This is a genomic window from Microbacterium sp. R86528 (genome assembly GCF_044596335.1).
GTDB classification, from domain to species: domain Bacteria; phylum Actinomycetota; class Actinomycetes; order Actinomycetales; family Microbacteriaceae; genus Microbacterium; species Microbacterium marmarense.
This window is the reverse complement of record NZ_CP138996.1, coordinates 1-57,671: the sequence shown is the minus strand read 5'-3', so window position 1 is coordinate 57,671 and position 57,671 is coordinate 1. Positions and strand designations below refer to the sequence as shown.

The 57,671-nt window shown below is 62.1% G+C and carries 46 protein-coding genes, 1 tRNA gene, 3 rRNA genes and 1 pseudogene (1 of these 51 running past the window's edge); 15 read left to right on the top strand and 36 right to left on the bottom strand.

What is annotated here, in order from left to right:
- Both SJY18_RS00255 and SJY18_RS00250 read left to right on the top strand, forming a co-directional pair.
- Positions 1-681 carry the 3' portion of a response regulator transcription factor gene (locus SJY18_RS00255; RefSeq protein WP_337338353.1) on the top strand. Its footprint begins 51 nt before the window's first position, so 681 of the gene's 732 nt are visible here — the last part of the coding sequence; the start codon falls outside the window, past its left edge; the stop codon is at positions 679-681.
- Between the two features lie 104 nt (positions 682-785).
- Entirely contained in the window at positions 786-2,234 is a 1,449-nt protein-coding gene (locus SJY18_RS00250) for a sensor histidine kinase (RefSeq protein ID WP_396668014.1), read from the top strand.
- Here the strand turns inward: SJY18_RS00250 and SJY18_RS00245 are convergent.
- From SJY18_RS00245 to SJY18_RS00215, 7 genes are all read right to left on the bottom strand, one after another.
- Complete coding sequence (locus tag SJY18_RS00245; protein ID WP_396668013.1) at positions 2,221-3,774, bottom strand: FAD-dependent oxidoreductase; 1,554 nt, start codon at positions 3,772-3,774, stop codon at positions 2,221-2,223. The genes SJY18_RS00250 and SJY18_RS00245 overlap by 14 nt on opposite strands.
- A gap of 2 nt (positions 3,775-3,776) precedes the next feature.
- Entirely contained in the window at positions 3,777-4,325 is a 549-nt protein-coding gene (locus SJY18_RS00240) for an MOSC domain-containing protein (RefSeq protein WP_396668012.1), read from the bottom strand.
- A 9-nt stretch (positions 4,326-4,334) separates the two neighbouring features.
- Positions 4,335-5,204, bottom strand: a complete 870-nt coding sequence (locus SJY18_RS00235) for an FAD:protein FMN transferase (RefSeq protein ID WP_396668011.1) — start codon at positions 5,202-5,204, stop codon at positions 4,335-4,337.
- A 1-nt stretch (position 5,205) separates the two neighbouring features.
- Positions 5,206-5,598, bottom strand: a complete 393-nt coding sequence (locus tag SJY18_RS00230) for a hypothetical protein (protein WP_396668010.1) — start codon at positions 5,596-5,598, stop codon at positions 5,206-5,208.
- A gap of 138 nt (positions 5,599-5,736) precedes the next feature.
- Positions 5,737-6,774 (bottom strand): ribose-phosphate diphosphokinase, encoded by a 1,038-nt coding sequence (locus SJY18_RS00225; RefSeq protein WP_337338359.1) that lies wholly within the window; start codon positions 6,772-6,774, stop codon positions 5,737-5,739.
- On the bottom strand, positions 6,746-8,209 hold the full coding sequence (glmU, locus tag SJY18_RS00220; RefSeq protein ID WP_396668009.1) for a bifunctional UDP-N-acetylglucosamine diphosphorylase/glucosamine-1-phosphate N-acetyltransferase GlmU: 1,464 nt from the start codon (positions 8,207-8,209) through the stop codon (positions 6,746-6,748). The genes SJY18_RS00225 and glmU overlap by 29 nt, the downstream gene beginning before the upstream one ends.
- A gap of 1 nt (position 8,210) precedes the next feature.
- A tRNA-Gln gene (locus SJY18_RS00215) sits at positions 8,211-8,282 on the bottom strand.
- 91 nt (positions 8,283-8,373) lie between these two features.
- On the opposite strand from SJY18_RS00215, the gene SJY18_RS00210 reads away from it, so the two are divergent.
- On the top strand, positions 8,374-8,871 hold the full coding sequence (locus SJY18_RS00210; RefSeq protein ID WP_337338361.1) for a MarR family transcriptional regulator: 498 nt from the start codon (positions 8,374-8,376) through the stop codon (positions 8,869-8,871).
- Between the two features lie 26 nt (positions 8,872-8,897).
- Here SJY18_RS00210 and SJY18_RS00205 read toward each other — a convergent pair whose 3' ends face one another.
- The 8 genes from SJY18_RS00205 to rsmA form a co-directional block, all read right to left on the bottom strand.
- Positions 8,898-10,691: an ABC-F family ATP-binding cassette domain-containing protein gene (locus SJY18_RS00205; RefSeq protein WP_396668008.1), complete on the bottom strand. Its 1,794-nt coding sequence runs from the start codon at positions 10,689-10,691 to the stop codon at positions 8,898-8,900.
- A 56-nt stretch (positions 10,692-10,747) separates the two neighbouring features.
- A complete protein-coding gene (locus SJY18_RS00200; RefSeq protein WP_396668007.1) occupies positions 10,748-11,659 on the bottom strand; it encodes an ABC transporter substrate-binding protein in 912 nt (303 codons plus the stop codon).
- A gap of 28 nt (positions 11,660-11,687) precedes the next feature.
- Positions 11,688-12,455, bottom strand: coding sequence for an ABC transporter permease (locus SJY18_RS00195; RefSeq protein WP_396668006.1), 768 nt, complete (start codon positions 12,453-12,455; stop codon positions 11,688-11,690).
- Positions 12,452-13,132 (bottom strand): ABC transporter permease, encoded by a 681-nt coding sequence (locus tag SJY18_RS00190; RefSeq protein ID WP_396668005.1) that lies wholly within the window; start codon positions 13,130-13,132, stop codon positions 12,452-12,454. Before SJY18_RS00190 ends, SJY18_RS00195 begins: the two co-directional genes overlap by 4 nt.
- Positions 13,133-13,134: 2 nt before the next feature.
- Positions 13,135-13,956: an ABC transporter ATP-binding protein gene (locus SJY18_RS00185; RefSeq protein WP_396668004.1), complete on the bottom strand. Its 822-nt coding sequence runs from the start codon at positions 13,954-13,956 to the stop codon at positions 13,135-13,137.
- Between the two features lie 78 nt (positions 13,957-14,034).
- A complete protein-coding gene (locus SJY18_RS00180) occupies positions 14,035-14,955 on the bottom strand; it encodes a 4-(cytidine 5'-diphospho)-2-C-methyl-D-erythritol kinase (protein WP_396668003.1) in 921 nt (306 codons plus the stop codon).
- Between the two features lie 8 nt (positions 14,956-14,963).
- Positions 14,964-16,031, bottom strand: coding sequence for an aldo/keto reductase (locus SJY18_RS00175; RefSeq protein WP_337338368.1), 1,068 nt, complete (start codon positions 16,029-16,031; stop codon positions 14,964-14,966).
- Positions 16,032-16,035: 4 nt separating this feature from the next.
- Entirely contained in the window at positions 16,036-16,887 is an 852-nt protein-coding gene (rsmA, locus tag SJY18_RS00170; RefSeq protein ID WP_396668002.1) for a 16S rRNA (adenine(1518)-N(6)/adenine(1519)-N(6))-dimethyltransferase RsmA, read from the bottom strand.
- A gap of 82 nt (positions 16,888-16,969) precedes the next feature.
- Between rsmA and SJY18_RS00165 the strand changes: the two genes are divergently transcribed.
- Complete coding sequence (locus tag SJY18_RS00165; RefSeq protein ID WP_337338370.1) at positions 16,970-18,412, top strand: sugar porter family MFS transporter; 1,443 nt, start codon at positions 16,970-16,972, stop codon at positions 18,410-18,412.
- A 56-nt stretch (positions 18,413-18,468) separates the two neighbouring features.
- Here the strand turns inward: SJY18_RS00165 and SJY18_RS00160 are convergent, their stop codons facing one another.
- From SJY18_RS00160 to rsmI, 3 genes are all read right to left on the bottom strand, one after another.
- Complete coding sequence (locus tag SJY18_RS00160; RefSeq protein WP_396668001.1) at positions 18,469-19,353, bottom strand: TatD family hydrolase; 885 nt, start codon at positions 19,351-19,353, stop codon at positions 18,469-18,471.
- Positions 19,354-19,364: 11 nt separating this feature from the next.
- On the bottom strand, positions 19,365-20,936 hold the full coding sequence (gene metG / locus SJY18_RS00155; RefSeq protein ID WP_337338372.1) for a methionine--tRNA ligase: 1,572 nt from the start codon (positions 20,934-20,936) through the stop codon (positions 19,365-19,367).
- A 71-nt stretch (positions 20,937-21,007) separates the two neighbouring features.
- Positions 21,008-21,844 (bottom strand): 16S rRNA (cytidine(1402)-2'-O)-methyltransferase, encoded by an 837-nt coding sequence (rsmI, locus tag SJY18_RS00150; RefSeq protein WP_396668000.1) that lies wholly within the window; start codon positions 21,842-21,844, stop codon positions 21,008-21,010.
- 23 nt (positions 21,845-21,867) lie between these two features.
- On the opposite strand from rsmI, the gene SJY18_RS00145 reads away from it, so the two are divergent.
- Complete coding sequence (locus SJY18_RS00145) at positions 21,868-23,475, top strand: dolichyl-phosphate-mannose--protein mannosyltransferase (RefSeq protein WP_396667999.1); 1,608 nt, start codon at positions 21,868-21,870, stop codon at positions 23,473-23,475.
- Here the strand turns inward: SJY18_RS00145 and SJY18_RS00140 are convergent.
- On the bottom strand, positions 23,455-24,030 hold the full coding sequence (locus SJY18_RS00140; protein WP_396667998.1) for a helix-turn-helix domain-containing protein: 576 nt from the start codon (positions 24,028-24,030) through the stop codon (positions 23,455-23,457). The two genes, SJY18_RS00145 and SJY18_RS00140, sit on opposite strands and share 21 nt — an antisense overlap.
- Before the next feature lie 66 nt (positions 24,031-24,096).
- Here SJY18_RS00140 and SJY18_RS00135 point away from each other — a divergent pair, with 66 nt between their 5' ends.
- Positions 24,097-25,671 carry an FAD-dependent oxidoreductase gene (locus tag SJY18_RS00135; protein ID WP_396667997.1) on the top strand — a complete coding sequence of 525 codons (1,575 nt, stop codon included), beginning with the start codon at positions 24,097-24,099 and terminating at the stop codon, positions 25,669-25,671.
- Here the strand turns inward: SJY18_RS00135 and SJY18_RS00130 are convergent.
- Positions 25,668-26,505: pseudogene (locus tag SJY18_RS00130) on the bottom strand (aldo/keto reductase). The gene SJY18_RS00135 and the pseudogene SJY18_RS00130 overlap by 4 nt on opposite strands.
- 79 nt (positions 26,506-26,584) lie before the next feature.
- On the opposite strand from SJY18_RS00130, the gene hrpA reads away from it, so the two are divergent.
- Genes hrpA through SJY18_RS00115 form a run of 3 tightly spaced genes read left to right on the top strand, consistent with a single transcriptional unit; the run spans position 26,585 to position 32,877 of the window.
- Positions 26,585-30,508, top strand: a complete 3,924-nt coding sequence (hrpA, locus tag SJY18_RS00125; protein ID WP_396667996.1) for an ATP-dependent RNA helicase HrpA — start codon at positions 26,585-26,587, stop codon at positions 30,506-30,508.
- Between the two features lie 28 nt (positions 30,509-30,536).
- The gene (locus SJY18_RS00120; protein WP_396667995.1) at positions 30,537-31,490 is read left to right on the top strand and encodes a zinc-binding alcohol dehydrogenase family protein; all 954 of its coding nucleotides are present in this window, start codon (positions 30,537-30,539) and stop codon (positions 31,488-31,490) included.
- Between the two features lie 49 nt (positions 31,491-31,539).
- Positions 31,540-32,877: an O-acetylhomoserine aminocarboxypropyltransferase/cysteine synthase family protein gene (locus SJY18_RS00115; RefSeq protein WP_396667994.1), complete on the top strand. Its 1,338-nt coding sequence runs from the start codon at positions 31,540-31,542 to the stop codon at positions 32,875-32,877.
- Between the two features lie 9 nt (positions 32,878-32,886).
- Here the strand turns inward: SJY18_RS00115 and SJY18_RS00110 are convergent, their stop codons facing one another.
- Positions 32,887-34,215: a M20/M25/M40 family metallo-hydrolase gene (locus SJY18_RS00110; protein WP_396667993.1), complete on the bottom strand. Its 1,329-nt coding sequence runs from the start codon at positions 34,213-34,215 to the stop codon at positions 32,887-32,889.
- A 70-nt stretch (positions 34,216-34,285) separates the two neighbouring features.
- On the opposite strand from SJY18_RS00110, the gene SJY18_RS00105 reads away from it, so the two are divergent.
- Positions 34,286-35,284 (top strand): Gfo/Idh/MocA family oxidoreductase, encoded by a 999-nt coding sequence (locus tag SJY18_RS00105; RefSeq protein WP_337338382.1) that lies wholly within the window; start codon positions 34,286-34,288, stop codon positions 35,282-35,284.
- Positions 35,284-36,147, top strand: a complete 864-nt coding sequence (locus SJY18_RS00100) for an NYN domain-containing protein (RefSeq protein WP_337338383.1) — start codon at positions 35,284-35,286, stop codon at positions 36,145-36,147. The genes SJY18_RS00105 and SJY18_RS00100 overlap by 1 nt, the downstream gene beginning before the upstream one ends.
- Here SJY18_RS00100 and SJY18_RS00095 read toward each other — a convergent pair.
- Genes SJY18_RS00095 through SJY18_RS00080 form a run of 4 tightly spaced genes read right to left on the bottom strand, consistent with a single transcriptional unit; the run spans position 36,144 to position 38,763 of the window.
- On the bottom strand, positions 36,144-36,539 hold the full coding sequence (locus SJY18_RS00095) for a hypothetical protein (RefSeq protein ID WP_337338443.1): 396 nt from the start codon (positions 36,537-36,539) through the stop codon (positions 36,144-36,146). The genes SJY18_RS00100 and SJY18_RS00095 overlap by 4 nt on opposite strands.
- 22 nt (positions 36,540-36,561) lie before the next feature.
- Positions 36,562-37,395 (bottom strand): GntR family transcriptional regulator, encoded by an 834-nt coding sequence (locus SJY18_RS00090; protein ID WP_337338384.1) that lies wholly within the window; start codon positions 37,393-37,395, stop codon positions 36,562-36,564.
- A gap of 1 nt (position 37,396) precedes the next feature.
- Positions 37,397-37,801 (bottom strand): D-ribose pyranase, encoded by a 405-nt coding sequence (gene rbsD, locus SJY18_RS00085; RefSeq protein WP_396667992.1) that lies wholly within the window; start codon positions 37,799-37,801, stop codon positions 37,397-37,399.
- The gene (locus tag SJY18_RS00080) at positions 37,798-38,763 is read right to left on the bottom strand and encodes a ribokinase (RefSeq protein ID WP_396667991.1); all 966 of its coding nucleotides are present in this window, start codon (positions 38,761-38,763) and stop codon (positions 37,798-37,800) included. Before SJY18_RS00080 ends, rbsD begins: the two co-directional genes overlap by 4 nt.
- Before the next feature lie 91 nt (positions 38,764-38,854).
- Here SJY18_RS00080 and SJY18_RS00075 point away from each other — a divergent pair, with 91 nt between their 5' ends.
- Entirely contained in the window at positions 38,855-39,514 is a 660-nt protein-coding gene (locus SJY18_RS00075) for a transaldolase family protein (RefSeq protein ID WP_396667990.1), read from the top strand.
- 38 nt (positions 39,515-39,552) lie between these two features.
- Here SJY18_RS00075 and SJY18_RS00070 read toward each other — a convergent pair whose 3' ends face one another.
- Positions 39,553-40,422 (bottom strand): sugar phosphate isomerase/epimerase, encoded by an 870-nt coding sequence (locus SJY18_RS00070; protein ID WP_337338388.1) that lies wholly within the window; start codon positions 40,420-40,422, stop codon positions 39,553-39,555.
- A 207-nt stretch (positions 40,423-40,629) separates the two neighbouring features.
- Here SJY18_RS00070 and SJY18_RS00065 point away from each other — a divergent pair, with 207 nt between their 5' ends.
- The 3 genes from SJY18_RS00065 to SJY18_RS00055 all read left to right on the top strand — a co-directional run bounded on the left by SJY18_RS00065 (position 40,630) and on the right by SJY18_RS00055 (position 44,299).
- Positions 40,630-42,135: a sugar ABC transporter ATP-binding protein gene (locus SJY18_RS00065; protein ID WP_337338389.1), complete on the top strand. Its 1,506-nt coding sequence runs from the start codon at positions 40,630-40,632 to the stop codon at positions 42,133-42,135.
- Positions 42,132-43,163, top strand: a complete 1,032-nt coding sequence (locus SJY18_RS00060) for an ABC transporter permease (RefSeq protein ID WP_337338390.1) — start codon at positions 42,132-42,134, stop codon at positions 43,161-43,163. The genes SJY18_RS00065 and SJY18_RS00060 overlap by 4 nt, the downstream gene beginning before the upstream one ends.
- A gap of 146 nt (positions 43,164-43,309) precedes the next feature.
- Positions 43,310-44,299: an ABC transporter substrate-binding protein gene (locus tag SJY18_RS00055; RefSeq protein WP_337338391.1), complete on the top strand. Its 990-nt coding sequence runs from the start codon at positions 43,310-43,312 to the stop codon at positions 44,297-44,299.
- A 101-nt stretch (positions 44,300-44,400) separates the two neighbouring features.
- Here the strand turns inward: SJY18_RS00055 and SJY18_RS00050 are convergent, their stop codons facing one another.
- The 10 genes from SJY18_RS00050 to SJY18_RS00005 form a co-directional block, all read right to left on the bottom strand.
- A complete protein-coding gene (locus SJY18_RS00050; RefSeq protein ID WP_337338392.1) occupies positions 44,401-45,351 on the bottom strand; it encodes an aryldialkylphosphatase in 951 nt (316 codons plus the stop codon).
- A gap of 28 nt (positions 45,352-45,379) precedes the next feature.
- A complete protein-coding gene (locus SJY18_RS00045) occupies positions 45,380-46,309 on the bottom strand; it encodes a shikimate dehydrogenase family protein (protein WP_396667989.1) in 930 nt (309 codons plus the stop codon).
- Entirely contained in the window at positions 46,306-46,980 is a 675-nt protein-coding gene (locus SJY18_RS00040; RefSeq protein ID WP_396667988.1) for a bifunctional 4-hydroxy-2-oxoglutarate aldolase/2-dehydro-3-deoxy-phosphogluconate aldolase, read from the bottom strand. The genes SJY18_RS00045 and SJY18_RS00040 overlap by 4 nt, the downstream gene beginning before the upstream one ends.
- Positions 46,981-47,015: 35 nt before the next feature.
- Entirely contained in the window at positions 47,016-47,972 is a 957-nt protein-coding gene (locus tag SJY18_RS00035; RefSeq protein WP_396667987.1) for an NAD(P)-dependent oxidoreductase, read from the bottom strand.
- Positions 47,972-49,462: a xylulokinase gene (xylB, locus tag SJY18_RS00030; protein WP_396667986.1), complete on the bottom strand. Its 1,491-nt coding sequence runs from the start codon at positions 49,460-49,462 to the stop codon at positions 47,972-47,974. The genes SJY18_RS00035 and xylB overlap by 1 nt, the downstream gene beginning before the upstream one ends.
- Positions 49,463-49,467: 5 nt before the next feature.
- Positions 49,468-50,046 carry a glucose-6-phosphate isomerase family protein gene (locus SJY18_RS00025; protein WP_396667985.1) on the bottom strand — a complete coding sequence of 193 codons (579 nt, stop codon included), beginning with the start codon at positions 50,044-50,046 and terminating at the stop codon, positions 49,468-49,470.
- Between the two features lie 190 nt (positions 50,047-50,236).
- On the bottom strand, positions 50,237-51,823 hold the full coding sequence (locus tag SJY18_RS00020; RefSeq protein WP_396667984.1) for a primosomal protein: 1,587 nt from the start codon (positions 51,821-51,823) through the stop codon (positions 50,237-50,239).
- Positions 51,824-51,913: 90 nt separating this feature from the next.
- A 5S ribosomal RNA gene (rrf, locus tag SJY18_RS00015) occupies positions 51,914-52,030 on the bottom strand.
- Positions 52,031-52,128: 98 nt separating this feature from the next.
- Positions 52,129-55,234, bottom strand: a 23S ribosomal RNA gene (locus tag SJY18_RS00010).
- 436 nt (positions 55,235-55,670) lie between these two features.
- Positions 55,671-57,192, bottom strand: a 16S ribosomal RNA gene (locus SJY18_RS00005).
- Together the 16S, 23S and 5S rRNA genes form the textbook arrangement of a ribosomal RNA operon.
- Positions 57,193-57,671 lie beyond the last annotated feature (479 nt).

Sequence of the window (57,671 nt, the reverse complement as noted above, 5' to 3'; positions counted from 1 at the left end):
GTGCTCGTGGTTGACGATGAGGCCATGCTCACTGACCTGCTGTCGATGGCGCTGCGCATGGAGGGGTGGGACGTGAAGACCGCCAGCTCAGGGTTCGAAGCGCTGCAGGTCGCCCGCGAGTTCGCCCCCGACGCCATGGTGCTCGACATCATGATGCCCGATCTTGACGGCATGGCGGTATTGCAGCGACTGCGTCAGTCGGGCGATGATGTGCCCGTTCTCTTTCTCACTGCCAAGGATGCTGTCGGCGACCGCGTCGCAGGCCTCACCGCCGGCGGCGACGACTATGTCACCAAGCCCTTCAGCCTCGAAGAGGTGGTCGCCCGACTGCGCGGACTGATGCGGCGTTCTGGCACCGCACACGCGAGCGGCGCTGAACCGATCTTGCGCGTAGCCGACCTCACCCTCAACGAAGACAGCCACGAAGTTACTCGCGGCACCAGTGAGATCGAACTCACCGCTACCGAGTTTGAGCTGCTGCGATTCTTGATGCGCAATCAGCGCCGCGTTGTGTCGAAGGCTCAGATTCTCGACCGCGTCTGGGACTACGACTTCGGCGGCCGCTCGAGCGTCGTGGAGCTTTACATCTCTTACCTTCGCAAGAAGATCGACCATGGCCACGACGAGGCCCTGATTCACACTGTGCGCGGCGTCGGATACATGATCAAGGCACCCCAGTGACAGCCGAGCCAGCGCAGCCAGCCGAACCCGCGACCGGGCAGAGAGCTCGAGCGCGGCATGGTCGTGCTCCCTGGACGCTTCAACGACGTCTGATTGTCACCGTCGTGTCGATCGTTTCGCTGATTCTGGTGTTCGTTGCGGTGGCAATGAGCGCAATACTCGGCCAGGTGCTCGAAGGACGCCTAGACAGCGAGCTCAAGGCGACGACGCAGCGCACCGCTTCATGGATACAGCCACAGATTCTGGCTGGGCAGACTGCCGAAGAGATTCTCGCCACTCAACAAGCGCAACCAGGGCTGCTTCTCGCCATCGCGACTCCGTTCGGCGGGCCATCTGCCGCTTTCATGAACGACGATGGCGAAGTCGTCGCTCTCGATGATGATCAGATCGATGAACTCGACCAAGGGCTCCAGGGCGAAGGACCGCTCGTGGTGACTATCGATGGTGCAGACACTTTTCGAGTGACCGGTTTCGGTGTGGGACAGTCCGCAGTCGTCGTCGGCCTCTCACGCGCCGATGTGGTCACCACCCTCAGCCAGATGTTCATCACCATCGGCCTGCTCACCGCCGGAGGACTCATCGTTCTCGCCGTCGCCACGGCGTGGACTATTCGCGCTGGCCTCGCACCGCTGCGCGCGGTCGCTGCCACGGCCGAGCGTGTGGCTCAACTTCCGCTCGATCAGGGCGAAGTGCTGCTCGCCGACCGCGTGCCCGAGGCCGAAGCAGATCCGCGCACCGAAGTCGGACGCGTGGGGGCCTCGTTGAACACCTTGCTCGACCACGTTGATGACTCACTCACCGCACGCCAGCGCAATGAAGAACGCATGCGCCGGTTTGTCGCAGATGCGAGCCACGAACTGCGCACTCCGCTCGCATCGATCCGCGGATACTCCGAGCTTTCGCTTCGCGCGCTCAGCCGCAAACCGGTGGCGGATTCCGACCCGAACGATCCGACGACGCAGTCGCTCGAGCGCATTCAGGCGCAGTCGCTGCGCATGACGACGCTCGTCGAAGACCTGTTGCTCTTGGCGCGTCTCGACGAAGGGCAAGAGCTGGTGTACGGCAGTGTCGATTTGACCAGACTCGCGCTTGAAGCGGTGGGTGACGCGCGACCGGCTGGCCCTGATCACACTTGGACGGTCGACGTACCCGACGAGCCCGTCATGATTGCCGCTGACGCAGGCAGGCTGCATCAGATTGCGGCCAATCTGCTCGCGAACGCACGCACTCATACGCCTGCAGGAACCGAAGTCAATGTGCAGATCGAACGCAGCGCGGATGATGCGATATTGCGGGTGCACGACAACGGGCCAGGCATTGATCCCGGGGTCAAAGACGAGCTTTTCGAGCGCTTCTCACGGGCCGACCGTTCGCGCGCGCGCCAAACCGGTGGCACTGGACTCGGGTTGTCGATCGTTCGCGCCATCGTGGAGGCCCATCAAGGCACCATCACGGTGGAGAGCGAACCCGGCGACACAACGTTCGAAGTTCGCCTGCCGTTGCAGCCCGAAGCCGTCGACCCCGCCGAGGACTCCGAGATCAGTAGCCGCTGAACGCGTCTGTGGTGATCGAACGCGCGCGCTCCAGCGCCGGCGTCAGGTCTGCGATGAGCCCTGGCGGCCCCGACGCGTACGCATGACGTCGTGCAATGTCAGGCACGAAGCCCAGCAGACCGGCTGCATCGAGGCGCTGACCGCGAGCCCACGTCCAGTGCGAGGGCATGTCTGAAGGTTCGTCGCGCGTGAAGACGATCACATGAACCCCGGATGCTGCCAGCTCGTCGCGAAATGCGAGCTCGGCAGCCTCCGAGGCGACGTAGACCACGACGATGTCGCGCAGTTCTCCCGTCAGCCGAAGGTGGTTCAGCTGCGAGATGAACGGTGTCACGCCGATGCCCGCCGCGACGAGAAGAATCGGCTCTTCGCGATGCGATGGAAGCACGAAATCGCCCCACACTCCGGTCACTGGCAACGCGCCGCCGGGCTCGAGCAGTGCGAGTGCACGCTTGTAGGAGCTTTGGGACCCTTCCTTGAATGCGACCCGCAAACTGGGCAGCTCCTCAGGCGACGACACGATTGAGAACTCGCGCCGAGTGCCGCGCGCATCGGGATGGCGGTGCGGCACCTCAAGTTCGATGTACTGTCCGGCTGTGAACCGAAAGCCGCGCGGTGCACGGAAGGTGAGTTGCTTGACCGTCGGGGTGAGCGCAGCGCGTGATTGAAGGGTAAGGCGAACTGCAGTGCGCACGGCGAACGCGAACGCAACCAGGTTGCCGACGAGCAGTGCTCGTTCCTGTCCGAGCGATATGGGGCCCAGATCGATCGGCCAGGCTGCGAGCACGCCGACGACGGTCGCCACGAGATACTGCTGCCACCGTCGCGGCGGCAGGGTGAGCGGTTCGGACAGCATGAATGCGCCTAGGAACAAGAACGGCGACGACCACAGCACGGCCGCAGCAATCGTTGCGAAGTCAACGCTCTGCCCGAGCGCTTGATATTGCAGCACAGTGCGCGTAGTGCCGACGACGACGGCCACAAGCAAGAAGAGCGCGATGACACGAATCTTCTCGGTGCGCCACAGCACGATAAGGCCACACAAGATCACCGGCGCGGCCATCGCTGGTGTGCCCACCCACCACGATGAAGCGCCGAGCGCGGGCGCGGCGATGCTCACGAGAGTCAGCACGGTGGCCCCGACCGCCGCGGGATTGAATATGTGGCGACCGCGCCACGCCAGCACGTACTTCGACAGCGAAGCGGCTGTCGCTGCGAGGGCGATTCCCCCCAGCGCCGCGACGTCGAGGGTCGGGCGCAACACGAAGAGCAAGATGTGGGCTGTGATCAGAGACGACTCGACGCGCCAGGGAAGCGAGAGCGCCCGCTGCGCTGCGGCGTCGACGAGTACACACACCAGCGACAGCACGAGCAGGGTGATTACTAGCTCAAGCGGAGCCGGACCGACCAGCCCGAAGAAAGAGAGCAGCAAGGCGGTGCCCGCGAGGACCGCGAGCAGCACATAGACCAACCGGTACATCGACACGCGACCGAGCACCGCGAACACGCGGTTCCAGACGGTGCTGAGAGCAGCCATCATCGCTAAACCGGCAACAGAGGTTCGTGCACGTCAGGAACGATGACCCGAATGCGATCTCCCGCACGCACCTCTCCCCCGTTGATGACGACCGACATCACACCCACCAGCCGAACGGTGTCGCCCCGCTCGTCAACATAGATCAGCTCCTTCATCAGACCGGGTGAGAACCCGTTGATCTGCGCGCAGGGGTTTCGCAGGCCTGTCAGTTCTACGATTGCGCCGCTACCGAATTCGAGCCGCGTGCCTCGCCCCATTGCGAGCAGATCAAGGCCACGCGTTGTGATGTTCTCGCCAAGGTCACCGGGGTTCACCGAATGACCGCGCGCTGCAGTGTGTTCGAAGAGTTCCTCGTGAATGAGGTGCACCTGACGTACGTTCTGTCGTTCGGGGTGTCTCGCCATCGGTGCCAGATGCTGCACGGTCGCTCCCGCGTGCGCATCGCCCGCGATGCCGAGCCCTGCCACCAGCGTGACGGAATCTCTCGTAGGTTTACTGAAGCGATGAGCGTCGTCTGCTGCAACAGCCACCACTTGTCCCGAAGTTTCACTCACCGCTCCACGCTATCGCCCGTTGAAGAGCTCTGCGTCGCATCCGGGCGACCATTGCACCTGGCCGTCCGTGAACATTCTGACCCATCGTGCGTCCCAGTCCCGTGCGAGCTTCGGTCCGCCATCGAAGAACAGCGCGGTCGCAATTCCGTCGGCAGCCATGGCACGAGGAGCGACAGCCCAGGTGGCAGCAACTGTCCGCACGGGTTCCCCGGTGCGCGCATCGAGCACATGGTGCAGCCCTTCGCCCCAAGCTCGCCGGCTGGTCGACGATGCACACAATGCCGCATCCGATACCTCCCACACGCCGATAGCGCGACGGGGATCGAAGGGATGCTCGAGCGCAACGCGCTGAGCTGAGCCGCGCACCGACAGATCACCGCTGGCATCCACCACCATGTCTCCGCCCACATCGGCGAGCAGGTCGGCGATGAGGTCGACGAGCCGCCCCTTTCCCAGCGCACCCACGTCAAGGACTGCTGGCGGCACCACGCTGAGCCGCCCCTCATTCCACCTCACTATGCTCTGCCACTCAGCCGGAGCCCGCTGGGCGCCGCGATCAGTGAACGAGTACGAGGCGTCATAGCCGCGCGCAGCAAGTGCCTCGCCGATGAGCGGATTGACCGCTGCCGACGTTGACTCACTCAGCGCGACGTATGCGTCAAGCATGGCGCTGGCGTCGATCGGGAGCGGCACTGAGTTCGCACCACGTGCGAGATGCGCAACCACTGAGTCGCCGCGAAACCGAGACCAGGTTCTATCAAAACCATCGATGATGATGGCAACTTGTCGTTGACGCTCCTCGCTCAGCGGCTCGTCGGTCTCTATCTCCCAGCGCGTGCCGATGGCATCGAAGCTCCAGCGAGAGCGTTCGCTCGCCATCTCACGCGGCAGCTTCGGCCTTGATCGCTTCGATCGCCTGATTGAATCCACCGCTCGTGAGCGATGAGCCCGCTACTCGGGACACTGAGATCTCGTCGATGTCTTGGCCGACGACGACGTCGCTGATCCCGCCGATGAAGTCGCTCTGGTACTGCTGCGATTCTTGCGCCTGCGCGTCGCCGACCACCTGCACCTCGGTGATCACGTCATCCGAGAGGGTCACGGTGACCGAGATGCTCTCTACCGACTCCGGGGTGGCATACGAGCCATCTGCGCTGTAGGTTCCATCGACATATGTGCCGTCACCCGCTGGCACGCTGCCTGCGTCTGGTGCGGCCGCCTCGGTGCTGGGGCTGCATCCTGCGAGCGCGACGATTCCGGCCGTCGCCGCCATAGCAGCGGTAGCACGCGCGGGGCGAGAAACAACGTTGCGTATCAAAGGGTTCCTCCAGAGTCGACGGGTGCTCGGGCACCGGCACGATAAGACTGACGTCAGTGTGACAACGAAGTCTTTGAGAGCGCTATGCGAAACCTACGCGGCGCCGTCGAACATGCTGGTGACCGATCCGTCTTGGAAGACTTCTTCAATCGCGCGCGCGAGCAGGGGTGCGATCGGCAGCACGGTCAGCGATTCGAACCGCTTCTCTTCGGGGATCGGCACCGTATCGGTCACCACGACCTCGTCGATTGCGACGTTCTGCAGGCGTTCCACCGCAGGGTGGCTGAAGATGGCGTGTGTTGCCGCAACGATGACCCGCTTGGCGCCGCTGCGCTTCAGCGCTTCAGCAGCCTTCACGATCGTGCCGCCCGTGTCGATCATGTCGTCGACCAGCAAGCACACTCGCCCGTCAACGTCACCGACGATCTCATTGACGGTGATCTGGTTGGCCACGTTCGGGTCGCGGCGCTTGTGGATGATCGCAAGCGGTGCACCGAGACTGTCCGACCAGGTGTCGGCAACGCGCACTCGGCCCGTGTCGGGCGACACCACGGTCAGCAGTTCGCGATCATCTTGGCTCAGTGTGCTCTTGAAGTACTCCAACAGCACCGGCTTGGCGAAGAGATGGTCGACGGGGCCGTCGAAGAAACCCTGAATCTGAGCGGCGTGCAGGTCGACGCTCATGACGCGGTCAGCGCCCGCCGTCTTAAGCAGGTCAGCGACCAGCCGGGCGCTGATGGGCTCACGCCCACGACCCTTCTTGTCTTGTCGCGAATAGGGGTAATACGGCGCGACCACCGTGATTCGCTTCGCCGACGCGCGCTTGGCAGCGTCGAGCATGATGAGCGTCTCCATGAGCCACTCGTTGACCGGCGGGCCAAAGCTCTGAATGAGAAAAAGGTCGCAACCACGAATCGACACTTCGAACCGGGTGAGGATCTCTCCCGAGGCGAAGGTGCGGTACTCGGTGGGAACAAGCTCGGTGCCGAGCGCACCAGCTACGTCGAAGGCGAGTTCGGGATGGGAGCTGCCGCGTGCGACGACAAGACGCTTCTTCGTCTTGGCTACGAGGCCAGGCGCGATGTCATTGTCACGGTCAAGATCAACGGTCTTCTTCTTCGTTCGCGCCATCGTCCGCTTTCTGTGCCGCTCGTGCCTTGGCTACGGCTTCTGCCGCGCCCGTTCCTGGTCTGTTCTGCTCGACCCACCCCTCGACGTTTCGCTGAGGAGCCACGCTGAGGGCGAGTGCACCGGGGGGAACATCCTTGCGGATGACCGCCCCCGCGCCAGTCTTTGCGCCTGCGCCAATCCTAACGGGCGCGACGAAGACGTTGTGCGACCCCGAGTGCACTTCGTCACCGATTTCGGTGCGGTGCTTGGCGAGATCGTCATAGTTGGCCGTGATGGCGCCCGCGCCGAGGTTCACGCCGTTGCCGATGGTGGTGTCGCCAATGTAGGAAAGATGAGGAACCTTGCTGCGCTCACCAATCGTCGAATTCTTCGTCTCGACGAACGTGCCGATCTTGCCGCTGTCTCCGAGCACGGTACCCGGTCGCAAATACGCGAACGGCCCAACGGTGGCGCCAGCGCCAATCACTGCAAGGGTGGCATCCGTGCGGGTGAGAATTGCGTTCTCGCCAACCTCGCAGTCGACCAAGCTCGTGTCTGGCCCGATCGTCGCGCCTGTGGCAACCGTGGTCGCTCGCAGAATGTGGCAACCGGGCAGCACTGTCACGTCAGGAGCAAGAGACGCGGTGGCGTCAATCCATGTGGTGGCAGGATCGAGAATCGTGGCGCCTTCAAGCTGCCAATGGCGCACGATGCGCGCGTTCAGCACGCGTGCTGCCTCAGCGAGCTGCACTCGGTCATTCACCCCGAGGGCCGTCGCTGCGTCAGGCGCGATATGCGCGCCGACGGCCAGCTCAGCCTGGCGCATCAGCGCGACCACGTCGGTGAGGTACATCTCGCCCTGCGCGTTGGCGGTGGTGATGTTTGCGAGGTGAGTGCGCAGCGCACGTGCGTTGAAAGCGTAGACGCCAGCGTTGATCTCGCTGACCGATGCTTCGTCGGCCGTCGCGTCTTTCTGCTCGACGATTCGTGCGACACCGCCCTGAGCGTCGCGAATGATGCGACCGTATCCGGTGGCGTCCTCGAGCGTCGCGCTCAGCAGAGTCGCGGATGCCTGCGCCTCACGGTGCTGCGCGAGCAGAGCGCCGAGAGCATCGGACTCGAGCAGCGGCACGTCGCCGCTGAGCACGAGAATGTCACCATCGAAGTCACTCAGCGCGTCCAGCGCGACCTGCACTGCCCGGCCGGTGCCAGCGATCTCATCCTGATCGACGACAACTGCCCCGGGCACAGCCTCTCGCACAGCAGTCGCCACCAACTCGCGCTCATGACGAACAACAACGCACACCGTATCGGGCTCGAGCACAAGCGCGGTATCGAGCACATGCCCCACCAGAGTGCGACCGCCGATGCGGTGCAGCATCTTCGGCAGCGAAGATTTCATGCGGGTGCCCTGGCCTGCGGCCAGAACGATCACTGCGAGCGAATTGCCAGACATGCTCCGCCGCCAGGACTCGAACCTAGACCTAACAGCTCCAAAGGCTGTCGTGCTGCCATTACACCACGGCGGAACGGCCACCAAGAGGCGACCGTCTACCAGTCTGCCAGAGGTTGGCGGTGCGTCCCCACCGCGACGGACATGTCACAGTCGATAATGAGGGAATGCCCCCTGAAGCCGACGAAGTTGACCGCATCGTTGAAGCCTGGGTCGCGCAGCGTCCCGACCTCGACTTTTCACCGCTCGGTGTGCTCTCGCGGGTCGATCGGCTCTCACGGCACCTCGACCGTGCGCGCCGTGATGCCTTTCGCCGCAGCGATCTGGAACCCTGGGAATGGGATGTGCTTTCCGCGCTGCGCCGGGCGGGCGAGCCGTTTCAACTCAGCCCGAAGCAGTTGCTTCAGCAGACGCTGGTCTCGAGCGGCACGATGACCAACCGCATCGATCGCCTCGTCGGTCGCCGACTCGTGAAGCGAGAATCAGATCCCGGTGATGGCCGCAGCGTGCTGGTGACCATCACCGAAGAAGGCCGAACGCGGGTGGATGCGGCGATCACGCGCCTCGTAGACGCCGAGGCACTGCTGCTGAGCACACTTTCACGACCCGACCGCGAACGACTAGCCGCGCTGCTGCGAAAGCTCAGCATCGGTTTCGACGGCTGAGTCTCTGCCGAGATTGACCGTGGTGGTCACTCCAGCACTTCACTCAACTCGAACCAGCGAGCCTCCGCCACTTCGCGTTCTGATTCAAGAGCGCCAATTCGAGACATTTCGGCACCGAGGCCGGCAAAATCGGTCTGATCATGGTCTGCCATAGCCGTGCGCGCTGCCACGATCTGGGATTCCAGCTTGCTCATTCGACGTTCGAGAGCGGCCAATTCTTTCTGCGCATTGCGCAGCTCCGCGCCCGCGAGCTTTGGCTTTGAACTGGTCGTATCAAGCGCAGCGGACTTCTCGGGTCCGTTGCGCTCCCGCTCGCGCAGCCGAAGGTACTCATCGACGCCGCCGGGCAAGTGGCGCAGGTGCCCACTCAGGATGGCGTACTGCTGGTCGGTGACACGCTCAAGGAAGTAGCGATCGTGCGAGACCACCAACAGTGTGCCTGGCCAGGTGTCGAGGAGATCTTCCATCGCCGCGAGCATGTCGGTGTCGAGATCATTCGTCGGCTCGTCGAGAATCAGTACGTTGGGTTGCTCGAGCAAGATCATCAGCAGCTGCAGTCGTCGCTTCTGGCCACCAGAGAGGTCTTTCACGGGGGTCGACAGCTGCGCGCTGGCAAATCCCATGCGCTCGAGCAACTGTCCGGGTGTGAGCTCCGCCGATTTGCTGCCGCTACCGAAGGTGTAGGTCGTGCGCAAGCCAGCGATGACCACCCGCACGGGCTTGTCCAGGTGCGCTTCGAGCTCGTCGAGGCGCTGCGTAAGAGTCGCTACCTGCACCGTCGTTCCGCGCTTGACGCGACCGGTCGTCGGTTCGACTTCGCCCGAGACCAACCCGAGCAGGGTCGACTTGCCGACGCCGTTGACACCGAGAATTCCGGTGCGCTCGCCGGGAGCAATTCGCCACTCGAAAGGGTGAAGAACTTCACGGTCGCCGTAGGTGACGCCGGCGTCCAGCAGGTCTACAACATCTTTGCCTAGACGCGATACGGCCAGGGACTGCAGCGCGACCGGGTCGCGAATCTCGGGCACGTCGGCGATCAGCTCGTTTGCGGCATCGATGCGAAACTTGGGTTTCGTTGAGCGGGCGGGCGCTCCGCGACGCAGCCATGCGAGTTCTTTCCGCGCGAGATTCTTGCGGCGTTGCTCGATCACAGCGCTTTGGCGGTCGCGTTCAACCCGCTGCAAGATGTACGCAGCATAGCCACCCTCGAACGGCTCGACGATGCGGTCGTGAACCTCCCAGGTCTTGGTGCAGATCTCGTCGAGAAACCACCTGTCGTGTGTGACGACGAGCAAGCCACCGCTAGCGGCAGACCAGCGTCGCTTGAGGTGCTGCGCGAGCCAGGCGATGGCTTCGACGTCGAGGTGGTTCGTCGGCTCGTCCAGAAAGAGCACGTCGTCGTCGCCGGTCAACAGCGCTGCGAGCGCGACGCGTCGACGTTGCCCACCCGATAGACCTTCGATGGGGCCATCCCAATCGAGTCCCGTAAGCAGACCGGCGATCACGTCTCGCACGTTCGCATCACCGGCCCACTCGTATTCGGGAATGTCACCGACGACCGCTTGAGCGATAGTCATCGTGCCGTCGAGAGTGTCCGCTTGGTCGAGTACGCCCACGCGCACTCCCCCGCGAACGGTGACACGCCCAGAATCGGGTTGCAGACGTCCGGCGAGCATCGCCATGAGCGACGACTTGCCGTCGCCGTTTCGGCCGACGATTCCAATGCGGTCGCCCTCGTCGATGCCGAGCGAGACGCCGTCGAAAACGACTTTGGTGGGAAATTCTAGGTGGAGGCCTTCAGCCCCGAGCAGATGTGCCATGTCTCCTCAAGGCTAGGCGAGCGCGGGCGTCCGTGTGGACGCCCGCGCAATAAAGGCTACAAACCTTGTTCGGCGAGCCACTCAGACGCGATGTCAGCCGACGACATCTGATCGACGGTGCTCTGCACATTCAGTGCAACCAAGCCTGCTGGAGTCAACGCCGCGCTGATGGGGTTGATCACGTCGGCAATCTCGTCTGCGACTGCTTCGTTCACCACCGGCACCACATTGGACGCGAGGAAAAGCCCCTCGGGGTCTTCGAGTACGACAAGACCCTCGGTTTCGATGCTCGGATCGGCCGTATAGATGTTGGCCAGGTTGATCGTTCCGGCGAGGAGATCTTCGAAAGTGGTATCTCCTGTCGCTGAGAAGCCGACTTCGATGCCGTAGACATCAGCCAGACCCATCGGACCGTACTCACGCTCTTCTAACTCGGGCGGTCCGCCCAATGTCAGCGGTTCGCTGACATTGGCAAGGTCTGCGATTGATACGAGCGAGTTGGCCTCAGCGAAGTCAGCAGTGACGGTGTACGAGTCCTGATCACTCGCCGTCGACACATCCAGAACCGTGATTCCCTCGGGAAGCGCATCGGCGAGCGCCGCGTTGACGTCGTCGGCGCTACGCGCACTCGTCTCTGGATCGAAGTACTGCAACAGGTTTCCGCTGTACTCGGGGAACAGCGTGATTTCGCCGTTCTCGATGGCTGGCATATAGGCGTCGCGCTGGCCGATCTGGAATTTGCGCTCTACCTCAAATCCAGCGTTCTCCAGCGCTTGCGCGTAGATTTCAGCAATGATCTCGTTGGAGTAATACGCCTGCGAGCCGATCACGATGGTGTCGGTCGTCTCGGTGGCGGTGTCATCCGTTGTGTCGTCGAGCGGATTGCTGGAGGCGCAGCCCGCGAGGGCGAGGCTGAGGCCGGCGGCAAGTGCTGACGCGCGCAGAAGGCGCGTGCGTATGGTGGACATGTTGTTTCCTCTCTGGTGGTGCGAGGTATCAGCCGGGCTGTGTCACCGGCTCGTGGGCGGATTCCTCCGCCACGTCTTGGGGCGCGATCGGGCCTTGGGCAGGCCGCGGTACGCCAGAACTTTGGTCTCGCTGACGAGTGCCGCGAGGTGCGGCAGCGTGTTGGGCGAGCGCGAGCAAACCATCGAGCACGAGGGCAAGCGCGGCGACGAGTATCGCCCCGCCGAGCACCTGGTCGAATCTTTGCAGTGGGATGCCTTGGATGATTGGCCAGCCCAATCCCCCGAGATTCACGTATGCCGCAATCGTGACCGTCGCCACAACCTGGAGCACGGCGGAGCGAATGCCACCCACGAGCAGTGGCAGCCCCAACGGCACCTCCACTTTCCACAGAATCTGCCATTCCGTCATTCCCACGGCACGCGCTGAGTCGATGATGCGCCGGTCTATCGCTTCGAGGCCTGTGTAGGCGCCCGCCAGCAGCGAGGGGATCGCCAGAACCACGAAGGTGACGATTGCCGCCTCGGGCTTGTGCAACACTCCGAATAGCAAGACGAGCAGGATGAGCAGCCCAAACGCGGGAACGGCTCTTGCCGCTCCCGAAATGGCGACAGCGATTTCTCGACCCTTGCCGGTGTGCCCGATGAGCCAACCCAGCGGGATCGCAATGAGCGCTGCAATCGCGACCGAAGCTGCGGTATAGAAGAGTTGCTCTGCCAGCAGTTTGGGCAACGCATAGTTGCCCTCCCAGCGCTCGGGTGAGAACAACCAGGCAAATGCGTCGGCAATCAGGTTCATGCTGTGGCCATCACTCGGTGATTCTTGCGCGCTGCGCGCGGCGAGGCGGCGCGCGTCCATGGCATCAGCAGACGGCCTGCGAGCACCAGCAGCCCATCGATCACCAGAGCGATCACGACCACCGCCAAGATCCCAGCGAAGACCTCCGCAATGATGCGACGCTGCAGGCCATTCGTGAAGAGATATCCCAAGTTCGTGACGCCCACCAGAATGCCGACAGTGGCGAGCGACACGGTGCTGACTGCCGCTACACGAAGCCCTGCGAGGATCACCGGTCCGGCGAGCGGAAATTCCACTCGCCAGAATCGCCGTGCGGCGCCGAAACCCATCGCCGTCGACGACTGACGCACTGAGTTGTCGACGGAATCCAAGCCATCGGCGACCGAACGCACGAGAATAGCAACGGCATAGATCGTGAGTGCGATGATGAGGTTCGTTTCACTGATCACGCTGTAGCCGAACACCGTCGGCAACAGAATGAGCAGCGCCAGGGACGGAATCGTGTACAGCAAACCGGTCAAGGTGATGACCCAGCCGCGCAGCAGCCGGTAGCGCCAGGCGACCCAGCCCAGCGGTATCGACAGCACGAAGCCGATCACGATCGCGATCAAGCTCTGACGCAGGTGCTCGCCAGAGAGACTCACGATGAGCCCTAGGTTGTCGCCGATCCACCCCATGCTCAGGCGCTGTCTTTCACCAATACGCCCTGCGTGCGGCCGTCGGCGTCGACAAGCACCTCGCCGTTCGCTGTTCGCTTGACATGCAGCGCGCGTTTGCCTTTGTCTGCGCCGATGAATGACGCGACGAAGTCGCTGGCAGGGTTTTGAAGAATCTCGTCGGGAGTGCCGACTTGCGCAAGTCGCGCGCCCTTCTCGAGGATCACCACCTGGTCGCCGAGCAGGAACGCCTCATCGATATCGTGCGTAACGAAAACGATCGTCTTGCCGATATCACGCTGCAGTCGCAAGAGTTCTTCCTGCAATTCGGCGCGAACGATCGGGTCGACGGCGCCGAACGGCTCGTCCATCAGAAGGATGTTGGGGTCAGCGGCGAGCCCGCGCGCCACACCGACGCGCTGCTGCTGTCCGCCAGAAAGCTGGTGCGGATAGCGGTCGGCCATGGAGCGATCAAGACCCACAGTGTCCATCAACTCGAGAGTGCGCGCCCTGGCATCGCGACGCGACATGCCCTGCAGCACAGGCACGGTCGCGATGTTCGCTGCGACAGAGAAGTGTGGCAGCAATCCCGCGTTCTGCATGACGTAGCCGATGCTGCGGCGAAGTTTCACGGGCTCACGGGTGGCAATGTCATCGCCATCGATTGCGATCGTGCCGCTGGTCGCACCCACCATTCGATTGATCATGCGCAGCAACGTGGTCTTTCCGCACCCGGAAGAGCCGACCAACACGGTCGTCTTGTGCGGTGGCATGACGAGACTGAAGTCGTCTACCGCGGTGGTGCCGTCAGGGAACTGCTTGGTGACGTGTTCGAACTCAATCATGGCGATAACCCCCACTGGGTGGAGTTTCGAGCGTATCGGACGCCTCACCCCCTGGGGCGGGGAGCAGAAGAATTGCTCTCAGGCGTGTAATATCCTCGCGCCCGCCACCGGGCCATGAACATGAAGTGCGTGATACCCGGCGGCCGCCAGGCTGATCTGAAGATCAAGCGCCGATTCACGATCGCCGGCGAGGAACGCAGTCGTCGGGCCAGAACCTGACACCACGCTCGCCAGGGCCCCGGCTCGATCGCCCAGTTCAAGGGTGTCGCGAAGCTCCGGCCTGATCGCAAGAGCTGCCGCCTGCATATCGTTTCGCACGTGCTCGGCTAGTGCGCTGGGGTCTCCTGCTCGCAACGCGTGAAGCACCCCCGGTGCAACATCACGCACTTGCGAGCGGGCGAACTCAATGGCCCCGTTCTCACGCAACTCGTCCAACTTGCCGTAGACCTCGGGGGTCGACAGTCCCGCCTCGCTGGTGACCAAGACCCAATCGAAGCGCCCCTTGGCCAGCGCCGGACTGAGCTCGTCACCACGACCGGTACCGATCGCCGTGCCTCCCATGAGCGCGAAAGGCACGTCGGCTCCCAGCCGCGCTCCGAGGCGCTGCAATTCAGCGTGGCTCAGGTCGCTGCCCCACAGCGCATCACAAGCGACAAGGGCCGCCGCAGCGTCGGCAGACCCACCACCCATCCCGCCGGCAACCGGCACGTGTTTCACGATGTCAAGGTGTACGCCCCCGGTATGACCAATGGTCTTGGCAAGCAATCTCGCGGCTCGAACAGCGAGATTTCGGTCATCGGCGGGCACGGTGGAAACATCTACCGTGCCCGAAATCGAGATGGTGAACTCGTCCGCGTCTTCGGCCCAGAGGTCTTCATAGAGCGAAACTGCTTGATACGCCGACGCGACGTCATGAAAGCCATCGTCTTTGAGCGGGCCAACCTCGAAGAACACATTGAGCTTGCCGGGCGCGCGCACGCGGACACCCGGCGTGGTCATCGCCTCGCTCACTCCTGCTCCGGCTCCGCCCACATACCTTCACCCATGTCTTGCGACAGCGCGTCGATCTGCTCGAGCTCTTCGGCCGTGAAGGCGGGGCCGTCCAACGCCGCCAGATTCTCGTCGATCTGAGCGGGCCGCGAGGCTCCGATGAGCGCTGAGGCGACGACAGAGTCGCGCAGCACCCACTGCAGGGCCAGCTGCGCCAGCGACTGCCCGCGTTCGCGCGCGATGGTGTCGAGTCCGCGAAGACGCGTCGCCCCCTTCTCGCTCACCTGCTTGCCCGGCAGCGAAGAACGCTGTTGTGCACGATCGGCGGGACCCCCGGCGAGGTACTTGTCTGTGAGCAGCCCCTGCGCGAGCGGGGTGAAGACGATCGCACCCATGTTCTCTTGCTTGAGCGCCGCAGTCAGACCATCTTCGATCCACCGGTTCGCGATCGAGTACGACGGCTGATGAATCACCAACGGTGTGCCCATCGAGCGCGCAATAGCGGCAGCTTCAACCGACTGCTGCGCGGAGTACGACGAGATGCCCACGTAGAGCGCCTTACCCTGCCGCACGAGCGTGTCGAGCGCGCCGATGGTCTCCTCCATCGGAACGTCGGCGTCGAAGCGGTGGGAGTAGAAGATATCGACGTAGTCGATGCTCATGTTCTTGAGCGAACGCTCGGCGCTCGCGAGGACGTATTTGCGCGAACCCCCGTTGCCGTATGGCCCGGGCCACATGTCGTAGCCCGCCTTCGACGAGATGATGAGCTCATCACGATAGGGCGCGAAGTCCTCGCGCATCATGCGCCCGAAGTTGATCTCAGCAGTTCCGTACGGCGGGCCGTAGTTATTGGCCAGGTCGAAGTGCGTGATGCCGCGGTCGAAGGCGTGGCGCAACAGCGCCCGCTGGTTGTCGAATGGAATGTTGTCGCCGAAGTTCCACCACAGGCCAAGCGAAATGGCGGGAAGAACAAGCCCTGAATTGCCCACGCGGCGAAAGTCGGGCGCGTCGTAGCGCTCGGTGGCAGCCAGGTACGGACGGTTCAGGTCGCCGCCACGGGAAAGGTATCGCGATTGTTCAGTCACACGCTTAGGCTACCGGCGCAACACGGGCGATTCGCACGAAGTCTTCGATCGACAGTTGCTCACCGCGTGCGGTTGGGGCGACTCCCGCACTTTCCAAAATGGCGGATGCTGCCGCGGCTGAGCCGCCAAGAACGCTAGAGAGCGCCTGACGCAGCATTTTTCGACGCTGACCAAAGGCAGCATCCACGATTTCGAACGTTCTTCGCCGCTCGGCTTCGCTCCCGCGCGGGTCGGAGTCTCGATCAAACGCCACCAAGACGCTGTCAACATTGGGCACGGGCCAGAACACCTGCCGCGATACCGTGCCGGCAAGACGCCAACAGCCGTACCACGCGGCCTTCACACTGGGTGAGCCATACACCTTCGATCCGGGTGGGGCGGCAAGGCGCTCCCCCACCTCGGACTGCACCATAACCACGCCCCGCTCGATGAAATCGAAGTGCTCGAGGAAGTGCAGCAACACCGGCACCGACACGTTGTACGGCAAATTTGCCACGAGCACAGTCGGTCTTCCGTCAAGCTCAGTGATTCGCAGCGCATCAGCATCCACCACTGTGAGAGCGCCGGGCTCTACCCCGTGAGAAGCCGCCGTGGAGGGCAACTTCTCAGCGAGGCGATGGTCGATCTCGACCGCCGTGACACGAGCACCCGTCTCGAGGATCGCGAGCGTGAGCGAGCCGAGGCCAGGCCCCACCTCGACGACACGCTCGTGCGGTTGCACCTTGGCCACGTGAACGATCTTTCTCACCGAGTTCGCATCGACCACGAAGTTCTGACCGAGCTTCTTCGTGGGAGTGACATCAAGCTCAGCGGCAAGTGCGCGAATCTCCGCGGCACCCAGAAGTGTTACGGGCATGCGTTTACTGTAACCAGTAGCGCATCGTAACGCGGCGCACGCCCGGCCGCATGACGCGCTTTCGCGCGCTAACGTGACGTCTATGAACTCCAGCGATGCCCTTCCTGCGGATACATTTTCGATCCGCAGCCCCTATGGAAAACGTGCGATCGGCCTTGCTGTCGCCGCCGCGGTCGGAGGGTTTCTGTTCGGCTTCGATTCGTCGGTCGTCAATGGCGCCGTCGAGTCAATTCAGAGCGACTTCGCACTCAACGACTTCGTTACCGGCCTCGTGGTTGCCGTCGCACTTCTCGGCTGCGCTGCGGGAGCAATGCTGGCAGGAAGCCTCGCCGACCGGTGGGGTCGACTCAAAGTCATGTGGCTGGGCGCAATTCTCTTCTTCGTCAACTCGGTGGGCGCCGCTCTGGCATTCAGCGTGTGGGATCTGGCGCTGTGGCGCGTGGTCGGCGGACTCGGCATCGGCATCGCCTCCGTCATCGCGCCGGCCTACATCGCTGAGGTCGCACCGCGTCAGATTCGCGGTGGTCTGGCCTCGCTGCAGCAACTCGCCATCACGCTCGGCATCTTCACCGCGTTGCTGAGCGACTATTGGCTTGAAGACATCGCCGGCGGCGCCGACAACGTGCTGTGGCTCGGCCTCGAGGCGTGGCGATGGATGTTCCTCGTCGGAGTGTTCCCCGCTGCCGTGTACGGTGTGCTCTCGTTCACGCTGCCCGAGTCACCTCGCTATCTGATCGCCAAGGGACGAAGCGACGAAGCACGAAAGATCTATTCGCGTCTCGTGCCTGAGGTTGACCTCGACAAGACGATGAACGAGCTGATCGCAGCCATCGAAACCGATCAGAAGAACGCGAACGTCTCGCTGCGTGGAAAAGCGTTCGGTCTGCAGCCGATCGTCTGGATCGGCATCATCTTGTCGGTGTTCCAGCAGTTCGTTGGCATCAACGTCATCTTCTACTATTCGACGAGTCTGTGGAACTCGGTCGGCCTGACCAACGCACCGCTGATCAGCGTGGTGACGAGCGTCACCAACGTGCTTGTGACGCTGGTGGCGATCTTCCTCGTTGACCGCGTGGGGCGAAAGCCGATTCTTCTCACCGGCTCGGTCATCATGGCGATATCGCTGGGGGCGATGGCATTGTCATTTGCGTTCGCGGAGGGATCGGGCGACGATCTGAGCCTTCCCGGCGTGTGGGCACCGATCGCCATCGTGGCTGCCAACCTGTTCGTCGTGGGCTTCGGCGCTTCCTGGGGGCCGCTGGTATGGGTGCTTCTGGGCGAGATCTTCCCCAACCGCATCCGTGCCAAAGCGCTCGGCGTCGCTGCCGGCGCACAGTGGCTCGCGAACTTCACGATCACCATGACCTTCCCCGCGATGTCGACATGGTCGTTGCCGTTCACGTACGGGATGTACGCCATGTTCGCGGCGCTGTCGTTCTTCTTCGTGCTGCTGCGCATTCCCGAAACCAAGGGGATGGAGCTAGAACAGTCTGAGACCCTGTTTGCACGCAAGCGCAAAGACTGACGCACGCGGCGCCGGCGGCCACCTGCGTCGCCGCCGGTGCGCACCGCTCGGCCCGACTAATGCGAGAACGAGCCGTAGACGTCGATCGTGTTGACAGCGATCTGCGCGCAAAGCTCGTCGACGTCAACGCCGAGCTCAGCAGCCATGAAGCGAACAGTCACGGGAATCAGATAGGGCGCGTTCGGTCGTCCGCGATGCGGAGTTGGAGTGAGAAACGGCGCGTCGGTCTCGACGAGAATGCGCTCCAGCGGGGTGACCGCGAGGGCATCGCGCAAGTTCTGTGCGTTCTTGAACGTGACGTTGCCCGCGAACGAAAGGTAGTATCCGCGGTGCGCCGAGTACCGCGCCATCTCGGCGTCACCCGAGAAGCAATGAAAGACAGTTCGTTCGGGCGCTCCGACCCGCTCAAGGGTTTCGAGTACGGCATCGTGCGCGTCACGATCGTGAATCTGCATGGCGATGTCGTGCTTCTTGGCCAGCGCAATGTGTGCTTCGAAGCTCTCGAACTGGGCGGGAAGGCGCTCAGGCTCGGTCCGAAAAAAGTCGAGACCGGTTTCACCGATCGCGCGAACTCGCGGTTGCGCAGCGAGCGCATCGATCACCTCAAGCGCTTCATCGAGTCGTCCTGCTTCGGCGTACACCGGCGCTTCGTTCGGATGGATCGCTACGGCCGCAAGCACCCGCGGATCCGACTGAGCTGCCCATGCCGACCACTGGCTGGATTCAATGTCGCCCCCAGCCTGAACGACGCCGATCACCCCGACCTCAGCCGCGCGATCAAGCTGCTCGCCGAGCGTGCGCGGTTCGTCGCCATCCGCGATCTCGAGATGACAGTGATTGTCGTACAGCACGACGGCGAGCGGGTCAGGAGCCGCAGGCCAGCGAACATCTCTCGAGCCGTCGTTGTGACGCTCACGCACGTAGTTGCTCGGGTCGCTCATCGCGTGCAGGCCTACTGCTCCACTCGCGGGAACAACGGCACCAAAGCGGCGACGCTCGTGCCCGACTGCAGAATGCCCCACGAACCAGCCTCTCGAACCGGCTGGTTCTGAAGGGAACCTAACGAACTGTCTGCACCGAGGGCAGTCCACAGCTTCGCGGTAGCAATGGGCATCACCGGTGACAGCAACACCGCGAGCGCACGCAGCCCCTCTGCAGCGGTGTACAAGACCGTAGCCAGCCGATCGCGCTGTGCTTCGTCTTTCGACAGTGCCCACGGTTCGTTCTCGGTGATGTACAGGTTCAGCGCGTCGACGATCGTCCAGATCGACGAAATCGCTTCATCGATGCGGAAGCGTTCGATGGCCGCATCGGCAGCCACGGCGGCATCTGAGACCGTCTTTTGAATGCGCACGTCGCCGTCGCTGTAGTCAACAGCTTCAGGAACCACACCGTCGAAGTAGCGCTCGATCATTGCAATCGTGCGCGAGGCCAGGTTGCCGAAGCCATTGGCGAGTTCGGCCTGGTAGCGAGCGGAGAGGTCTTCCCATGAGAATGAGCCGTCTTGGCCGAACGCGATTGCCGAGAGAAAGTAGAAGCGGTACGCATCTGAGCCGAACACATCGGTGATCTCGCTCGGCGCGATGCCGGTGAGCTTGGACTTCGACATCTTCTCGCCGCCGACCAACAACCAGCCGTGGGCGAAGACTCCTCGGGGCACTTCGAGGCCTGCGGCCATCAGCATCGCCGGCCAGATGACGGCGTGGAAGCGAAGAATGTCTTTTCCGACGACGTGGTAGGCCGGCCAGCGGCGCGCGAACTCTTCGGGCTCCGCCCCGTAGCCCACGGCCGTGGCGTAGTTGAGGAGCGCATCGACCCACACGTAGATGACGTGGCTCTCATCCCACGGAACCTGGATGCCCCAGTCAAAGGTCGAGCGCGAGATCGACAGGTCTTTGAGGCCCTGCTTGACGAACGACGCGACCTCGTTTCGCGCCGAGTCTGGGCGAATGAAATCGGGGGCGCTGGAATACAGCTCGAGCAGTCGGTCTTGAAACTCGCTGAGCTTGAAGAAATAGTTCTTCTCTTGCAGAAGTTCCAGCGGTTTCGAGTGGATCGCGCAGACCTTCAGGCCCTCGAAGGGACCGGCGCCGTCGACGATCTCAGACTCCGTCTTGAATTCCTCACACCCAACGCAGTAGAGCGCCTCGAACTCGCCCGCGTAGATGTAGCCGCGGTCATAGATCGCCTGCACGAAAGCCTTGACGCGATCTTCGTGTCGCGGCTGCGTGGTTCGAATGAAGTCATCGTTGGCGACGTCAAGCGTCTCGAGCAGCGGAAACCACTCTTGCGTCACAAGCCGATCGACCCACTCCTGTGGAGTGGCGCCGTTCGCCGACGCAGCGCGCATCATCTTCTGACCGTGCTCGTCGGTGCCCGTGAGCATCCACGTGTCGTCGCCTGCCTGGCGATGCCAGCGCGCGAGTGTATCGACAGCCACGGTCGTGTACCCGTGACCGATGTGCGGAACATCGCTCGGGTAGTAGATCGGCGTCGTGATGTAGAAAGAACTGCCGGAAGTCACTTGAAGATTCTAGTTCGAGTGGATGCTGCGCATCACCGTGTGACAAGAACAGTCGAGGTTGCCGGCAATTGCTAGAGCTTCGCCGAGCTCTTTGTGCGCGCGGCGAGCGAAGCCTGATAGAGCTCCCGCGACGAATGCCCGGTGTGCTGCGAGACCTCTGAGGAGGCATCCTTGAGGCGCGTACCCGAGGCAACGAGAGAAAGCACCTGCGCGACAGCGTCGTCGAATGCGATTTCCTGAGGCTCGGCTCCGGCAACGACGATGACGAGTTCACCGCGAACGCCAGCATCTGCCCAGGTGACGAGTTCTGCCAGTGTTCCTCGCGCCGTCTCTTCGTAGAACTTCGTGAGTTCTCGGCACACCGCTGCCCGTCGATCAGCACCGAAGACCTCTGCCATGTCGCTCAGCGTGGCGGCGACGCGTGTTGGCGCGTCGAAGAAGACCATCGTGCGCGACTCAGCACCAAGCGCTCGAAAGGCCGAGACCCGCTCGCCATGCTTGCGCGCAACGAAGCCTTCGAAGGTGAATCGATCGGTCGGCAGCCCTGACACAGCGAGCGCGGTCAGCACCGCGCTCGGACCGGGTATCGCGGTGACTCCCACTCCCGCAGCAGCAGCCGCCGCCACAAGCCCGTAGCCGGGGTCGCTCACCGTCGGCATGCCCGCGTCACTCAGCACCAGCACATCTCGTTCGCGCGCGAGTTCGACGATCTCGGGCGAACGTTCTTTCTCGTTGTGGTCGTGCAAAGCGATCAAACGCGGGCGGTTGGCCACGTTGAGCGCTGCAAGCAGTCGTTGCGTGGTGCGGGTATCTTCGGCAGCGATCACCGTGATCTCTTCAAGTGTTTCGACGAGCCGGCGAGACGCGTCGCCCAGGTTTCCGATGGGCGTCGCAGCAAGAATGATCACGCCCCCAGCCTAGACTTGGGCGGGTGACCGATGCCTCTACGCCTGCCGCCGGGTTACTCCCCGACGCTCGCCCGAGCATCTACGACCGCTTCGTCGGTCGCATGCGCGACGACGAGCGGGCACGCCGAACGTACTCGTGGCTCGCTCCGTTGCTGGTGACCCTGCTCGCGGGCATTCTGCGATTCTGGAACCTCGCGCATCCTCACGATCTGATGAATCAGTTCGATGAGACCTACTACGTCAAAGATGGGTGGACGCTCACCCAGCTAGGGTACGAGGCCGCGTGGCCTGAAGGAGCCAATGAGAGCTTTCTCGCGGGCAACACCGGGATCTTCTTGACCGATCCGTCGTTTGTGATTCATCCTCCTCTGGGCAAATGGATCATCGGCGTCGGCATGCTGCTGTTCGGCTCCGACAACGGGTGGGGCTGGCGTTTCACCACCGCACTGCTCGGCACGGCTGCGGTGCTTGTGCTGATGCTGCTCGCCAAACGGATGACCCGCTCAACGACGTTCGCCGTTGTCGCGGGGTTGCTGATGGCGACCGACGGCCTCGCAATCTCGATGAGCCGCGTCGCGCTGCTCGATATGACGCTGACGTTCTTCGTGCTGCTCGCCTTTCTGTTCGTAGTCATCGACCGGCAACGAACGATGGAACGCATCGCACTGACCGTCTCGGCGCGATTCCACGGCGATGAGCCGCCCGCTTGGGGACCAATACTGTGGAACCGCCCCTGGATCATTGCTGCTGGCGCGACACTCGGTGCGGCGAGCGCGGTCAAATGGTCGGGTGCGTGGGTGCTTGCTGGCATCGGCATCTATCTGGTCGTCACCGACGCTCTCGCCCGCCGCCGCGCAGGCGTGCTGTTCTGGCCGACGGACGCCGTGCGGCAGGGGCTCGCCTCGTTCGTGCTGCTCGTGCCGGTCGCTCTCGTGACCTACGTCGCGTCGTGGTCGGGGTGGCTGCTGACCGACGGTGGCTATGACCGCCACGCCGCAGACGCGAATCCCGCTACCGGGCTGTTCTCGTGGGTGCCACTGTCGTTTCAGAGCCTGTGGCTCGACCACGTCGCGATATACAACTCCGCCGCGGGGATTTCTTCAGCGCATTCCTACGCGAGTCCAGCCTGGCAGTGGCCGCTGCTTCTTCGACCTACCTCGATGTACTACCACCAAGACGCTCTGGGTGAGGCGGGGTGCACGAGTGCGAGTGGTTGCTCGCAGGCCATCCTCAGCAATCCAAATCCCCTGGTCTGGTACGCAGGTGTGGTTGCTGTCATCTACCTCGTCTATCGCTTCGTGATGCGTCGAGAATGGCAAGACGCCTTGGTGCTCGCCGGGCTCGTGATGACCTACGTGCCGTGGCTGTTTTATCCCGAGCGAACCATCTTTCAGTTCTATACGGTGCTGATGTTGCCGTTCATGCTGATCGCCCTCACCACGGCGCTGCGAGATATTCGAGGGCCCTGGGATGCCGATCGGTATCGGCGTCTGACCGGGCAACGCCTGGTATGGGTGTTCCTCTGGGTGGTCGTCGCACTTGCGATTTTCTGGTACCCGCTTGCTACTGCAATGTCAGTCCCCTACGACTTTTGGCGACTCCACACCGATTCATTGTTCAGTTGGGTCTAGGACTGCGTCGGTGAGGTGGGTGTGAATGCGCGCACCCTCGGTGTTGAAGATGCTGATGATCTGGGCGGGTTTGGCTCCGTCTGCTGACAGCGAGTGCGGCACCCGCGTGTCGAACTCTGCGGCCTCTCCGCGCGTCAGCACCAAATCCTGGTCGCCGAGCCTCAACCGCAGCTTGCCCGCGAGCACGTAGAGCCACTCGAAACCGTCGTGAGTGCGAAGCTCGGGTAATGCGGCGCCGCCCGGGTAGGTGACTTTGAAGGTCTGCACCGGAGAGTCCTCGAGCGTGAGGGGTGCCACGATGTGGCCATGCTCGCGAATCTCAGGGCGACGAACCCGCGGATCGCGAGCTTCGTCGGGCAGCAGATCATCGACACGAATGCCCAATTGCCTGGTGAGCGGAACCAGCAGTTCCAGGGTTGCCTGCCGTTTTCCCGATTCCAGGCGCGAGAGAGTGCTCGGCGAGACCCGCGCACGTTCGGCTAGGTCGTCGAGAGTCCACCCCCGCGCTTTGCGGACCGCTCTTAGTCGAGGGCCTACCTGATCTAGCTCGCTCATAAGACACTCCTTGCTGTTTCTGCAAGTTAGCTTGCCATACTCGCTAGATCAGGTGAAGCTCTGATCATGAAGACTTCGACGTGGGACACCATTGTGATTGGCGGCGGCCCGGCAGGACTCAGCGCCGCTCTGATGCTGGGTCGCTCGAGAAGACGAGTACTCGTGCTCGACACTTCAGAGCCACGCAATCGCTTCGCTGACCACATGCACGGCGTGCTCGGCCACGAAGGCGCCGCACCCTGGGAACTCGCAGCACGCGGGCGCGCCGAGGTGGAGCAGTATGGCGTGACCGTTCACAGTGACGCCGCTGAGCATGTGCGCTCGACCGAGCGGCAAGTCGAAGTCAGCCTTCGCGATGGCGAGACGCAACGCGCCCGCTCTCTCGTCATCGCATCCGGAGCGACCGACGAGCTGCCGCAGATTCCCGGACTGGCCGAGCACTGGGGCTCCTCTGTCTTGCACTGCCCCTACTGCCACGGCTGGGAAGTGAAGGATCGTCGAATCGGTGTGCTGATGGTGTCATCCGCGGGATTGCACCACGCGCAGCTCGTGAGGCAGCTCAGCGAGAGCGTCACCGTTTTTCTCAGCGCCGGGGTCGAACTCGACGCAGATTCGCTGAGCCGACTCAACGCCCGCGGCGTGGTCGTCGTCACCAGCGAGGTCATCGAGGTGCTCGGCGAGGCACCGGAGCTGAGGGGAGTGAAGACCGCTGACGGCGCGACTGTCGAGCTCGACGCGCTCTTTGTCGCCGCACCGGCACGTGCGCGCGATGCATTCCTGAGCGATGTCGAACTCGACGTCTCGGAAGGCCCGATGGGAACTTTCATCGAAGCTGACGCGATGGGCCAGACGAGTGATGCGCGCATCTGGGCGGTCGGCAACGTCGTGACCCCCTACGCAAACGTGCCGTTGTCAATGGGAATGGGGTCGATGACGGGCGCAGCCGTGAACGCGTTCCTCACGAATGCGGATTTCGACAACGCCACGGCGAAAGGCCCAGCATCTGCTGCCCTGCCCGACACCGACCCGAGCACATTCTGGGATACCCGCTATAGCGAGAACGACCGGATCTGGTCAGGCAATCCGAACGGCACGCTGGTGGCCGCGGTGCGTGAGCTTCACCCCGCATCAGCGATTGATCTCGGATGCGGGGAGGGCGCTGACGCGCTTTGGCTCGCCGCCCAGGGCTGGACGACTACCGGCGTAGACATTTCTACCGTCGCCGTCGAGCGTGCGCGCGAAGCTGCTCGTGATACTGGCATTCCTCCGGAGCGAATCGCGTTCACCGTCGCAGACCTCGCGACGTGGAACCCGGCCACTACGGTAGATCTGGTCACGGCAAGCTTTTTGCACGCTCCCGTAGAACTACCCCGGGTCGAGATACTGCGACGCGCTGCGAGCTGGATTGCTCCCGGCGGCCATCTGCTGATCATCGGCCACGCAGCCGCTCCCCCGTGGGCGCGCGCATTTGATGGTCACCGCCACCGATTCCTCACCGCTTCACAAGAGCTCGACAATCTCGACCTCGACCTCGACCAGTGGTCGGTGCTCATCGCCGAGGTGCGCTCACGCGAAGCGACAAGCCCTTCGGGTGAGCCAGCACTCCTCGACGACAGCGTGGTGCTGCTGCGGCGCTGCTAGTTGAGCTCGGTTGGGTGCGCGCCGACTCGACCGGAACCGTCACCGGGATCCAGCGCGTCGATCGCTGCCATCTCATCTGCGCTGAGTTCGAAGTCGACGACGTTGAGGTTCTCTGCGAGCCGCTCGCGACGCACTGACTTCGGGAAGACGATGAAGCCGCGCTGCAGGTGCCAGCGAATAATCGCCTGCGCGGGAGTCTTTTCGTGCGCAGCCGCTGCGGCGGCAACCGGCTCTGCACCAAAGAGGTCATACTTGCCCTGCCCGAGAGGGCCCCAAGACTCGATGCGCACGTCGTGCTTATCGGCCCAGGCCGTGATATCGCTCTGCTGGTACGCGGGGTGCAGTTCGATCTGGTTCACCGCCGGAACCACGCCGGTCGCAGACACAATGTCGTCGAGGTGCGACACGAGGTGATTGGAGACGCCGATGCTGGTGGCCAAACCTGCCTCGCGAATCTCAATCATCTTCTCCCACGCGTGCACGTACTTGTTGTTGGCAGGGGCGGGCCAGTGCACCAGATAGAGATCTACGCGATCGAGACCCAGCTTTTCGAGACTTTCCGCGATCGCCGCGTGCGGCTGTTCGCCGTCATGGCGGTCGTTCCACAGCTTTGTCGTGATGAAGAGCTCGTCGCGAGGAATACCTGAGGCGGCAATGGCTGCGCCTACGCCGGCTTCATTGCCGTAGATCGCCGCGGTGTCGATGTGGCGGTAGCCCAATTCGAGCGCTTCGCTCACAGCCCGCGCGGTGTCGTCTTCGGGCACCAAGAAGACGCCGTCAGCCGAGTTGTGGAATCGAGTTGCCGTCATTGAGCATCACGTGAGGAATTGTCATAGATCAAGCCTAGCGCGCAAGAGTACATGTGCATACAGGGCGACGCTGGGAGAGCATTCTCGCGATACGATCAAAGGCTATGTCTGCCATCGAGCCCGTGATCGTCTACCCGCCGGAGCTGCCTGTCAGCGCGGCGCGCGACGACATTGCGCGCGCGATCGCCGAGAACCAGGTCGTAATCGTTGCAGGAGCAACCGGCTCAGGCAAGACCACCCAGCTTCCCAAGATCTGCCTCGAACTGGGTCGCACCGCGATCGCCCACACGCAACCTCGACGCATCGCCGCCCGCACCATCGCTGAGCGCATCGCCGAAGAGCTACAGGTTCCGCTCGGCACCACCGTCGGCTACAAGGTGCGATTCACCGACAAAGTCACCGCAGAGACCAAGGTCGCCCTGGTCACCGACGGGATTCTGCTGAACGAGATCCACCGTGATCGATTGCTGCGCCGCTACGACACGATCATCGTCGATGAGGCACACGAACGCTCCTTGAACGTTGATTTTCTGCTGGGTTATCTCGCCCGCATTCTGCCGAAGCGTCCCGATCTCAAAGTGATCATCACCAGCGCAACGATCGATCCCGAGAGCTTCGCCAAGCATTTTGGGTCGGATGCAGCCCCCGCGCCCATCATCGAAGTCTCTGGGCGCACGTACCCGGTTGAGGTGCGCTACCGACCGCACGACGCGAACGCTGAAGACGACGTCGACGGCATCACCGCCGCACTGCGCGAGCTGGATCGCGAAGCCGGTGGCGACGTGCTCGTGTTCTTGCCTGGCGAAGCAGAGATTCGCGATGCCATGGACTCCATTCGCGGCATGTACGCGAAAGACGCTTCGCCGACCGAGGTGCTGCCGCTATACGGGCGGTTGTCCTCGGCCGAGCAACATCGAGTATTCGAACGCTCGGGCACGGCCGGCGTGCGACGGCGCATAGTCCTTGCGACGAACGTCGCCGAAACCAGCCTGACCGTGCCCGGCATCCGCTATGTGATCGACACCGGCACGGCACGAATCTCCCGCTACAGCAGCCGCAGCAAGATTCAGCGCCTCCCCATCGAACCCATTTCGCAGGCGTCTGCGCAGCAACGCTCCGGTCGTGCCGGCCGCACTAGCCCTGGCATCGCCATCCGTCTGTACTCCGAGGCGGACTTCACCAGTCGCGATGAGTTCACCGAGCCCGAGATCCTGCGCACATCGCTGGCGTCGGTCATTCTGCAGATGCTGTCGCTGGGTTTTGGCGACGTCACCGCATTCCCCTTTCTCACGCCACCCGACTCGCGCGGCGTCAAGGCCGCTTTCGATCTTCTGCTTGAACTGCAAGCCGTCAAGCCTGGCGCAGCACCTGGAAAGCATGCAACGCTCACAGACCTCGGGCGCGAGATCTCACGCCTTCCGATCGATCCACGCTTCGCACGCATGCTCGTCGAGGCTGGCCGCACCGGGGTGCAGCAGGAAGTGCTCGCCATCGTTGCGGGGATGTCGATTCAAGACGTCCGCGAGCGGCCAGAAGAACGCCGCGAAGAAGCCGACCGAATGCATGCCCGCTTCGTGGATCCCACGAGCGACTTTCTCACCCTGCTTGCGCTATGGAACTACCTGCAGGAAAAGCAGGCAGAACTCGGTTCCAGTGCCTTTCGACGACTGTGCCGCGCGGAGCATTTGAACTACGTCCGCGTGCGGGAATGGTCAGACGTACACCGCCAGTTGAGCACCCTGGTGCGGGCAAAGCGGCGCGACGGTGCGCGCAGGACAGTTTCAGAGGCCCCCACCGCGAGCGAACAGGACGCGATCCACAAGGCGATCATGTCGGGCCTGCTCTCGCATCTGGGCATCATCGACGACCGCGCACCAGCGAAAACGCAGGGCGGGCGCCCACCCTCTGCTCGCATCGAGGCACGTCGGGGTGCTGAATACATCGGCGCACGAAACGCACGTTTCGCCATCTTTCCCGGTTCCGGCCTGAAGAAGAAGCGCCCGTCGGCGGTTATGGCAGCCGAGCTTGTCGAGACATCGAGGCTCTTTGCGCGCACGGTCGCTGCGATCGACCCGGAGTGGGCCGAAGCACTCGCGGGCGATCTCACGAGACGACAGTTGAGCGAGCCGCACTGGTCGAAAGCGACTGGCGCAGCATCCGTCTATGAAAAGGTCACTCTCTTCGGCGTCGAGATCATTCCTCGGCGACGCGTTCAGCTCGCACGATTCGACCAGCCCCTGGCGCGAGAGATGTTCGTGCGCAACGCACTCGTCGACGGCGACTGGGACTCCTCGCACCTCGATAAGAGGTTCACGGCGTTCGAACGTCGAAACCTCGAGCTGCGGCGCAAGCTGGAGAAGATCGAGGAGCGGGAGCGCCGTCGTGACATTCTCGTGGGCGATGAAGCCGTGTATCGCTTCTACGAGGCGCGCCTGCCTCGCGAAGTCTTCGATGCGCGTTCGTTCGAGAAGTGGTGGCGCGATGCGTCCACCCGCACCCCGCGCTTGCTCGACATGGCGCAGAGCGATCTCGTCGAAGACACCTCGCGTGGCGACGAGGGCGACTTTCCCGCGCGATGGCACCAGGGCGATCAGGTGCTCTCGCTGGCCTATCGGTTCGAGCCAGGCGCCGCCGATGATGGCGTGACCGCTGTCGTGCCGCTTGCTCTGCTCGCTCAGCTCAAGCCAGCCGGCTTCGACTGGCAAGTGCCAGGCATGCGCGACGAGCTCATCACCGCTCTGTTGCGGTCGTTGCCCAAATCGCTCCGCAGGCATGTCGTGCCAGCTGCAGACTGGGCGACCAAATTCTCGGCTGAACTCGTGGGGCAGGGCCCCGAAGACCACGGCGGATTTCCACCGCAGTCGCTGCGTGAGGCCCTCGCGGCACGAATTCAGCGACTGGCGAGCCAGCAGGTTGACGCGTCGGCCTTCGAGATGCAAAGAGTGCCTGGGCACCTTCAGGTGTCATTCCGCGCCGTCGACGAACGCGGCCGCGCAGTCGGCTCTGACCGCGACTTGGCGGCGTTGCAAGAGCGACTATCTCATCGCGCCCGCACCTCGGTCGCGAAGTCGCTGAGCCCGAAGCAAGCCCGAAGTGCCCGCGGGCCGGCTGCCGTCGCGGGGCCGAGTGCAGGCGCTCCCACGGCCGGCAGCTCGGACTTCGCGGAGCGCTCCGGGGTCACCGAGTGGAACTTCGGTGACGTGCCGGCGGTCGTCGACACCCGTGTCGCGGGCGGAATCGTGCGCGGCTATCCGGCGGTGATCGACGATGGCGCGTCGGTCTCGCTGCGAATCGAAGCCACGCCTGAAGCTGCCGCCAGAGCGACCCTCTCGGGCGTGCGCCGCTTGCTGTTGCTGTCGGTGCCGTCACCCACGTCTTACGTGCTCGAACATCTCACTGCGCCCGAGAAACTGGCACTCGCCGCATCCCCCTATCCGTCGGCGAAAGCGCTCATCGAAGACTGTCGCGCGGCAGTAGCCGACGCCGTGATCGAGAGAGTGTCAGCGGATAACCCCATTCGTACTGCTGCGGCATTCGCCACGGCGCGCGATGCACTGTCATCGGTTGTCGTGGATGAACTGTTTCGAACCACCTCGCTGGCCGCAAAAATTCTGACTGCGTCACGCGATGTCGAACGTGCGGTGCGCGAACAGAATTCACTGACGCTGCTGGGCGCGCTGGGCGACGTCAAGGGTCAACTCGCTGGCCTCATCTATCCCGGCTTCGTGTCGCGGACCGGCCTGGCGCGCTTGAGCCAGTTGCCTCGCTATCTGCGAGGCGCGTTGGATCGGGTGCGGGCGCTGCCAGAGAACCCGGGGCGGGACCGGCAGCGAATGAGCGAGATGGAGCGTGCCGTCGCTATCTTCGCCGAAGCGGGTGGCGTGATCCCTCCCCCGCCGCACGCCGCGCCCGCCCTCGAACATACGCGCTGGCTGCTGGAGGAGTTTCGCATCAGTCTCTTCGCTCAGCAGCTGGGAACTGCCGAGCCCGCCTCACTGCAAAGAATTCAAAAAGCGCTGAAGGAATAGCTTCACTGTCGAACCGATTGGAACCCACATGGCCGAAGCGATTGTCTACAACGAGTTCGGTGGACCCGAGGTTCTCGAACTGGTCCACATTCCCGACGCTCAGGCGATGCCGGGAGAGCTTCTGATTCGAGTAGAAGCGGTCGGTGTGAACCCGATCGATTGGAAACTTCGCTCGGCGCTGCGTCCGTCGGCGCCGATCACCGAGCCGCGCCGCATCGGCGGTGACGGAGCCGGCGTGATCACGGCCGTAGGAGAAGGCGTCATCGGCTTTCGCATCGGAGACCCGGTGGCATTCTTCGGGGCGACCGGTTCGTATGCGTCGTCGGTGAGCATCCCCGCCTCGCAGGTACACCCTCGGCCCGCGGGCGTGAGCGCGTCGCAGGGTGCCGCGTTGGGTATACCGGCTGGCACGGCGTGGCAAGCGCTCCGCTCGCTTGCCGTAGGTGAGTCAGACACCCTGTTGGTACACGGCGGTTCTGGCGCAGTCGGCCAGGCGATCATCCAGTTCGCAACGCTCTCGGGCGCTCGCGTTATCGCTACTTCCTCTCCTCGGCGTTTTGATCGCGTGCGCTCACTCGGCGCAATTGCCATCGAGTACGGCGACGGCCTAGCAGATCGTGTTCGGGCGGTCGCGCCCGATGGCGTCACGGTCGCCATCGACGCCGCCGGTACCGACGAAGCGATTGCGGTTTCGCTTGAGCTCGTGAGTGACCGCAGCCGCATCGCCACGATCGTCAGAGGTCGGGATGCTGCAGGGTTCGGCATCCGCGCATTTCAAGGCGGTGCGCCCGATCCGTTGTCTGCGGCGGAGATCCGCTGGCGCGAGGAGGCGTTCCCCCTCGCCCTCGCGCTGATGGCTGCGGACCGATTCTCTGTGGAACTCGGGCCATCGTTCGCGCTCGCCGACGCTGCCGAAGCTCATCGCATGCTTGAGTCCGGCGTGGATGGAAAGATCGTGCTCGTTCCCCAGCGCCCGCAATAGTTCGACACACACCAGGCACTATCGAGGGCCTCGCCGACACAATGGAGGCATGTCCGAGACTACGCGCGGCTTCGCCACGGCTCAGGTGCAGTCGGGTTACGTTCCCAGCGCGGCTGAGAATACCGCGATTGTGCCCATCCACCAGTCGAACGCGTTTGAGTTCTCATCGCTGAGCCATGCACGCGACTTGTTCGCGCTCAAGCGCGACGGCAACATCTACAGTCGCACCGCTAACCCCACGGTTCAGGTGTTTGAGCGCCGCGTTGCGGAACTCGAAAATGGCATCGCCGCAGCAGGCGTGGCATCGGGTCAGGCTGCTGTCGCCGTCGCATTGCTCGCCCTCGCCAAGAGTGGCGAGCACATCGTCGCGGCTCGCCAGCTCTATGGCGGCACCGTCGATCTGTTGCAAGACACTTTCGCCGACTGGGGGATCTCAGTCACTTTTGTCGACCAAGATGCTCACGACGAGTGGCGGGCGGCGGTTCGCCCCGAAACCCGGGCGTTCTTTGCCGAGTCAGTCACCAATCCAATCGCGCAGGTGCTGGACGTTCCCGCTGTCTCCGAGATCGCCCACCGCGCAGGCGTGCCGCTCGTGATTGACAACACGGTAGCCACGCCCTATCTGCAGCGGGCGAAAGATGTCGGCGCCGACATCGTCGTTCACTCGGCGACGAAATTTCTCGGCGGCCACGGCACATCTCTGGGCGGCGTCGTCGTCGACCTCGGCACCTACGATTTCGGTGCAGATCCTGAGCGGTGGCCCCAACTCAACGAGCCGTACGCTCGAGTGCACGGCGCCAGCCTGCTGGAACGTTTCGGCGCGACCGGCTCACCGTACATCACACTCGTGAAGACCAAGTACGTGCACGATCTCGGCCCTTCGCTGTCGGCCTTCAACGCATTCCAACTGCTGCAAGGCATTGAAACGCTCGATCTGCGGATGGCTCGGCACACTTCGAGCGCGCTCGAAGTGGCTCGGTTCCTCGATGCTCACCCCTCGGTTGCGCGCGTTCATCATCCTGGGTTGCAGAACAGCCCGTGGCACGACAACGCGGCACGGTATCTGCCGCGCGGAACCGGAGCGGTGTTCTCCTTTGACCTTCACACGAGTGGCGATACCGAAGAAGATTTCCTTCTGGTCGAAGGCTTCATCGCGCGACTGCAGGTCGTTCATCTGGTCGCCAACATCGGCGATGCCCGCAGCCTCACCGCTCATCCTGCATCAATGACGCATAGCCATCTCTCTGCCGAGCAGCTGCTCGAAGCGCGCATCTGCTGGACTACCGTGCGGCTATCAATAGGTCTTGAAGATCCGTCAGATATCATCGACGACCTCGCGCAGGCGCTGGCGTCGGTGCCGGTTTTCGAGGGTGCGACAGCCAGCTAGCGAGGCGTTCTAGCTCGCCTCGATGAGTGCGCGATAGAAACCGATCCCTCGCAGCCATACCTCCACGCGAATGCGTTCGTTGTGGGAGTGCAGTGCGTCGCGCTCGGCGCGCGTGAGATGGAACGGCGTGAAGCGGTAGACGTGGTCGCTGATGGCGGTAAACCAGCGACTGTCGCTCGCACCCAACTGCAGGTAAGGGGTAGTGACGATCTCGTCTCCCAACGAGGTCGATACCGCCGAAGAGATGCGTCGCCACGCCTCACCGCGCCACGGCGACACCGGAGACGGGTCGGAGCCATGGCGAACCGTTACGTCCACATTGGGGTCGTTTATGACACGGCGAACGCGCTGCGTTGCGCTGGCGACGCTATCGCCCGTGAGAAGCCGCACATTGACAGACGCTCGTGCTGATGTAGCCAGCACATTCTCGCCTGGCGCCCCGCTGAGTTCCGTGGCGACGGCCGTGGTGCGTACGATCGCGTTCATCTCAGGACCGAACCGCGAGAATGCCGCAGCCACGAGCGGTCCGGTGACACCGAGGCTGCCGAACAAACCCCGCAGCGGCTGCGGAGCGTGAGGGGCCAGAGTTGTGAGCATCGCTCGTACGGGGCTGGCAAGCCTGGTAGGAAAAGGACGACGGCGCAGTCGGTCAATCGCCCGAGCCAGGCGCGCTGTTGCGGGCATTGCTGGTGGCGTAGAAGCATGACCACCACCCTCGCTGGCGGTCAACAGCACGGTCATCACGCCACGCTCAGCGACGCCCACCATCGCGGTCGGCACCGTCACCCCAGGCACGACATCTTGGACGACAGCTCCGCCTTCATCCAGAACCAGCGCGGGCCGAATCCCTCGTTCACGCAACTCGGCAACGAGCGCCTGTGCACCGCTTCCGGCAATCTCCTCGTTATGCCCGAAAGCCAAATAGATATCGCGCTGCGGCACATAGCCTTCTGCGCAGAGCTGTTCGACAGCCTCGAAGATCGCGACGAGAGAGCCCTTGTCGTCGATCGTGCCGCGGCCGTGAATCTCAGCCTGGGCACCCTCTCCGATGATCTCGGCTCCGAATGGCGCGTGGGTCCATTCGGATTCGACGACGGGCACGACGTCGATGTGAGCCATCAGTACAAGCGGCTCGATGCTTGTGACTCCTGGCCACCGGTAGAGAAGAGAGTGGGAGTCGATGACCTCGCGCGTCAGATGCTCGTGAGTTGCCGGATACAGGCGTTCGAGCGCCGCTTCAAACTCGCTGAATCGCGCCCAATCCGTCAGCGTCTCGTCTGCGTGCGAGATGGTCGGAATGCGAAGAAGTTCACGAAATCTATCGACAGAAGTAGCCACCCGATGAGCCTATCGGCGCAGTCTGAGCATTTTCTCGCTCCACTGACGTTGTGCTCGCTACGCTCAGAGCATGACTGAACTCGCTGCATCCGAAATCCGCTGGGGCATTCTTGCCACCGGTGGTATCGCCCACCTCTTCACAAGTGATCTGCGCACCGCCGGTCGCACGGTCACCGCGGTCGGCTCGCGGCGCCCAGAGGCAGCACAAGAGTTCGCCCAGAAGTACGACATCCCCCACGCACACGGTTCGTACGAAGCGCTCGTTGCCGACCCTGATGTCGACATCATCTACGTGGCCACGCCGCATCCCATGCACAAAGACGTCGCAATCATGGCGCTTCGAGCCGGAAAGCACGTGCTTGTCGAAAAGCCGTTCATGCTGAACGCTGCAGAGGCGCAGGAGGTGCGCGATGTGGCCGCCGAGCAGGGTCTGCTCGCGATGGAGGCGATGTGGACGCGGTACCTGCCGCATATGGTTCGCGTTCGCGAGATCATCGCGGCGGGCACACTCGGAGAGATCCGTGCGGTGACGGCAGATCACACGCAGAAGATCTCGGCAGACCCGAACCACCGCTTGAATTCACTCGAGCTTGGCGGCGGCGCGTTGCTCGACCTCGGCATCTATCCCATCTCATTCGCGTGGGACGTACTTGGTGAACCCGTAGGGATTGTCGCCGCTGCTCGGATCGGAGAAACCGGCGCAGACGTCGAGGTCGCGACCATCATGACCCATGCGAACGGCGCCATCTCCACTTCAATCTCGGCGTCGCAGTCGGCCGGACCGAACACCGCTCACGTCATTGGCACCGAAGCCCGCATCGAGATCGACCGTGTCTGGTACACCGCGGTGTCGTTCCGTGTCGTTGCGCCAGACGGCGCAGTGCTCGAGGAGTACAGCTCGGATATCGAAGGGCGTGGAATGCAGTATCAGGCTCTCGCCGCCGAGCAGATCATCGCCGCGGGCAGAACTGACAGTGATGTCTTGTCGATCGACGAGACAGTCGCGATCATGGAGACGCTCGACGAGGTTCGCGAACTCATCGGTGTGCAGTACCCCGGAGAGCGCTGATGCCCGTCGCACAGGACCCTCGCGTCGCGGTGTATCTCGACTTCGACAACATCGTCATGAGCTGGTACGACCGCGTTCACGGCCGCAATGCATACTCGCGCGATCGCCAGAAGATCGCCGCGAACCCGGAAGATCCCGAAATCGCCGAGCGTCTCACCTCGGCGATGATCGATGTGGGTGCGGTCATCGACTACGCCACGTCGTTCGGCACGCTGGTACTCACCCGCGCGTACGCCGACTGGTCTTCGCCGGTGAACGCGATCTACCGCTCGCAGCTGGTCGCCCGCGCTGTCGATCTGGTGCAGCTGTTTCCTGCGGCCGCGTATGCCAAAAACGGCGCAGACATTCGGTTGGCGGTTGACACCGTCGAAGACATGTTCCGCCTACCAGACCTGACCCACGTGGTGATCGTGGCTGGCGACTCTGACTACGTTCCGCTCGCACAGCGTTGCAAGCGCCTGGGCAGGTTCGTTGTGGGTGTCGGCGTCGCTGGCTCTACGGCGAAGTCGCTCGCCGCCGCGTGCGACCAGTTCGACTCATACGACGCGTTGCCCGGTGTGGCTCAGCCCGATCAAGGCAAGAAGGATGCTGCGCCGACGCGCTCTCGCCGAAAGAAGGCGGCCGCTGATCCCTCGGCAGATCTGCTGCAGCGAGCGCTGCGATTGGAAAGTGACAAAGAGGGCGCCGAGTGGCAGCACGCGTCGGCGGTGAAGAGCCTCATCAAACGGCTCGACCCATCGTTCAATGAGAAGGCCCTGGGCCACAAGAGCTTCACCGACTTCGTGAAAGCGCATCCGAAGATCGCCGAGATGGATGAGTCGGGCAACATCGTGCTGATCCGGCTCATCTCTGAAGCCAGCTAGCGAGCAACCTCGTCAGACCGAGTGCTCCACAGGGTCCATGCGATCAGCGGAACCTGCAGAAAGAGGCGAACAAAGCGGGAGCGGTCGGTACGCATCAGCGGTGCCGAGCGACCGGTGCGCCACTGGTGAACATTTCCAGGAAGCACCGCCACGAAGAACGCCGCCACGATCGCACCGACCCTGGTGCGATCGGCTGGCAGCACCACGAGCGCGGCACCGAGCATGATCTCCACAGCTCCCGACGCGACGACGATCATGTCTTTGTCCGTGCGCAGTGCTTTCGTCGCCCAGTCCGGAACGGTAATGCGGTAGCCGCGCCGCCCCCAGGTCAGATGCGACACCCCCGCCGCAACGAGCAGCGCGGCTAATAGCCAGCGCGCAACAGCCTTCATCCCGTCAGCCACGTCAATCACGTCAGGACGCGGCCCGCGAGGTACCGGCGCGAGATGCCGAGCCCTCACTGGTGACATGAAGCAACGACGCTCGCGACTCGTCGGCACGCAACTCGAACTCGAAGCGTGACCGATCGCCGCGGTGATAGGCGACAAAGAACTCGATCGGCCGGTTGTCAGCGTCCCAACTGGTGCTTCGAAGTCGCAGCAGCGCGGATCCCGCCGACACTCCCAAGAGGTTCGCTTGATCGTGTGACGCGACCGTGGCTTCGGCCGATCGTGTACCGTGCGTGGCCACCACGCCGCGCTCTCGCAGCTCGCGATAGAGCGAAGCATGAGACATGTCAACGGCGAGGGTGAGTTCGCCCACTCTTGTTGGCATCCACGTCGTAGACAGCGACCAGGGTTCACCATCGACGAAGCGCAACCGCTCCAAAACGACCGCCTCATCACCGGCATCGACGGCGAGCGCCTCGGCAGCTTCCGCGTCGACCGTCTCGACTTCGTGGCGCAGAACCTCGCTGTAGACGTGGCCGCCGCGGCGTTCAACATCGTCGTAGAGCCCGACAAGCGTGTGCACGAGCGCCTCGCTCGTCTTCGGCCGAGCGATGAACGTGCCTTTGCCCTTCACCCTTTCCAACACGCCTTCGTGCTCGAGCTGTGCCAGCGCCTGCCTCACAACCGTGCGCGAGATTCCATACTGTTCGCACAGGTGATGCTCACCAGGAAGCTGATCTCCGGGCAGCAGCTCTTCGCGACCGATACCTTCGATGATCAGGTGACGCAGCTGGTCATACATCGGCGCGGCCGACTGCCGGTCGATGCTCGCAGAGGCGAGGTAATCCGCGGCGGCCATGTCAGTAAGCCACACCGGCATGGAGGATGACGTTCGCAAACGGCGTGAACTCGCCCGAGCGCACGAAGGCACGAGCAGAATGAGTGCGCTTCTTGAACTCCTCATGGGGGATCAATTCGATTTCGAAGTCGGCATCGGCGAACCGTTCGCGCAGAGCCGCGAGCACTTCAGGGCTGCGCGCGGCCACCTCCTCAGAAACGGTCGCACCCTCAACCACGAGTTCGGCAAGAACCGTGTCGAGGACGTCGAAGAAGGGTGGCGATCCAGGGCGATAAGCCAGGTCGATGCGCTCTGCGCCCGAGGGAATCGGCAGGCCAGCATCGGTAACGACGATCAGATCGGTGTGGCCGGTCTCGCTGATCACGCGAGACAGCGCTGGGTTGATCGTTGTCTGGGTGCTTCTCATGATGCAACAACCTGCTCGTCGATGCGCTCCGCGAGAAAGTCATCGACCTGCTGCTTGCTGGGCAAGCTCGGCGATGCACCACGCACCGTCACGGCGAGTGCGCCCGCTGCACTCGCGCGCTGAATCGCGTGAGACACGGACGAGCCCTCTGCCAAAGCTGCTCCCAGGTACCCGGCGAAAGCGTCGCCCGCCGCGGTGGTGTCTACAGGTGTGACCAGGAAAGGGGCGAACGTCTGCGTGCCGTCTGCGTCGACCAACACGGCCCCCGCGCCCGCAAGAGTGATGAGGGCGGCCTTCGCTCCCCGCTCAAGAAACCAGCGCCCAGCGGCTTCGGCTGATTCGAGGTCGGTCACCTGCTGTCCAGTGAGGATCGACGCCTCCGTTTCGTTCGGCGTCACGAGGTCGATCAGGCTCCAGATATCGTCGGGCAATTCCACCGCCGGAGCCGGGTCAAGCACCACAGTCATATCCTTGGCTCGCGCCTTGCGGATCGCCTGCATCGCCAGCGGCACAGGAATCTCGAGCTGGGTCAGCAGCACACTCGCCGTGGAAGAAAGATCGTTCAGCGCAGCATCCACTTGCTCGACACTGAGTGCCGAATTCGCCAACGGCACCATCACGATGTCGTTCTGGGCAGATGAGTCCACCCTGATATGAGCGATTCCGGTCGGCCCAGCCACAGAGCGCACGTGGGTGATATCCACCCCCGCAGCCGTCAGTCCGTCGATGATCATGTCGTGGAAGAGATCGCTGCCCACGCAGGCCACGAAGCTCGCGTGCGCCCCGGCGAGCGCGGCGGCGAGCACCTGGTTCGCGCCTTTTCCGCCGAGGACGAGCGTGAAATCGTCGCCGTGTATCGTCTCACCCCGCGCGGGAAGCCGCTGCGAGAATGTAGTCAGGTCCGCGGTAACGCTTCCGACGACGACAACGCCGGTGCGATTCGCGGTGTGCGGGGTGAGCATGTGACCTCCGGGTCTTTGACTTCTCTGTCTACCTGTCATTACATTAGCCGAGCCCGACCTGTAACGACGGGTCCGAAGAAAGGTGGCTGCAATGACTGCCGCTCCCCGCCTCTATGTCGACAGCGCCGATCTCGATCAGGTGCGTGAGCTTCTCACCGATTCCCTCGTGCACGGAGTGACGACCAACCCGACGATCCTCGAGCGAGGCGGCCGCCGCGTCGCCGAGATCCCTGACCTCTATGCGCGCTGGGTTGAGCAGGGCGCGCAAGAGGTTTTCTTCCAAACCTGGGGCGAAGACCCCGCCACACTGCTGCGAAACGCGGAGAAGATTGTGAGCCTCGGCGACAAAGTGGCGGTCAAGGTTCCCGCTACGCACGCCGGCTTCACCGCGTCTCGAGAACTCGTGTCAAGCGGCGCGACCGTCTTGGTCACAGCCGTCTATTCCGTTGCGCAGGCCCTTGCCGCGAGCGCCTACGGAGCTCACTACATCGCTCCCTATCTGGGCAGGCTGCGTGACAGCGGGCGAGACGGCACGGCGCTGATCGCTGAAATGCAGGCGGTGTGTGCGGGATCTCAGACCGAAGTGCTGGCAGCAAGCCTGCGCTCCCCCGCCGACCTCGTCGAACTTCGCCACCACGGTGTTTCGTACTTCACGGCTGCGCCAGAGGTCATCAAAGCAATGCTCGCCGACGACATCAGCGACTCGTCAGCAGCTGACTTCGAAGCGGCCATCGCACGCATCTCCGACTAGTGCTTGGGCGGGTGCCGCCTCAGCGGCACCCGCCCATGTCAGTGGAGCGCAATCGTGCTGACGGCGTGGAGTCCGTCGCGAATGAAGCGGTTTGCGTGGGCGGCCAAGTCGTCGGAATCCTGCCAGAGGTTTCGCCAGATGCCGAGCGTATTGCTGAGTTCGGCGCTCACGACCGCTGAGGAGAAGGACTCGAATACGACGGGACCGTCGTACCCCGCACGATCGAGAGCACGGAAGAACGAGTCAAAGTCGACACTGCCCGTTCCCAGATAGCCACGATGGCTCTCACCGATGTGAACGTATCCGAGCCGCTCACCCGCGTCCAGTACGGGTTGCCACAGATCCGACTCCTCAATGTTCATGTGGTACGTGTCCAGGTGCAGCGAAACGTTGTCAGAACCCACCTCGTCCAGGTAGCGAAGTCCTCCTCGACCGGTGTTGAAGACGTTCGATTCATAGCGGTTCACAACCTCGAGCGAGAGCCTGATCCCGCGGTCGCGAGCTTTGGCTGCCAGTCGTGCGATAGCTGCTTGGCTGTTGGCCACGCCCTTCGCGCTGGCTGGCGCCATGAACTTGCGCATAGCCGAGTAGATGACGCCGCACAGCACTTCGCCGCCCATCGTCGCCACGTGATCGAGGCACACCTCCAACATCTCCTCGCCCGCAGCCACCACGGCGGGGTTTTCACTGGACAGGTCTGTGGCGTCGGTCAGACCCAATGAAGCCGTGACCGCAAGGTCGTTGTCTCGCAACATTCGCCCGGCCAGCGCGGAATCAAACTGGCCGGGATCCATGAGGGGGATCTCGATGAGGTCGAACCCCGCGGCCTTTGTTCCTTCAATAGAAGCTCGCAGTCCGGCCTCGTCGAAACTGCCGGAAAAAACGAGTGCGTGCGCGCCGATGAGCATGATTCTCCTTGTTGAGCACGACCTTCGTGCATCATCTGTGACCAAGATGTTATTACAGCTCTTCCATCTACCGCTGTGGTTAGATACATTTAGATACAACTTACGCAGCGTTGCTAAACGCTGATCAATTGGTAGGATGTCTAAGCCGTTCCCACCCAGGGAAGTGGCACCCGTCTTCTACAAGACCTTCAACGAAGAGGTGACCGAGTGACCGACCCCATCCTCAAAGTGCACGGGATCAGCAAAGGCTTCCCCGGCGTGCAAGCGCTGAAGGACGTTGACCTTGAAGTGCACTCTGGCGAAGTGCTCGTGCTGGTGGGCGAGAATGGCGCTGGCAAGTCGACGCTGATGAAGATTCTCTCGGGGATCTACACAAAAGACGAAGGCACCATCACCTTCGAGGGCGCCGAAGTCGAACTCACCAGCCCGCTGCAAGCACAGCACCTCGGCATCACCATCATTCATCAAGAGATGAACATGATGCCCGATCTCACGGTTGCACAGAACATCTATGTCGGGCGTGAGCCGACGGTCGGTCCTTTTCTGTCCGAGCGCAAGCTCAACAAGAAGGCGACCGAGCTGCTGAACGCGCTCGAGATCGACCTGAATCCGCGACAGCTCGTGAGCGAGCTCACCGTCGCCAAGCAGCAGATGGTCGAAATCGCGAAGGCGCTCTCGTTCGACGCCAAGGTGCTCATCATGGACGAGCCAACCTCGGCTTTGACCGACAGTGAAACCGAGATCCTGTTCGAGCTCATCGAACAGCTGAAGTCCCGCGGCACCGGCATCGTCTACATCTCGCACCGAATGGATGAGCTGCGCCGGCTCGCCGACCGTGTCTCCGTGCTTCGAGACGGCACATACATCGGATCTCTCGAGAAGAGTGAGATCTCCGTCCCCAAGATCATCGAGATGATGGTCGGTCGCAAAATCGATGAAGGTGCCCGGCCGACGGCGCGCGAGCACGCGGATGATCCCATCGTGCTCGACGTGAACGGTCTCAGCACCAAGAGCCTGCTCAAAGACGTCAGCTTTCAATTGCACCGCGGAGAAATTCTCGGCTTCGCCGGGCTGATGGGCGCGGGGCGCACCGAGACTGCACGAGCGATCATTGGCGCCGACCCTCGCGAGGGCGGCACGATCTCGGTGGCCGGCAAGGCCGTACGAATCAAGCAGCCCGCCGACGCGGTGAAACTCGGAATCGGCTACCTGAGCGAAGACCGCAAGCTGCTCGGGCTGATGCTTGAGCAAGACGTCACGTTCAACACTGTTCTCGCTTCACTGGGCACCTACGCCAACAGCATCGGCTGGATGCAGGACGGAAAAGCGAAATCGCAGGCGAAAGACTACGTGCGTACATTGCGCGTAAAGACGCCGTCTGTCAACCAGATCGTCAAGCTGCTCTCCGGAGGCAACCAACAGAAGGTCGTCATCGCGAAGTGGCTGTTGCGTGACTGCGATGTTCTCATCTTCGATGAGCCAACGCGTGGCATCGACATCGGCGCCAAAGAAGAGATCTACCGCCTGATGCGTGAGCTCGCGGCATCAGGAAAGTCCATCATCGTCATTTCATCGGAGCTCCCCGAAATCCTCCGCGTCGCCAATCGCATTGTCGTGATGGCGAACGGTCAGATCACTGGGGTGCTGCGCAACGAAGAAGCCAGCCAGGAGAAGATCATGCAGTACGCAGCACACGCGGAGGTAGACGAATGACCACCCCCACAACGCCCGGCCCGACGACGACGACCGTCATCCAGACCGCGGTTGAAGAGAAGGGCAACGGCGGTTTCGGTGCTTTTCTGAAGCGCCAGGCCCAGCAGTCACTCGCATTCGGGACGCTCATCGTCCTCGTTGTGTTCTTCTCTGTCTTCGGCAACAACTTCTTCACCTGGAGCAACATCTCGGGCATCCTGCTCGCAACCGCTGTTATCGGCATCCTTGCTCTAGGCACGACTTTCGTCATCATCACAGGCGGGATTGACCTGTCCATCGGAACAGGAATGACGCTGGCTGCGGTCATGACGGGTGTGTTCATCGCGAACATGGGCCTTCCGGTGTGGATCGGGGTGCTCGGCGGCATCGCGACCGGTGTGCTGATGGGTCTCGTCAACGGCGTGAACGTAACGTTCCTTCGACTACCGCCGTTCATCGCGACGCTCGCGATGATGATGATCGCCCAGGGCCTCGCCCTTGTGATCTCGGGTGTTCGTCCGATCTACTTCTCAAGCGCTGCGCCGAACTTCAAGGACATCGCACTGGGAACCTTGATCCCGGGCCTGCCCAACGCAGTGCTCATCACGATTGCGCTGGCAATCGTCGCCTATCTGGTTCTGAACAAGACCCTGCTCGGCCGCTACACCTTCGCCATCGGCTCGAACGAAGAAGCCACGCGACTCTCCGGTGTCAACACGCGACGGTGGAAGATCTTCATCTACATGTTCGCGGGTGCATTCACGGGTGTCGCTGGCGTCGTCCTCGCGGCTCGCTTGGACTCGGCTCAGCCCCAACTCGGCGTCGGATACGAACTGCAGGCGATCGCCGCGGTGATCATCGGCGGCACCTCGCTGCTCGGCGGTCGAGGCTCGATTCTCGGTACCGTCATCGGCGCCTTGATCATGAGCGTGCTCATCAACGGTTTGCGCATCATGTCGATCCAGACCGAATGGCAGAACGTCGTCGTCGGAATCGTGATCTTGATCGCGGTGTTCTTCGACTCCCTGCGAAACCGCTCATCGACATAGCCAAATACTTGGTCAGCGGCGCCCGTGCCCGTTGCCGACCAATCGACCTTCTGGTCGAGCTCGCGGATCCCTTCCGCTAGGCACAACACCGAAAATGTCCGCATCACTCCGGCTTTAGGGCTGGACATACAAACAATGGAGTTTCCATGAAGTACGGCAGAAAAGCTGGGATCGCGGCAACCGCCGCCGTCGCGGCACTCGTGTTCGCTGGCTGCTCAAGCGACGCTAGCGACACAGCGACTGACAGTGGTAGCAGCGACGATGAGATGTACATTGCTCTCGTCTCGAAGGGCTTTCAGCACCAGTTCTGGCAGGCGGTGAAGACCGGAGCCGAAGAAAAGGCCGACGAGCTCGGAATCACGATCACTTTCGAAGGCCCCGCGTCTGAGACCGAGGTTGACGCGCAGCTGCAGATGTTGCAGACCGCAATCGACAAGGAGCCCGCAGCCATCGGCTACGCCGCACTCGACCCCGAGGCATGCGTTCCTCTCTACGAGAGCGCGGAAGCCGCAGGCATCCCGATTGCACAGTTCGACGCCCCCTGCAACAGCGAATACGGTTCGAGCCTCTCGGCCACCGACAGCATGGTCGCCGGTGCGCTGGCAGCAGACCACATGGCAGAGCTGATCGGCGGTTCGGGCGAGGTCGCGATTGTCGGTCACTCGCAGATCAACTCGACCGGAATCGAGCGCCGCGACGGCTTCGTCGAGCGCATCGAATCGGAGTACCCCGACATCGAGATCGTCGACATCCAGTACGGTGACGGCGACCACCTGAAGTCGGCTGACATTGCGAAGGCCATGATTGCCGCCAACCCCAACCTGGCTGGTCTCTACGGCACCAACGAAGGTTCGGCCATCGGTGTCGTCAACGCCGCCAACGAGCTTGGCCTCGAGCCTGGTGAGCTGACCATCATCGGGTTCGACTCGGGTGCAGCCCAGATCAACGCGATCAAGGATGGCACCATGGCGGGCGCGATCACGCAAGACCCGATCGGTATTGGAAAGTCGGTTGTTGAGGCCGCGTACAACCTCGCCAACGGCGAGGCTGTCGAGGACTTCTACGACACTGGCTCGTACTGGTACGACGCCAACAACATCGACGACCCCGAGATCGCTGCGGTTCTCTACGACTGAGCCGTATCCTCTCGAAAAGGGCGCCATCCACATTGTGGGTGGCGCCCTTCGCGTATTGTCGCAGGCGACGAGAAAACTAACCGGTCGTTCAGCGCACGCTCTCAGCGCGGAATGTCGAGCAGGCGTGCGGCATTCTCGACCAGCATCCGCTCCACAGCTGCAGCGCCGATCAGACCCCGCAGGCGGGGCAGGTACCGCTCCCCCAAGTAGCCGAGGCCCGGCATTCCGCCATACGAGATGTAGCGGCTTCGACGCGCCACATCTCCGCCGAGAACGATGCGATTGCCGGCGCCCGCTTCAACAACAGCCGCCGTGAGATTCAGCAGTTCCGCGTCACCGCGGGTGCGTGGCCGAGCGAAACCGTCGTAACCCAGATAGGCGCCACGAGCCGCCAGGTCGACGTGCAAGCCGGGATCGGGATCGCGATCCGCGTGTGCGAGCACCACACGGTGCGCGGGTGCGCCCGCCCGCTCGAGGATATCGAGAACCTCGTGCGCTGCCGTGCAGAACTCCAGGTGCACCATGACAGCGACGCCCGTGCTCGCACAAGCGCCCGCAACTGCCTCAAGTGTCTGTCGCTCGAATGACGAGATTCGCCAGTAGTCGACACCGGCTTTGAGCATGCCGGCGCGCACCGGGCCTACTTCGGGCGTCGGTGCGGTCCCGCCGTGTTGCGGCCCGTCAACTGCGGGCATCGATCGCTCAATGTCATCCACGAACCGCGCGAGTAGTGCACCGTCATCCCACGCCCGCACCCAGTGGTCGTGGGCATAGTGAGCCTCACGGTGTCGTCCAGTCGTCGCCACAACCTGGATTCCCGTGTGCTGACTGATGCGCGCTGCCGCCGCGGGGCGACGCCCCAGACCGATCGGCGTTGCGTCGACCATGGCGTCGAATCCGCTCGCCCGCAATAGGGAAACTTCGGCTTGGGAAGCGTCCTCGTCGTCGAGCTCGTCCCCGGGCAACAGCGGCGAGATTTGGAAGAGGTGCTCGTGATAGTTGGTCGCCCCGAGACGATCGGCGGGAATGTCGCCCAGCACTGTACGGATCATGGTGTCCCCTTCGTCGCGCCCTGCGAGCCTACTGTCGAGCGAACTCCGCTGCATCCGCCAACTGCTCGACGATCGCCGGCGTCAGTTCAAGGTCGAATACGTCGGCCACCACCTGCGACCAGCCGTGGATGAAATAGCGCCACCCGTCAACCACGTGCAGACCGCGCTCATCGGCCTGCGCCCGAGCCTGGTGCAAGAACTCCAGGGTGCCGCGGTAGTTGAACTCCCAGACGTACGCGTCGAGAGGAAACAGCGCGTCATCGGCCAACGGCGAACCGGGGCGATCTTTGCCAAGGCCGGTTGCGTTGACGACGAGCGAGCCCTGCGGCATGCTCGCCAGCACCGCTGCCGTAGCTTGAGCTGAATCCACCAGCACATATTCGATCAGATCGTCGGGGGTGCGATGCTGGCAATGCACCTGTCGGAGGTGATCAAGGCTCGCTTGATTCGGAGCAGTCACGACAACATGCGAGGGGCGATCCGCTCGCTCGGCGAGTGCCCAACTCAGCGCCGTTCCTGAGCCACCGGCCCCAAGAATCAGCACCTCGGCACCAGAACGCGAGAAGTAGTCTTCAGGAAGGAAATCACCAAGCGCAAGCGCGACGGTAAGAGGATCCTTGGCCCGCCCGATGAGGGCATCGCCGCGTTTTGAGACGCTCGAGATCTCTGCACACGACACTGCGAACGGGTCAAGCTCGTCGAAGAGCTCGGATGCAGCGGCGAACACATTCATCTTGTGCGTGGTGATCAGCGCGCCACGATGGTGCGGGTCGTCACGGATCTGCTCGAGAAGGGCAACGTAGCTGGCCGGGCTCGCATCGACCGGCAGGTCATGGCCTACCAGCGTGCGGGTCGGTAGCCCCAGCACATCTGCCCAACGCGGAAACACCTGCATGATCGACGACGATCCAGTGCTGACTCCGACAAAGCCCATGTAGCCAAAGGACGATTCAGTCACGACACGTTCCCGTCCGCCTGCACAGCGCGAAGAGCCGCTGCGAACAGCACCGCGCGCCGCTCAATTTCTGCAAAATCACTCGTCGCGAGCGCTTTGGCTGGCACCAAATCGCCGCCGGCTCCGACCGCCACAGCACCGGCTGAGAACCATGCCGCAAGATTTTCGGGGGTTACTCCCCCGGTGGGCATCAGATTCGCTGCGGGGAACGGCCCTCGCAGAGCGCCGAGGTATGCCGGGCCGCCAAGAGACGCCGGAAAGATCTTGATGACGTCAACTTCTAGTTGTTGTGCCGTCATCACCTCGCTCGGAGTCAGCGCGCCGGTCATCGTGACAACCCCGGTCGCGCGCATCTCGCCCGCCAATTCCGCCAGGGTGCCGGGACTGACTAAAAATGCAGCTCCGGCATCCGCAGCTTCGCGGGCCTGCGCTCCGGTGGTCACGGTACCCGCACCGACATAGGCAGACTCTCCGTGCCTCGCCTTCGCTGCCGCAATGACCTCCGCGGCGTCGGGCGTCGAGTAGGTTACCTCGATGCCCGTGATTCCGCCGCGCACGAGTGCGTCGATGGCATCGAGGGCAGCGGCGGAGCTCGGCGCACGCAACACAGCGAGCACTCCAGCTCTGCGTGCAGCAGAAAGGCGGTCGCCTGCGTGGTCGGCGAGAGTAGTCATTGGCAGTTCCTGTTCATCGATCGAGTGGGATGCCGTCAGCGCACCGCGTTGACGGGGTGCAGAGGCACCTCGCCGGCGAGTACCGCAAAGGCGTTGTCGAGGGCCATCGAACCCATGTTGTCTACCGCTTGAGTGGTCTGCGCGGCGAGATGCGGGGTCACGACCACATTGCCTGAGATGTCTGCCGCCAACAGTGGGCTGTCGCTGCCCGCGGTATCGCCGTTCAGCACATCTGCCGCATAGCCGGCGAGCGTTCCCTCGCGCAGGGCGGTTGCCACTGCATCTTCATCAACGAGATCGGCGCGGGCGGTGTTCACGATGAGCGCGCCGGGACGCAACCACGAGAGTCGTTCGGCGGTGACAAGCACCTGTCCCCCGGGCGCGTGCAATGTGATCACGTCTGCGGCATGAAAGAGCTCCTCTATTGAAGCTGGTTTCGCGCCGAGCTCGGCAATCCGCGGCGCCGGCATGAATGGGTCGAATGCCATCACAGTAGAACCGAAGCCGGCAAGTCGGCGAGCGACGCCTTGTCCGATCCTGCCAAAGCCGAGAATGCCGACATTCAACGCCCCGAGCTCACGCCCTCGGCGCACCGACCAGTCGCCTTGGCGTACCCGCCGGTCTCCATCGACGATGCTTCGCAGGGTGGTGAGCATCAAGCCGACCGCGTGATCTGCCACCGCCTCGCTGTTCGCCCCGGGAGTGTTGGTCACAGCGATACCTCGACGAGTTGCAGCATCCACATCCACAGCCTCAGTACCCACGCCATAGCGCGCGATCACTTTGAGGCGCGGCGACAGATCAAGGTGTCGCGCGGTCACTGGTCCCGTTCCCGCTACCCAGGCATCTGCCGTTTGAAGCAACGGCGCGAGCGACGCAAGATCATGGTGGGATGGACCACGGATGATTTCGTGGCCGGCTTCGGCAGCGCGGCTCATCAAATCGACATCGCCGTCGTTGAACGAGCGGCTTGTCACCAAAACAACAGACATCAGGCTTCTCCATCCGCGAACCATGGCGCGAGCGCCGTGTACGCACTGTCAAATCGCGGGGCGCGCGAGGAATAGTCAGAGTGCCGCGTCGGGTCGGGCGTGAACTCGGCCGTTACCTCGCTGAGCGAACGCGCCGCAGAGAAGTCAGTGAGGTCGAGCCCGACAGCCGCGGTCACTGCCGCGCCCAAGCTGTTCGCCTCCTCGCCGACCGTGCGGCGCCGCACCGGTACGCCCCAGACATCAGCCAGAATTTGCAGCCAGACGTCACTTTGCGCGCCGCCACCGACCGCGTCAACCCGATCGATCGTCGCGCCCGCTGCGCCAAATGCGTTCAGACACAGCCGCAAATTGAATGCGACACCTTCTAGCACCGCGCGCACTAGGTGTGAGCGCGTGTGGTGGCGGCCGATGCCTACGAACGCGCCACGCGCATCAGGATCCCAGTGCGGTGAGCGTTCGCCGAGCAGATACGGAAGGAAGTAGAGGCCTCGAGTATCGAGATCGTCGCCAGCTTCTGCGGTGAGCCGACCGGTTTCAGGATGTGAGGAGTCGGGCGAGAGAGCTTCCGCGATCCATTGGACCGATGCGCCACCCGCCTGCATGGTCGCCGTGGGAACGTAACTTCCAGGTACGACATTGTCAAAGGTGAATGTGCGCATCTGCGGGTCACGCAGCGGCGCTTCGCTCGCGAATGAGATCCAAGAGGACGTCCCCAGGCAGACGTACGCACCGTCCGATGGTGCAACAATTCCGGAGCCCACGGCCGCCATCGGACCGTCGCCGCCCCCCATGACGATACGGACGTCTCGCCCAAGACCGAGCGCGTTCGCGGCCTCAGCGGTGAGCGATCCGACAACTGTCACCGAGTCAAGGATCTCGGGGAAGAGATCGGGGTCAAGTCTCGCTGCCGCAAGCACCTCAGACGACCACTTGCCGGTGAGCTGGTCGTAGGCGTTGGTGCCTGATGCATCGGAGCGATCGGTCGCGAGTCTGCCCGTCAGCCGCATCACGATGTAGTCCTTCGCGACGCAGAACTTGCGCACGCGAGACCACACCTCCGGCTCGTGATCACGCACCCACATGATCTTCTCGATCGAGTAGGTCTCGTTGAGACGATGGCCAAGCAGGTCGTACGCGTGAATTTCTCCGAGGGATGCTGCCAACTCACGAACTTGCGCCCCCGAACGGGTGTCAGCCCAGATGATCGCGGGGCGCACAGGCGTCCCCGCACCGTCGAGCAGCACGGTGCCCATCATCTGCCCGCCCACGACGAGTCCGGTGATGGATCGTGCGTCGACGGCTGCCTTCAGCAGAAGCTGCCTGGTCGCCGAAACAACAGCTTGCCACCAGTCCTCTGGGTTCTGCTCGGCAATGCCGCCCGATGCAAAGTGCGCCGGATAGCCGACAGTGACCGACGCGACCAGGCGCCCGTCATCCTGGTGCAGCGAGGCTTTGTTGCCTGTGGTGCCCAGATCGTGTGCGATCAGCATCGAGCTCAGCCCGCGTACGGACGCAGGTCGACGGATCCACCGGCATCGAGGTAGGCGCGCGAACCCATGCCGTGAGTGAGCACCCAGCCATAGTCGTGGCCCGCGCCACCGGGATACACAGCGAGGAATGCGTACGGTTCGTCGCCGGTGTTGACTGAGCGGTGAGCCCAGCCCGGTGGAATGTAGCCAATCGTTCCCGGTGTCATGTCGAGCCATTCGACACGTTCACCATCGAACATAAGAAGCCCACCACGGCCCTTTAGGGCGAGGTAGATCTCACCCTGATGGTCTGGATGCTGATGCCCCTTGGTCATCCAGAGCTCGCCCGCGGTCGCCCCGGGAAAGATCGTGGTGATCGACTGCGGCAGCTCGCGGTTGATCTCCGGTACAGGTGAACTGGTCACCGTGTAGACAACAGGGTTATCGCCAGCGGCCGACTCCGCCCACGCACTCTGGTCGAGAAACAATCCCTCGAGATCAGACATGCGGCGAGTCAGCGTGGGCCCTTCGGGCGATAGCGTCAGCCGCTCTGCGTCAAAGGCAATCGCAAAAGGCGACACTGGGGGTGTCAGATATTCGGGCACAATTCTCCTCGACGACGTCGTCTCGCTGGTCCAGCCTGTAATTACAACTAATCATACATGTAACTACAAGTGAGATCCAGGTGTCAGCGCATTCGGACGGAGGTCGGCACCTGCCGACGGCCGTTGGTGGCGACGTTGCGCGACCGTCCCTTCGAAATCGGCGTCGTCACGACCACTTAGCAGCGGGAGGTCAGTCTTCCGTGTCGCCGACCACAGGAGTTGTGGGCACCTCGTCTTCGAGATCATCGACGTCGATGATGTCGAGCGCACTCGTGTCAATACTCACCAGCTCGATGGTTTCGTGGTGGTGGGTGTTGTGGTGTTGGTTGAGGGCGTGTTGGGCTTGTTGGGCGTGGTGGGCCCATTTTTGGGTGTGGGTGGTTTGGCCGAGTTGTTCGTGGATGGTGGCGCGGGCGGTGAATAGGGCGGGTGAGTATTCGTGGGCGGTGGTGGGGTCGAGTTCGGGGATGTCGAGTTCTCGGAGGGCTTTTTCGGGGTGGTTTTGGTCGAGGTGTGCGCCTGAGAGGGCGATGGCGAGGTGGACGCGGACGGTGGTGGGGAGGGTGTTGCGGTTGATCGCGCGGCCGGTTTCGAGGGCTTTGTCGGGGCGTCCGATGCCGCGTTCTGAGTCGACCATGAGGGCTGCGAGGTCGTCGCGGCCGGTGATGCGGCGGTAGGTGCGGATTTCTCGGAGTGCGAGGGCGTAGTCGCCGAGGGTGTATGCGGTGATGGCGAGGGTTTCGCGGGTGATGCCGATGCGGCCGGCGCGGCGGGCGGCGCTGATGGCGTGTTGGTGGGCGAGTTCGGGGTCGGTGTCGATGAGGTTCGCGGCCATGGCGAGGTGTCGGGCGACCCAGTCTGCGTTTTCTTTGGTGAGGGTTTTCAGTTCGTTGCGTGCGGCGGGGTGCAGGTCGTTTGCGGTGATCTCGTCGGGGATGACGGGGTCGTTGTGGTGGGGGCGGACGGGGCGGATTTCTTCGTCGCGGGTGGCGCGGTCGGGGCGGTCTGCTCCGCCGCGGGTGGGCCTGCTCCCACGATTGCCCCCCTCACGCGGCGGGTAGCTCTTACGTTCCCCATCGCGGGACGAGTAAGGCTTGCGTTCCCCATCGCGAGGCGGGTAGCTCTTACGCTCCCCATCGCGGGACGAATACGACTTGCGTTCCCCATCACGCTGGTACGGCTTGCGTTCCCCATCACGGGGTGGGTACGACTTACGCTGCCCCCCGTCGCGGGGTGGGTACGACTTACGCTGCCCCCCGTCACGAGGCGGGTAGCTCTTACGTTCCCCGTCGCGAGGCGGGTAGCTCTTACGCTCCCCGTCGCGAGGCGGGTACGACTTACGTTCCCCATCACGGGGCGAATACGACTTACGCTCCCCATCACGCTGGTACGGCTTGCGTTCGCCATCGCGGGGCGAATACGACTTACGTTCCCCATCACGCGGCGGGTACGACTTACGTTCCCCGTCACGCGTGTACGACTTACGTTCGCCATCGCGGGGCGGGTACGACTTACGCTCCCCGTCGCGGGACGAATAAGGCTTGCGTTCCCCGTCACGAGGCGGGTAGCTCTTGCGTTCCCCGTCGCGGGACGAGTAAGGCTTGCGTTCCCCATCACGCTGGTACGGCTTGCGTTCTCCGTCGCGGGCCGGGTACGGCCTGCGTTCGCCGTTACGGGATGAGGAGGGCTTGCGTTGCCCGTTGCGGGGTGGGTGCGACTTGTGTTGCTTGTCGCGGTCGTGGTCGTGGTTGTTGTCTCGGGGGGTGTTGTCGGGCATGTCGTGATCCTCCCGCAGCCCCGGGTGGGGGACAACGATTGTTAACGCGAAAAGGCCACCCAACATTGGGTGGCCAATTCACTAAAAGAAGTCCGGCGGTGTCCTACTCTCCCACAGGGTCCCCCCTGCAGTACCATCGGCGCTGTGAGGCTTAGCTTCCGGGTTCGGAATGTAACCGGGCGTTTCCCTCACGCTATGGCCGCCGAAACACTATTGATGTTTCAATCAGCATAACAATCAATTGTTATGCGGTTCTCGACCGTACATCGAGAACCACTCAGTGGACGCAGCACCTTAAACGGTGTGTTATCAAGTCATCGGCTTATTAGTACCAGTCAGCTACACGTGTTACCACGCTTCCACATCTGGCCTATCAACCCAGTAATCTGGCTGGGAGCCTCTCGCCCGAAGGCATGGAAATCTCATCTTGAGGCCGGCTTCCCGCTTAGATGCTTTCAGCGGTTATCCATCCCGAACGTAGCTAATCAGCGGTGCTCCTGGCGGAACAACTGACACACCAGAGGTTCGTCCAACCCGGTCCTCTCGTACTAGGGTCAGATCCTCTCAAATTTCCTGCGCGCGCAGCGGATAGGGACCGAACTGTCTCACGACGTTCTAAACCCAGCTCGCGTACCGCTTTAATGGGCGAACAGCCCAACCCTTGGGACCTACTCCAGCCCCAGGATGCGACGAGCCGACATCGAGGTGCCAAACCATGCCGTCGATATGGACTCTTGGGCAAGATCAGCCTGTTATCCCCGAGGTACCTTTTATCCGTTGAGCGACAGCGCTTCCACAAGCCACTGCCGGATCACTAGTCCCGACTTTCGTCCCTGCTCGACCTGTCAGTCTCACAGTCAAGCTCCCTTGTGCACTTACACTCGACACCTGATTACCAACCAGGTTGAGGGAACCTTTGGGCGCCTCCGTTACTTTTTGGGAGGCAACCGCCCCAGTTAAACTACCCACCAGGCACTGTCCCTGAACCGGATTACGGTTCGAAGTTAGATATCCAGAATGACCAGAGTGGTATTTCAACAATGACTCCACAAGAACTAGCGTCCCTGCTTCAACGTCTCCCACCTATCCTACACAAGTCACACCGAACACCAATACCAAGCTATAGTAAAGGTCACGGGGTCTTTCCGTCCTGCTGCGCGTAACGAGCATCTTTACTCGTATTGCAATTTCGCCGAGTTCGCGGTTGAGACAGTTGGGAAGTCGTTACGCCATTCGTGCAGGTCGGAACTTACCCGACAAGGAATTTCGCTACCTTAGGATGGTTATAGTTACCACCGCCGTTTACTGGGGCTTAAATTCTCAGCTTTGCCTTGCGGCTAACCGGTCCTCTTAACCTTCCAGCACCGGGCAGGCGTCAGTCCGTATACATCGTCTTGCGACTTAGCACGGACCTGTGTTTTTAGTAAACAGTCGCTACCCACTAGTCTCTGCGGCCTCCAAACGCTTTTGGGAGCAAGTCCCTATACGCCGAAGGCCCCCCTTCTCCCGAAGTTACGGGGGCATTTTGCCGAGTTCCTTAACCACGATTCTCTCGATCTCCTTAGTATTCTCTACCTGACCACCTGAGTCGGTTTGGGGTACGGGCAGCTAGAACCTCGCGTCGATGCTTTTCTTGGCAGCATAGGATCACCCACTTATTATCCGCATCGTGTCTCAGCCTTAATGAGTGGCGGATTTGCCTACCACTCGGCCTACGCACTTGCACCCGGACAACCATCGCCGGGCTGGGCTACCTTCCTGCGTCACACCTGTTAATACGCTAACCGCCCCAGCATAGGGTCGCACGCTAGGCCCCACGCTTCACCCCGAAGGGATCCATCTAGGGGATTCAGATGCTTAGCATTACTGGATTGGTTTGGGCGGTTCTTCGCCGGTACGGGAATATCAACCCGTTGTCCATCGACTACGCCTGTCGGCCTCGCCTTAGGTCCCGACTTACCCAGGGAAGATTAGCTTGACCCTGGAACCCTTGGTCTTTCGGAGGACGTGTTTCTCACACGTCTTTCGCTACTCATGCCTGCATTCTCACTCGTGTAGCCTCCACGGCTGGTTCACACCGCCGCTTCGCTGGCCACACGACGCTCTCCTACCCATCAATACGGCTGGACCACGAAGGCCTACCAATAAATATCAATGCCACAACTTCGGTGGCGTGCTTGAGCCCCGTTACATTGTCGGCGCGGAATCACTTGACCAGTGAGCTATTACGCACTCTTTCAAGGGTGGCTGCTTCTAAGCCAACCTCCTGGTTGTCTAAGCAACTCCACATCCTTTCCCACTTAGCACGCGCTTAGGGACCTTAGTTGGTGGTCTGGGTTGTTTCCCTCTCGACTATGAAGCTTATCCCCCACAGTCTCACTGCTGCGCTCTCACTTACCGGCATTCGGAGTTTGGCTGACGTCAGTAACCTTTTAGGGCCCATCGGCCATCCAGTAGCTCTACCTCCGGCAAGAAACACGCAACGCTGCACCTAAATGCATTTCGGAGAGAACCAGCTATCACGAAGTTTGATTGGCCTTTCACCCCTATCCACAGCTCATCCCCTCAGTTTTCAACCTAAGTGGGTTCGGTCCTCCACGACGTCTTACCGTCGCTTCAACCTGGCCATGGATAGATCACTTCGCTTCGGGTCTAGGACATGCGACTGAATCGCCCTATTCAGACTCGCTTTCGCTACGGCTACCCCTCAACGGGTTAACCTCGCCACATATCGCTAACTCGCAGGCTCATTCTTCAAAAGGCACGCTGTCACCCCTACTAGGGAGGCTCCAACGGTTTGTAAGCAAACGGTTTCAGGTACTATTTCACTCCCCTCCCGGGGTACTTTTCACCTTTCCCTCACGGTACTTGTCCGCTATCGGTCATCTGGGAGTATTTAGGCTTATCAGGTGGTCCTGACAGATTCACACGGGATTTCTCGGGCCCCGTGCTACTTGGGATACTCTTCGCGTCAAGAGAAGCATTTCGACTACGGGGTTCGCACCCTCTATGACCAGCCATTCAAAGCTGTTCGTCTATACCTTCTTGTAACGCCGACTGATCGGCAGACCAGTCAGAAAAGTCCCACAACCCCGAATACGCAACTCCTGCCGGATATCACACGTACTCGGTTTAGCCTGTTCCGGTTTCGCTCGCCACTACTAACGGAATCGCGGTTGCTTTCTCTTCCTGTGGGTACTGAGATGTTTCACTTCCCCACGTTCCCTCTACCCGCCCTATATATTCAGGCGGGAGTCACCAGGTCAGCACGCTGCCCAGCGGGGTTTCCCCATTCGGAAATCCTCGGATCAAAGTGTGCTTATCCACTCCCCGAGGCTTATCGCAGATTGCTACGTCCTTCTTCGGCTCCAGATGCCAAGGCATCCACCGTTTGCTCTTAAAGACTTGAAATCACATGAGTTGAATCAAAACTCGACCCCACACCCGAAGGCATGGGAATCTGAAATTGACTAATGATCTTTAAGATCATCTTTCATGAGACAACACCAAAAGGTGTCATCTCAAAGATGCTCGCGTCCACTGTGTAGTTCTCAAAGTACGGGCGGTACCCTCCACCGAAACCAGCCAAAGCCGGCAACAGCAAAAGGTCCAGAGAGTCGTCAAAACCCAACATCCAAAGACATCAAGTTCATCCGGTCCCTCAGGACCCAACAGCGTGCATATGCCGGCGCTTCCACCAAAACCGTTCCAGCTGCAAGCAGCGTACTAAGTTCAGGAAGTCCCGAACGGCATCTTGTCTAATGTTCCACCCATGAGCTAACCAGTGAGAAACATACGTTCTCAATCTGGCGCCTGGACATCCCGAAGAATGCCAGATGCTCCTTAGAAAGGAGGTGATCCAGCCGCACCTTCCGGTACGGCTACCTTGTTACGACTTAGTCCTAATTACCGATCCCACCTTCGACGGCTCCCTCCACAAGGGTTGGGCCACCGGCTTCAGGTGTTACCGACTTTCATGACTTGACGGGCGGTGTGTACAAGACCCGGGAACGTATTCACCGCAGCGTTGCTGATCTGCGATTACTAGCGACTCCGACTTCATGAGGTCGAGTTGCAGACCTCAATCCGAACTGGGACCGGCTTTTTGGGATTCGCTCCACCTTACGGTATTGCAGCCCTTTGTACCGGCCATTGTAGCATGCGTGAAGCCCAAGACATAAGGGGCATGATGATTTGACGTCATCCCCACCTTCCTCCGAGTTGACCCCGGCAGTATCCCATGAGTTCCCACCATTACGTGCTGGCAACATAGAACGAGGGTTGCGCTCGTTGCGGGACTTAACCCAACATCTCACGACACGAGCTGACGACAACCATGCACCACCTGTTTACGAGTGTCCAAAGAGTTGACTATCTCTAGCCCGTTCTCGTATATGTCAAGCCTTGGTAAGGTTCTTCGCGTTGCATCGAATTAATCCGCATGCTCCGCCGCTTGTGCGGGTCCCCGTCAATTCCTTTGAGTTTTAGCCTTGCGGCCGTACTCCCCAGGCGGGGAACTTAATGCGTTAGCTGCGTCACGGAATCCGTGGAATGGACCCCACAACTAGTTCCCAACGTTTACGGGATGGACTACCAGGGTATCTAAGCCTGTTTGCTCCCCATCCTTTCGCTCCTCAGCGTCAGTTACGGCCCAGAGATCTGCCTTCGCCATCGGTGTTCCTCCTGATATCTGCGCATTCCACCGCTACACCAGGAATTCCAATCTCCCCTACCGCACTCTAGTCTGCCCGTACCCACTGCAGGCTGGAGGTTGAGCCTCCAGTTTTCACAGCAGACGCGACAAACCGCCTACGAGCTCTTTACGCCCAATAATTCCGGATAACGCTTGCGCCCTACGTATTACCGCGGCTGCTGGCACGTAGTTAGCCGGCGCTTTTTCTGCGAGTACCGTCACTTTCGCTTCTTCCTCGCTAAAAGAGGTTTACAACCCGAAGGCCGTCATCCCTCACGCGGCGTTGCTGCATCAGGCTTGCGCCCATTGTGCAATATTCCCCACTGCTGCCTCCCGTAGGAGTCTGGGCCGTGTCTCAGTCCCAGTGTGGCCGGTCACCCTCTCAGGCCGGCTACCCGTCGACGCCTTGGTGAGCCATTACCTCACCAACAAGCTGATAGGCCGCGAGCTCATCCCTGACCGAAATTCTTTCCAACTACCGACCATGCGGCCGTAGCTCATATCCGGTATTAGACGCCGTTTCCAGCGCTTATCCCAGAGTCAGGGGCAGATTGCTCACGTGTTACTCACCCGTTCGCCACTGATCCACCCAGCAAGCTGGGCTTCACCGTTCGACTTGCATGTGTTAAGCACGCCGCCAGCGTTCATCCTGAGCCAGGATCAAACTCTCCGTAAAAGAAATTTGCATCAACGAACCGGAATAGGCTCGAATCCGCGAGTTTGAACTGACCAAAAGGATGTCAATACTGACAATCCATACGCCAACCCCTCCGGAAGAAGGATTGGACTTTGATCCAAAGGAATCTCACCCAACCGAAGTTGAGTAGAGGTTATTTGGCATTTGACAAGTGCACGCTGTTGAGTTCTCAAGGATCGGACGCACCTCCCACTCAGCTTCACAGCCTCGCCAGAAGGGCAACTTCACTATCGTAGCCACACCGTCTCACCCAAGTCAAATCGACCGGGCCGCAATTTCGCCGGGGCAAGCAGAAGCTCGCACCAGCTCCATTCGGAGTGGCTGACCCCACGCAACCCGAGGGCTGCAACATCAAAACACAACCTGAGTTGATGTTTAGAAGGGGGCTGTTCTCCGCTTGAGGGGGGTAAAGCCTTCCGGCTCTTCCGCATCCCTGTGGGGCGAACAAGTAACTACGC

Bases quoted from the DNA above. Each gene is read 5' to 3' on its own strand.
- SJY18_RS00245 (WP_396668013.1), bottom strand. From the start codon at position 3,774: ATGATGGCTGCTCTCAGCACCGTCTGGAACCGCGTGTTCGCGGTGCTC.
- SJY18_RS00235 (WP_396668011.1), bottom strand. From the start codon at position 5,204: ATGGCGAGCGAACGCTCTCGCTGGAGCTTCGATGCCATCGGCACGCGC.
- SJY18_RS00230 (WP_396668010.1), bottom strand. From the start codon at position 5,598: ATGGCGGCGACGGCCGGAATCGTCGCGCTCGCAGGATGCAGCCCCAGC.
- SJY18_RS00225 (WP_337338359.1), bottom strand. From the start codon at position 6,774: ATGGCGCGAACGAAGAAGAAGACCGTTGATCTTGACCGTGACAATGAC.
- glmU (WP_396668009.1), bottom strand. From the start codon at position 8,209: ATGTCTGGCAATTCGCTCGCAGTGATCGTTCTGGCCGCAGGCCAGGGC.
- SJY18_RS00210 (WP_337338361.1), top strand. From the start codon at position 8,374: ATGCCCCCTGAAGCCGACGAAGTTGACCGCATCGTTGAAGCCTGGGTC.
- SJY18_RS00205 (WP_396668008.1), bottom strand. From the start codon at position 10,691: ATGGCACATCTGCTCGGGGCTGAAGGCCTCCACCTAGAATTTCCCACC.
- SJY18_RS00200 (WP_396668007.1), bottom strand. From the start codon at position 11,659: ATGTCCACCATACGCACGCGCCTTCTGCGCGCGTCAGCACTTGCCGCC.
- SJY18_RS00195 (WP_396668006.1), bottom strand. From the start codon at position 12,455: ATGAACCTGATTGCCGACGCATTTGCCTGGTTGTTCTCACCCGAGCGC.
- SJY18_RS00190 (WP_396668005.1), bottom strand. From the start codon at position 13,132: ATGGGGTGGATCGGCGACAACCTAGGGCTCATCGTGAGTCTCTCTGGC.
- SJY18_RS00185 (WP_396668004.1), bottom strand. From the start codon at position 13,956: ATGATTGAGTTCGAACACGTCACCAAGCAGTTCCCTGACGGCACCACC.
- SJY18_RS00180 (WP_396668003.1), bottom strand. From the start codon at position 14,955: ATGACCACGCCGGGTGTCCGCGTGCGCGCGCCCGGCAAGCTCAATGTG.
- rsmA (WP_396668002.1), bottom strand. From the start codon at position 16,887: ATGCCCGTAACACTTCTGGGTGCCGCGGAGATTCGCGCACTTGCCGCT.
- SJY18_RS00165 (WP_337338370.1), top strand. From the start codon at position 16,970: ATGAACTCCAGCGATGCCCTTCCTGCGGATACATTTTCGATCCGCAGC.
- SJY18_RS00160 (WP_396668001.1), bottom strand. From the start codon at position 19,353: ATGAGCGACCCGAGCAACTACGTGCGTGAGCGTCACAACGACGGCTCG.
- SJY18_RS00140 (WP_396667998.1), bottom strand. From the start codon at position 24,030: ATGAGCGAGCTAGATCAGGTAGGCCCTCGACTAAGAGCGGTCCGCAAA.
- SJY18_RS00135 (WP_396667997.1), top strand. From the start codon at position 24,097: ATGAAGACTTCGACGTGGGACACCATTGTGATTGGCGGCGGCCCGGCA.
- hrpA (WP_396667996.1), top strand. From the start codon at position 26,585: ATGTCTGCCATCGAGCCCGTGATCGTCTACCCGCCGGAGCTGCCTGTC.
- SJY18_RS00120 (WP_396667995.1), top strand. From the start codon at position 30,537: ATGGCCGAAGCGATTGTCTACAACGAGTTCGGTGGACCCGAGGTTCTC.
- SJY18_RS00115 (WP_396667994.1), top strand. From the start codon at position 31,540: ATGTCCGAGACTACGCGCGGCTTCGCCACGGCTCAGGTGCAGTCGGGT.
- SJY18_RS00105 (WP_337338382.1), top strand. From the start codon at position 34,286: ATGACTGAACTCGCTGCATCCGAAATCCGCTGGGGCATTCTTGCCACC.
- SJY18_RS00100 (WP_337338383.1), top strand. From the start codon at position 35,284: ATGCCCGTCGCACAGGACCCTCGCGTCGCGGTGTATCTCGACTTCGAC.
- SJY18_RS00095 (WP_337338443.1), bottom strand. From the start codon at position 36,539: ATGAAGGCTGTTGCGCGCTGGCTATTAGCCGCGCTGCTCGTTGCGGCG.
- SJY18_RS00090 (WP_337338384.1), bottom strand. From the start codon at position 37,395: ATGGCCGCCGCGGATTACCTCGCCTCTGCGAGCATCGACCGGCAGTCG.
- rbsD (WP_396667992.1), bottom strand. From the start codon at position 37,801: ATGAGAAGCACCCAGACAACGATCAACCCAGCGCTGTCTCGCGTGATC.
- SJY18_RS00080 (WP_396667991.1), bottom strand. From the start codon at position 38,763: ATGCTCACCCCGCACACCGCGAATCGCACCGGCGTTGTCGTCGTCGGA.
- SJY18_RS00075 (WP_396667990.1), top strand. From the start codon at position 38,855: ATGACTGCCGCTCCCCGCCTCTATGTCGACAGCGCCGATCTCGATCAG.
- SJY18_RS00070 (WP_337338388.1), bottom strand. From the start codon at position 40,422: ATGCTCATCGGCGCGCACGCACTCGTTTTTTCCGGCAGTTTCGACGAG.
- SJY18_RS00060 (WP_337338390.1), top strand. From the start codon at position 42,132: ATGACCACCCCCACAACGCCCGGCCCGACGACGACGACCGTCATCCAG.
- SJY18_RS00055 (WP_337338391.1), top strand. From the start codon at position 43,310: ATGAAGTACGGCAGAAAAGCTGGGATCGCGGCAACCGCCGCCGTCGCG.
- SJY18_RS00050 (WP_337338392.1), bottom strand. From the start codon at position 45,351: ATGATCCGTACAGTGCTGGGCGACATTCCCGCCGATCGTCTCGGGGCG.
- SJY18_RS00040 (WP_396667988.1), bottom strand. From the start codon at position 46,980: ATGACTACTCTCGCCGACCACGCAGGCGACCGCCTTTCTGCTGCACGC.
- SJY18_RS00035 (WP_396667987.1), bottom strand. From the start codon at position 47,972: ATGTCTGTTGTTTTGGTGACAAGCCGCTCGTTCAACGACGGCGATGTC.
- xylB (WP_396667986.1), bottom strand. From the start codon at position 49,462: ATGCTGATCGCACACGATCTGGGCACCACAGGCAACAAAGCCTCGCTG.
- SJY18_RS00020 (WP_396667984.1), bottom strand. From the start codon at position 51,823: ATGCCCGACAACACCCCCCGAGACAACAACCACGACCACGACCGCGAC.